The organism is Pararhodobacter zhoushanensis, assembly GCF_003990445.1.
GTDB classification, from domain to species: Bacteria; Pseudomonadota; Alphaproteobacteria; order Rhodobacterales; family Rhodobacteraceae; genus Pararhodobacter; species Pararhodobacter zhoushanensis.
Genome location: NZ_REEZ01000005.1, coordinates 223,143 through 278,023, shown reverse-complemented (window position 1 = coordinate 278,023; position 54,881 = coordinate 223,143). Strand labels below are relative to the sequence as shown.

The 54,881-nt window shown below is 65.5% G+C and carries 56 protein-coding genes, 1 tRNA gene and 1 pseudogene (1 of these 58 only partly in view); 25 read left to right on the top strand and 33 right to left on the bottom strand.

The annotated features are described in order from the left end of the window. From rplJ to secE, 5 genes are all read right to left on the bottom strand, one after another. Positions 1-432: the 5' portion of a 50S ribosomal protein L10 gene (gene rplJ, locus EAE28_RS14010; protein WP_127107296.1), read on the bottom strand. Its footprint begins 84 nt before the window's first position; the window shows 432 of its 516 coding nt (coding positions 1-432); its start codon is at positions 430-432; its stop codon lies off the left edge, out of view. Positions 433-723: 291 nt separating this feature from the next. Further along, positions 724-1,422, bottom strand: coding sequence for a 50S ribosomal protein L1 (gene rplA / locus EAE28_RS14005; RefSeq protein WP_127107294.1), 699 nt, complete (start codon positions 1,420-1,422; stop codon positions 724-726). A 3-nt stretch (positions 1,423-1,425) separates the two neighbouring features. Continuing rightward, positions 1,426-1,878: a 50S ribosomal protein L11 gene (rplK, locus tag EAE28_RS14000; protein WP_127107292.1), complete on the bottom strand. Its 453-nt coding sequence runs from the start codon at positions 1,876-1,878 to the stop codon at positions 1,426-1,428. 88 nt (positions 1,879-1,966) lie between these two features. Further along, positions 1,967-2,500 carry a transcription termination/antitermination protein NusG gene (nusG, locus tag EAE28_RS13995; protein WP_127107290.1) on the bottom strand — a complete coding sequence of 178 codons (534 nt, stop codon included), beginning with the start codon at positions 2,498-2,500 and terminating at the stop codon, positions 1,967-1,969. 208 nt (positions 2,501-2,708) lie between these two features. Beyond that, complete coding sequence (gene secE, locus EAE28_RS13990) at positions 2,709-2,906, bottom strand: preprotein translocase subunit SecE (RefSeq protein WP_127107288.1); 198 nt, start codon at positions 2,904-2,906, stop codon at positions 2,709-2,711. Between the two features lie 365 nt (positions 2,907-3,271). On the opposite strand from secE, the gene EAE28_RS13985 reads away from it, so the two are divergent. Further along, positions 3,272-3,901 (top strand): LysE family translocator, encoded by a 630-nt coding sequence (locus EAE28_RS13985; protein ID WP_127107286.1) that lies wholly within the window; start codon positions 3,272-3,274, stop codon positions 3,899-3,901. A gap of 66 nt (positions 3,902-3,967) precedes the next feature. Here the strand turns inward: EAE28_RS13985 and EAE28_RS13980 are convergent. Further along, positions 3,968-4,043: transfer RNA gene (locus EAE28_RS13980), tRNA-Trp, on the bottom strand. Positions 4,044-4,309: 266 nt separating this feature from the next. Between EAE28_RS13980 and coaBC the strand changes: the two genes are divergently transcribed. The 3 genes from coaBC to EAE28_RS13965 are packed head-to-tail and all read left to right on the top strand — an operon-like array spanning position 4,310 to position 7,025. Continuing rightward, the gene (gene coaBC, locus EAE28_RS13975; RefSeq protein ID WP_127107284.1) at positions 4,310-5,503 is read left to right on the top strand and encodes a bifunctional phosphopantothenoylcysteine decarboxylase/phosphopantothenate--cysteine ligase CoaBC; all 1,194 of its coding nucleotides are present in this window, start codon (positions 4,310-4,312) and stop codon (positions 5,501-5,503) included. Then, positions 5,500-5,967, top strand: coding sequence for a dUTP diphosphatase (gene dut / locus EAE28_RS13970; RefSeq protein WP_127107282.1), 468 nt, complete (start codon positions 5,500-5,502; stop codon positions 5,965-5,967). The genes coaBC and dut overlap by 4 nt, the downstream gene beginning before the upstream one ends. Then, positions 5,967-7,025: a HesA/MoeB/ThiF family protein gene (locus EAE28_RS13965; RefSeq protein ID WP_127107280.1), complete on the top strand. Its 1,059-nt coding sequence runs from the start codon at positions 5,967-5,969 to the stop codon at positions 7,023-7,025. The genes dut and EAE28_RS13965 overlap by 1 nt, the downstream gene beginning before the upstream one ends. Before the next feature lie 108 nt (positions 7,026-7,133). On the opposite strand, the gene EAE28_RS13960 is transcribed toward EAE28_RS13965, so the two are convergent. Continuing rightward, a complete protein-coding gene (locus tag EAE28_RS13960; protein ID WP_127107278.1) occupies positions 7,134-7,661 on the bottom strand; it encodes a GNAT family N-acetyltransferase in 528 nt (175 codons plus the stop codon). Between the two features lie 72 nt (positions 7,662-7,733). After that, entirely contained in the window at positions 7,734-9,686 is a 1,953-nt protein-coding gene (locus EAE28_RS13955; protein WP_127107276.1) for a lytic transglycosylase domain-containing protein, read from the bottom strand. 123 nt (positions 9,687-9,809) lie between these two features. On the opposite strand from EAE28_RS13955, the gene dapA reads away from it, so the two are divergent. Next, entirely contained in the window at positions 9,810-10,685 is an 876-nt protein-coding gene (gene dapA, locus EAE28_RS13950; protein ID WP_127107275.1) for a 4-hydroxy-tetrahydrodipicolinate synthase, read from the top strand. Positions 10,686-10,924: 239 nt separating this feature from the next. On the opposite strand, the gene EAE28_RS13945 is transcribed toward dapA, so the two are convergent. Then, positions 10,925-11,638: an alpha/beta fold hydrolase gene (locus EAE28_RS13945; protein ID WP_164736636.1), complete on the bottom strand. Its 714-nt coding sequence runs from the start codon at positions 11,636-11,638 to the stop codon at positions 10,925-10,927. 153 nt (positions 11,639-11,791) lie between these two features. On the opposite strand from EAE28_RS13945, the gene EAE28_RS13940 reads away from it, so the two are divergent. Continuing rightward, positions 11,792-12,814 (top strand): alcohol dehydrogenase catalytic domain-containing protein, encoded by a 1,023-nt coding sequence (locus tag EAE28_RS13940; RefSeq protein ID WP_127107271.1) that lies wholly within the window; start codon positions 11,792-11,794, stop codon positions 12,812-12,814. A 129-nt stretch (positions 12,815-12,943) separates the two neighbouring features. Here the strand turns inward: EAE28_RS13940 and EAE28_RS13935 are convergent, their stop codons facing one another. The 4 genes from EAE28_RS13935 to EAE28_RS13920 form a co-directional block, all read right to left on the bottom strand. Continuing rightward, positions 12,944-14,182 (bottom strand): bifunctional folylpolyglutamate synthase/dihydrofolate synthase, encoded by a 1,239-nt coding sequence (locus EAE28_RS13935; protein WP_425466776.1) that lies wholly within the window; start codon positions 14,180-14,182, stop codon positions 12,944-12,946. Between the two features lie 32 nt (positions 14,183-14,214). Continuing rightward, positions 14,215-15,156, bottom strand: a complete 942-nt coding sequence (gene accD / locus EAE28_RS13930) for an acetyl-CoA carboxylase, carboxyltransferase subunit beta (protein WP_127107267.1) — start codon at positions 15,154-15,156, stop codon at positions 14,215-14,217. A gap of 67 nt (positions 15,157-15,223) precedes the next feature. Then, positions 15,224-16,114 carry a CPBP family intramembrane glutamic endopeptidase gene (locus EAE28_RS13925; protein ID WP_127107265.1) on the bottom strand — a complete coding sequence of 297 codons (891 nt, stop codon included), beginning with the start codon at positions 16,112-16,114 and terminating at the stop codon, positions 15,224-15,226. Further along, positions 16,111-16,710: a DNA-3-methyladenine glycosylase I gene (locus EAE28_RS13920; RefSeq protein ID WP_127107263.1), complete on the bottom strand. Its 600-nt coding sequence runs from the start codon at positions 16,708-16,710 to the stop codon at positions 16,111-16,113. Before EAE28_RS13920 ends, EAE28_RS13925 begins: the two co-directional genes overlap by 4 nt. A gap of 88 nt (positions 16,711-16,798) precedes the next feature. Here EAE28_RS13920 and EAE28_RS13915 point away from each other — a divergent pair, with 88 nt between their 5' ends. Next, positions 16,799-17,464: an NnrU family protein gene (locus EAE28_RS13915; protein WP_127107261.1), complete on the top strand. Its 666-nt coding sequence runs from the start codon at positions 16,799-16,801 to the stop codon at positions 17,462-17,464. On the opposite strand, the gene EAE28_RS13910 is transcribed toward EAE28_RS13915, so the two are convergent. Next, a complete protein-coding gene (locus tag EAE28_RS13910) occupies positions 17,461-17,994 on the bottom strand; it encodes an SRPBCC family protein (protein WP_127107259.1) in 534 nt (177 codons plus the stop codon). The two genes, EAE28_RS13915 and EAE28_RS13910, sit on opposite strands and share 4 nt — an antisense overlap. A gap of 152 nt (positions 17,995-18,146) precedes the next feature. Between EAE28_RS13910 and EAE28_RS13905 the strand changes: the two genes are divergently transcribed. Next, entirely contained in the window at positions 18,147-18,812 is a 666-nt protein-coding gene (locus EAE28_RS13905; protein ID WP_127107257.1) for a helix-turn-helix transcriptional regulator, read from the top strand. 266 nt (positions 18,813-19,078) lie between these two features. Here EAE28_RS13905 and EAE28_RS13900 read toward each other — a convergent pair whose 3' ends face one another. After that, positions 19,079-20,047, bottom strand: a complete 969-nt coding sequence (locus EAE28_RS13900) for an NAD(P)H-dependent glycerol-3-phosphate dehydrogenase (RefSeq protein ID WP_127107255.1) — start codon at positions 20,045-20,047, stop codon at positions 19,079-19,081. 92 nt (positions 20,048-20,139) lie between these two features. On the opposite strand from EAE28_RS13900, the gene pncB reads away from it, so the two are divergent. The 10 genes and pseudogenes from pncB to EAE28_RS13850 all read left to right on the top strand — a co-directional run bounded on the left by pncB (position 20,140) and on the right by EAE28_RS13850 (position 26,895). Beyond that, positions 20,140-21,432, top strand: a complete 1,293-nt coding sequence (pncB, locus tag EAE28_RS13895) for a nicotinate phosphoribosyltransferase (protein WP_127107253.1) — start codon at positions 20,140-20,142, stop codon at positions 21,430-21,432. 141 nt (positions 21,433-21,573) lie between these two features. Beyond that, positions 21,574-21,852, top strand: a pseudogene (locus EAE28_RS13890) (transposase); the annotation flags it as partial. Positions 21,853-22,255: 403 nt separating this feature from the next. Next, positions 22,256-22,663, top strand: coding sequence for a hypothetical protein (locus EAE28_RS13885; RefSeq protein ID WP_127107251.1), 408 nt, complete (start codon positions 22,256-22,258; stop codon positions 22,661-22,663). A gap of 174 nt (positions 22,664-22,837) precedes the next feature. Next, entirely contained in the window at positions 22,838-23,953 is a 1,116-nt protein-coding gene (locus EAE28_RS13880) for a DUF3734 domain-containing protein (RefSeq protein WP_127107249.1), read from the top strand. Position 23,954: 1 nt separating this feature from the next. After that, positions 23,955-24,692, top strand: a complete 738-nt coding sequence (locus EAE28_RS13875) for an acetoacetate decarboxylase (RefSeq protein ID WP_127107247.1) — start codon at positions 23,955-23,957, stop codon at positions 24,690-24,692. Between the two features lie 31 nt (positions 24,693-24,723). Continuing rightward, positions 24,724-25,086, top strand: coding sequence for a SpoIIAA family protein (locus tag EAE28_RS13870; protein WP_127107245.1), 363 nt, complete (start codon positions 24,724-24,726; stop codon positions 25,084-25,086). Positions 25,087-25,122: 36 nt separating this feature from the next. Beyond that, positions 25,123-25,905 carry a 3-hydroxybutyrate dehydrogenase gene (locus EAE28_RS13865; protein WP_127107243.1) on the top strand — a complete coding sequence of 261 codons (783 nt, stop codon included), beginning with the start codon at positions 25,123-25,125 and terminating at the stop codon, positions 25,903-25,905. Between the two features lie 18 nt (positions 25,906-25,923). Beyond that, positions 25,924-26,193: a 3-ketoacyl-ACP reductase gene (locus EAE28_RS13860; protein WP_127107241.1), complete on the top strand. Its 270-nt coding sequence runs from the start codon at positions 25,924-25,926 to the stop codon at positions 26,191-26,193. A gap of 31 nt (positions 26,194-26,224) precedes the next feature. Then, complete coding sequence (locus EAE28_RS13855; protein WP_127107239.1) at positions 26,225-26,749, top strand: DUF1269 domain-containing protein; 525 nt, start codon at positions 26,225-26,227, stop codon at positions 26,747-26,749. Then, the gene (locus EAE28_RS13850; RefSeq protein ID WP_127107237.1) at positions 26,746-26,895 is read left to right on the top strand and encodes a DUF3096 domain-containing protein; all 150 of its coding nucleotides are present in this window, start codon (positions 26,746-26,748) and stop codon (positions 26,893-26,895) included. The genes EAE28_RS13855 and EAE28_RS13850 overlap by 4 nt, the downstream gene beginning before the upstream one ends. Positions 26,896-26,951: 56 nt before the next feature. Here EAE28_RS13850 and cyoD read toward each other — a convergent pair whose 3' ends face one another. From cyoD to EAE28_RS13810, 8 genes are all read right to left on the bottom strand, one after another. Further along, positions 26,952-27,257: a cytochrome o ubiquinol oxidase subunit IV gene (gene cyoD, locus EAE28_RS13845; RefSeq protein WP_127107235.1), complete on the bottom strand. Its 306-nt coding sequence runs from the start codon at positions 27,255-27,257 to the stop codon at positions 26,952-26,954. After that, positions 27,254-27,883 (bottom strand): cytochrome c oxidase subunit 3, encoded by a 630-nt coding sequence (locus EAE28_RS13840; protein ID WP_127107233.1) that lies wholly within the window; start codon positions 27,881-27,883, stop codon positions 27,254-27,256. The genes cyoD and EAE28_RS13840 overlap by 4 nt, the downstream gene beginning before the upstream one ends. Further along, a complete protein-coding gene (locus EAE28_RS13835) occupies positions 27,880-29,973 on the bottom strand; it encodes a cbb3-type cytochrome c oxidase subunit I (protein WP_127107231.1) in 2,094 nt (697 codons plus the stop codon). The genes EAE28_RS13840 and EAE28_RS13835 overlap by 4 nt, the downstream gene beginning before the upstream one ends. After that, positions 29,970-30,923: a cytochrome ubiquinol oxidase subunit II gene (locus EAE28_RS13830; protein WP_127107229.1), complete on the bottom strand. Its 954-nt coding sequence runs from the start codon at positions 30,921-30,923 to the stop codon at positions 29,970-29,972. Before EAE28_RS13830 ends, EAE28_RS13835 begins: the two co-directional genes overlap by 4 nt. Then, on the bottom strand, positions 30,920-31,591 hold the full coding sequence (locus EAE28_RS13825; RefSeq protein ID WP_181954493.1) for a hypothetical protein: 672 nt from the start codon (positions 31,589-31,591) through the stop codon (positions 30,920-30,922). Before EAE28_RS13825 ends, EAE28_RS13830 begins: the two co-directional genes overlap by 4 nt. Next, positions 31,578-31,901: a YidH family protein gene (locus EAE28_RS13820; protein ID WP_127107227.1), complete on the bottom strand. Its 324-nt coding sequence runs from the start codon at positions 31,899-31,901 to the stop codon at positions 31,578-31,580. The genes EAE28_RS13825 and EAE28_RS13820 overlap by 14 nt, the downstream gene beginning before the upstream one ends. Positions 31,902-31,910: 9 nt before the next feature. Continuing rightward, positions 31,911-34,496: a bifunctional lysylphosphatidylglycerol flippase/synthetase MprF gene (mprF, locus tag EAE28_RS13815; protein WP_127107225.1), complete on the bottom strand. Its 2,586-nt coding sequence runs from the start codon at positions 34,494-34,496 to the stop codon at positions 31,911-31,913. Between the two features lie 74 nt (positions 34,497-34,570). Continuing rightward, the gene (locus EAE28_RS13810; protein ID WP_127107223.1) at positions 34,571-35,140 is read right to left on the bottom strand and encodes an HdeD family acid-resistance protein; all 570 of its coding nucleotides are present in this window, start codon (positions 35,138-35,140) and stop codon (positions 34,571-34,573) included. Between the two features lie 162 nt (positions 35,141-35,302). Between EAE28_RS13810 and EAE28_RS13805 the strand changes: the two genes are divergently transcribed. From EAE28_RS13805 to EAE28_RS24435, 3 genes are all read left to right on the top strand, one after another. Beyond that, a complete protein-coding gene (locus tag EAE28_RS13805; protein WP_127107221.1) occupies positions 35,303-35,980 on the top strand; it encodes a response regulator in 678 nt (225 codons plus the stop codon). Further along, complete coding sequence (locus tag EAE28_RS13800) at positions 35,967-37,340, top strand: sensor histidine kinase (RefSeq protein WP_127107219.1); 1,374 nt, start codon at positions 35,967-35,969, stop codon at positions 37,338-37,340. Before EAE28_RS13805 ends, EAE28_RS13800 begins: the two co-directional genes overlap by 14 nt. A 278-nt stretch (positions 37,341-37,618) precedes the next feature. Next, a complete protein-coding gene (locus EAE28_RS24435; RefSeq protein WP_425466775.1) occupies positions 37,619-37,954 on the top strand; it encodes a transposase domain-containing protein in 336 nt (111 codons plus the stop codon). 147 nt (positions 37,955-38,101) lie between these two features. On the opposite strand, the gene EAE28_RS13790 is transcribed toward EAE28_RS24435, so the two are convergent. After that, positions 38,102-38,851: an SDR family NAD(P)-dependent oxidoreductase gene (locus EAE28_RS13790; protein WP_127107215.1), complete on the bottom strand. Its 750-nt coding sequence runs from the start codon at positions 38,849-38,851 to the stop codon at positions 38,102-38,104. 8 nt (positions 38,852-38,859) lie between these two features. Continuing rightward, positions 38,860-39,816, bottom strand: a complete 957-nt coding sequence (locus EAE28_RS13785) for an agmatinase (protein WP_127107213.1) — start codon at positions 39,814-39,816, stop codon at positions 38,860-38,862. A 111-nt stretch (positions 39,817-39,927) separates the two neighbouring features. Between EAE28_RS13785 and glpK the strand changes: the two genes are divergently transcribed. After that, a complete protein-coding gene (gene glpK / locus EAE28_RS13780) occupies positions 39,928-41,406 on the top strand; it encodes a glycerol kinase GlpK (RefSeq protein WP_127107211.1) in 1,479 nt (492 codons plus the stop codon). Positions 41,407-41,422: 16 nt separating this feature from the next. Here glpK and EAE28_RS13775 read toward each other — a convergent pair whose 3' ends face one another. Next, positions 41,423-41,851: a hypothetical protein gene (locus EAE28_RS13775; protein ID WP_127107209.1), complete on the bottom strand. Its 429-nt coding sequence runs from the start codon at positions 41,849-41,851 to the stop codon at positions 41,423-41,425. A gap of 14 nt (positions 41,852-41,865) precedes the next feature. Next, positions 41,866-42,852: an NAD(+) diphosphatase gene (gene nudC, locus EAE28_RS13770; protein WP_127107207.1), complete on the bottom strand. Its 987-nt coding sequence runs from the start codon at positions 42,850-42,852 to the stop codon at positions 41,866-41,868. Positions 42,853-43,101: 249 nt separating this feature from the next. On the opposite strand from nudC, the gene EAE28_RS13765 reads away from it, so the two are divergent. The 3 genes from EAE28_RS13765 to rpiB all read left to right on the top strand — a co-directional run bounded on the left by EAE28_RS13765 (position 43,102) and on the right by rpiB (position 46,711). Continuing rightward, positions 43,102-45,039, top strand: a complete 1,938-nt coding sequence (locus EAE28_RS13765; protein ID WP_164736635.1) for a bifunctional 2',3'-cyclic-nucleotide 2'-phosphodiesterase/3'-nucleotidase — start codon at positions 43,102-43,104, stop codon at positions 45,037-45,039. A gap of 182 nt (positions 45,040-45,221) precedes the next feature. Then, complete coding sequence (locus EAE28_RS13760; RefSeq protein WP_127107203.1) at positions 45,222-46,265, top strand: alpha/beta hydrolase family protein; 1,044 nt, start codon at positions 45,222-45,224, stop codon at positions 46,263-46,265. After that, positions 46,262-46,711 carry a ribose 5-phosphate isomerase B gene (gene rpiB, locus EAE28_RS13755; RefSeq protein WP_127107201.1) on the top strand — a complete coding sequence of 150 codons (450 nt, stop codon included), beginning with the start codon at positions 46,262-46,264 and terminating at the stop codon, positions 46,709-46,711. Before EAE28_RS13760 ends, rpiB begins: the two co-directional genes overlap by 4 nt. A gap of 285 nt (positions 46,712-46,996) precedes the next feature. Here rpiB and EAE28_RS13750 read toward each other — a convergent pair whose 3' ends face one another. The 6 genes from EAE28_RS13750 to EAE28_RS13725 form a co-directional block, all read right to left on the bottom strand. After that, positions 46,997-47,656 carry a hypothetical protein gene (locus EAE28_RS13750; protein ID WP_164736634.1) on the bottom strand — a complete coding sequence of 220 codons (660 nt, stop codon included), beginning with the start codon at positions 47,654-47,656 and terminating at the stop codon, positions 46,997-46,999. Positions 47,657-47,785: 129 nt separating this feature from the next. Beyond that, a complete protein-coding gene (locus tag EAE28_RS13745) occupies positions 47,786-50,287 on the bottom strand; it encodes a GcvT family protein (protein WP_127107197.1) in 2,502 nt (833 codons plus the stop codon). A 98-nt stretch (positions 50,288-50,385) separates the two neighbouring features. Further along, positions 50,386-50,922 (bottom strand): TRAP transporter small permease, encoded by a 537-nt coding sequence (locus EAE28_RS13740; protein ID WP_127107195.1) that lies wholly within the window; start codon positions 50,920-50,922, stop codon positions 50,386-50,388. A gap of 60 nt (positions 50,923-50,982) precedes the next feature. Beyond that, positions 50,983-51,957: a TRAP transporter substrate-binding protein gene (locus tag EAE28_RS13735; protein ID WP_127107193.1), complete on the bottom strand. Its 975-nt coding sequence runs from the start codon at positions 51,955-51,957 to the stop codon at positions 50,983-50,985. Between the two features lie 18 nt (positions 51,958-51,975). Continuing rightward, positions 51,976-53,259 carry a TRAP transporter large permease gene (locus EAE28_RS13730; RefSeq protein ID WP_127107191.1) on the bottom strand — a complete coding sequence of 428 codons (1,284 nt, stop codon included), beginning with the start codon at positions 53,257-53,259 and terminating at the stop codon, positions 51,976-51,978. A 10-nt stretch (positions 53,260-53,269) separates the two neighbouring features. Continuing rightward, complete coding sequence (locus tag EAE28_RS13725; RefSeq protein ID WP_127107189.1) at positions 53,270-54,793, bottom strand: amidase; 1,524 nt, start codon at positions 54,791-54,793, stop codon at positions 53,270-53,272. Positions 54,794-54,881: the final 88 nt, after the last annotated feature.

Genomic DNA, 54,881 nt, shown 5'->3' with positions numbered 1-54,881 from the left:
AGCAGGTGCGCCAATGCAGCCCACGATCGAAGCGATAAGCTCCTCCCGCGACGGCATGGATGCCACAGCTTTAACACCTTCCGGCGTCAGTGCCGTATCGCCCATTGCCCCGCCCAGGATCTCAAACTTCTTGTTATCCTTGGCGTAGGCTTCAACCACCTTCGCCGCAGCGACGGGGTCTTCAGAGTAGGCGATGACGGTCATGCCCGTCAGAAGTTTAGCGATGCTTGCGCAGGGCTTGCCTTCCAGGGCGATCTTGGCGAGCTTGTTCTTGGCAACGCGTACAGCCCCACCAGCGTCACGCATTTTCGCGCGCAGGGCTTGCATCTCGGCAACCGTCAGACCCGCGTAGTGTGCAACCACAACCACGCCAGAGCTTTCGAAAATCTGGCCGAGCTCGTCGACCAGGGCTTCCTTTTGTGCTCTATCCACAGGTTTGCTCCAAGTTTGGGGGTTTCCCCCCGGCTCAATTGCGCCCCGACCGAAGAGCCGAGGCGTTCGGGTCCGAAAGGAGCCGAGTCCAAAACCGCCCGAGGGTACCCCCGGAAACAGTTGTCTCGTTCCCTATCTCAGGCAGGAAATTAAGCCTTACTTAAGCCTTTGCAGGCTATAAACAAGACACCCACCGTCTCGGACAGGACAGGGCGTTTCCGCCCCGCCATTCCCGGCCCGAAGACCGGGAAACTTTGGGCGGGGTGCGTGACGGGCACGCACCCCGCGAAATTACTGACCCAGCGCCGACGCCAGATCAACGCTGACGCCCGGACCCATGGTCGAGGACAGCGAAACCTTGCGCAGGTAGGTGCCTTTGGCACCGGTCGGGCGCGCCTTGCTGACCGCGTCAACGATGGCACGGACGTTCTCGGCCAGCTTGTCGGCGTCGAACGACACTTTGCCCACGCCAGCGTGGATGATCCCGGCCTTTTCGACCTTGAACTGGACTTCGCCACCCTTGGCGTTGGCCACGGCTTGCGCCACGTCCATCGTCACGGTGCCGACCTTGGGGTTCGGCATCAGGTTGCGCGGGCCCAGGATCTTGCCCAGACGGCCGACCAGCGGCATCATGTCCGGGGTCGCGATGCAACGATCAAAGTTGATCTCGCCGCCCTGGATCGCCTGCATCAGCTCTTCGGCGCCGACGATGTCAGCACCGGCAGCGGTGGCTTCATCAGCCTTGGCGCCACGGGCGAAAACAGCGACGCGCACGGTTTTGCCGGTGCCGTTGGGCAGGCTGACAACACCACGGACCATCTGGTCGGCGTGACGCGGGTCAACACCCAGGTTGATCGCCACTTCGACGGTCTCGTCGAATTTGGCGGTCGAGGACGATTTCACCAGCGAAACAGCGTCGCCGAGCGGCATCAGGGAGGCGGTGCCAAAGGCTTCGCGAGCGGCGCGGGTACGTTTACCGAGCTTTGCCATGACTTACCCCTTGACCTCGATGCCGCAGGATTTCGCCGAACCGACGATGATCTGCATGGCGCCTTCGATATCGACGGCGTTCAGATCTTTCATCTTGGCTTCGGCGATCTGGCGGATCTGCGCGACGGTGACCGAACCGGCAACTTCACGGCCCGGTTTGACCGAACCCTTGGCGCGGTTGCGCTTGCCGACCGGCTTCAGGCCAGCGGCCTTTTTCAGATACCACGAGGCAGGCGAGGTCTTCAGCTCGAGGCTGAACGACTTGTCCTGGTAATACGTGATCACCACCGGAACCGGCGAACCGGGTTCCATGTCTGCGGTCTTCGCGTTGAAGTCCTTGCAGAACTGCATGATGTTGATGCCGCGCTGACCCAGAGCCGGGCCGACGGGCGGGGACGGGTTGGCTTGCCCCGCCTTAACTTGCAGCTTCAGCTGCCCGATAACTTTCTTGGCCATGTGGCCGCTCCTTTTTTCACAACGCCCCGATACGGGGCCTGCTTAGTGGTCCGGCGAAACCCTTGGGCCCGCCTCCCACGGTGACCACTCAGGCCCCTTTGGTGACCTGAGTGAATTCCAGTTCAACCGGCGTCGGCCGGCCAAAGATCGACACCATCACCTTCAGGCGACCGTTGTCTTCGTCCACTTCCTCGACCATGCCCGAGAAGCCGTCGAACGGACCGTCCGACACCTTGACCTGCTCGCCGACCTCGTAGCGGATCAGGTTGCGCGGCGCTTCCTGACCCTCTTCAACGCGGTTCAGGATCAGGTTGACCTCTTCGTCGCGCATCGGGCTGGGTTTGCCCAGCTGGCCCAGAAAGCCGGTGACGCGGTTGATCGAGCTGACCAGATGGTAGGTCTTGTTGGACATCTCCATGCGCACCAGCACATAGCCCGGCATGAAGCGGCGCTCGGACGTCACTTTCTTGCCGCGACGCACCTCGATGACCTCTTCGGTCGGCACGAGAACTTCTTCGATCTCGTCCTCAAGCCCCGCCTCGGCGGTCGCCTGGCGGATCGCTTCGGCGACCTTCTTCTCGAAGTTCGAGAGGACGCTCACCGAATACCAGCGCTTGGCCATGCCATTTCCCCGTCTGCAACGGCCTGAACCGCCGCGAAATTCCATTGACGATCAGAGAGTTGCCCCTAACCTGACCGCGACTGTCCGGCAGACAAAAAATGTGCGCACCGAATCGGTGCGCGCCATGATGCCGGGTGTTCTTGGTGCCTTTATCGATGCCAGCCCGAAACTTCAAGTCCCCGGCTGGATTTTCACCCCTGTTCGCGGCTCAGCTCACAAAGCCCAGCAGCGCGCCCAACCCCGTGCGGATCAGCAGGTCGACGGCGAAAAAGAACACTGCTGTCAGGCCGGTCAGAACCAGCACCATGATGGTGCTGACGCCCACTTCGCGGCGGGTCGGCCACGAGACCTTGGCGGTCTCAGCACGTACCTGCTGCATAAAGGTCAACGGGTTGGTCCAAGCCATGGGAACACCTCTGGGCACAATCGCAAGCCACACGGATAGCGGCGCGGCGGGTTGGCGCTCAGATACGCCCCGGCCGTGGCGGATTCAACCCTGCGGGGCCAACCAGAGCACGAAGCCGCCGATGTTGACGTTTCTGCAACACAGCACGCGCTGGCCCGCGCGCGGCTCAAAGCCCGGCATCCGGGGGCCATCACCGCATCCCACTGACAGTTCAAAGCCTTGCGCGTCCGCCGTGCCAGTTTCAGGGTCGCTCCCCGAAGACGTGGCCCCGCACAGGCGGACCAGCGGCACCGCGCAGATTCTGCTTTACGGCGGTGCCGCGCCGTGGATTGGTTGCAAAAAGCTGCAGCACGAAAGGCCCTGGCATGGATTTTCAGAACTGGATTGCCTTCGTCGCCGCCTCCACCGCCCTGCTGCTCATCCCCGGCCCGACGGCGCTGATGATCCTCAGCTATGCCGTCAGTCAGGGTCGACGGGTCGCTCTGGCAACCGTCGCCGGTGTCGTCGTTGGCGATCTGGTGGCCCTGACGGCCTCGCTTGCCGGGCTGGGGGCACTGGTGCTGGCCTCGGCAACGCTCTTCACGGTGCTCAAATGGCTCGGCGCGGCCTATCTGGTCTATCTGGGGGTCACCCTCCTACGCAGCAGCACAACCGCCGGCCCCGGACAGCTCGAACCCGTCGCCCGGACGAAAGCAACAAGCGTCTTTGTCCATGCGGCCACGGTGACGGCCCTCAATCCCAAATCCATCGTCTTCTTTATCGCCTTCGTGCCGCAGTTCGTGTCCGTCGAACATCCCCTGCTTCCGCAATTCGCGATTCTGGTCGCAACCTTTGGCGGCATGGCCGCGATCAATGCTTTCGCGCTGGGGATGCTGGCGGACCGGCTGCGGCACAAGATCGCGTGCCCTGCGGTCATAGGCTGGCTATCCCGGCTGGGCGGTGGCGCGCTGATCGCCATGGGGCTCGCCACCGTCGCGTTCAAACGCTCGGCGTAGTCACGTCGCTGACACCGCTTGCCTGCGGGTGCCGGTCAGTGATTTCGCGTTCCGGGAAGGTAAGGATGGCAGGGGCAGCAGGGTTCGAACCCGCGACCTACGGTTTTGGAGACCGTCGCTCTACCAACTGAGCTATACCCCTATCCTTGGCGGGGGATTACGGCAGCGCAAAAGGGAAATCAAGGGGCGAATTTCACCAACGTCGCCCCCGCTCTGCCATCGACAGAACGGCCCCCATCATCTTGTCCCAAATACTCACCGTGCCGTCTGACCCCACAGGCGCGCGCGCAAGCGGGGTGGGTGGGTGGGAGCGCCGCGCGCGCGCCGGGCCACAGGGGATGACGCCAGAGTGTTGCCATCCCCACCCCCCGCCCCTACACCGAGGGCAGGGCCAAACCGGGGGCATCCATGCTGGCAGGCAAGCGCATCCTTCTGATCATCGGCGGCGGCATCGCAGCCTATAAGTCACTCGAACTCATTCGCCTGCTCAAAGGCGCAGGAGCGACGGTTACCCCCGTCCTCACCAAAGGTGGTGCCGAATTCGTCACCCCCCTCTCCGTCGCCGCCCTTGCCGGTGAGCCGTTGCACCGCGATCTCTTCGACCTGACGACCGAGGCCGAGATGGGCCATATTCAGCTCTCGCGCGCCGCCGATCTGGTCGTCGTCGCCCCCGCCACCGCCGACCTCATGGCCAAGATGGCGCAGGGTCACGCCGATGACCTCGCCTCGACCCTGCTGATGGCCACGGACAAGCGCGTGCTGATTGCGCCGGCGATGAATGTGCGCATGTGGGAGCACCCCGCCACGCAGCGCAATCTCGCAACCCTCACCGCCGACGGCATCCTCACCGTCGGCCCCGACAGTGGCGACATGGCCTGCGGCGAACATGGGCCCGGTCGCCTCGCGGAACCCGCCACGATTCTCGCCGCTATTGACGCCGCGCTGTCCGATGGCCCGCTCAAGGGCAAGCATATCCTCGTCACCTCGGGCCCCACCCACGAACCCATCGACCCCGTGCGCTATATCGCCAACCGCTCCAGCGGCCAGCAGGGCAGTGCTATCGCCGCCGCGCTGCGCGATCTGGGCGCGCACGTCACCTTCGTCACCGGCCCCGCCACCACGCCGCCGCCGCCCGGCGTCACCGTTGTCGCCGTCGAGACCGCCCTTGAGATGCTGGCAGCCGTCGAAGCCGCCCTGCCCGCCGATGCCGCCGTCTTTGCTGCGGCCGTCGCCGACTGGCGCGTGAAGTCCGAGGCCGGGCAGAAGATGAAGAAACAGGCAGGCGCGCCGCTGCCGGTTCTGGAGTTCGCCGAGAATCCCGACATCCTCGCCACCATCTCGCGCCACGCCCAGCGCCCGGCGTTGGTCGTCGGCTTCGCCGCCGAGACCGAGAATGTCATCGCCCACGCGCAGGCCAAACGCGCCCGCAAGGGCTGCGACTGGATCGTCGCCAATGACGTCTCGCCCGCCACCGGCATCATGGGCGGCGGCGAAAACGCCGTGCACCTGATCAGCGAAGGCGGCGTTGAAGACTGGCCCCGCCTTCCCAAGCCCGAGGTCGCCCGCCGCCTCGCCGCCCGCATCGCACAGGACCTAGCATGACCGTCCAGATCAAACTGACCCGCGAGGCCTGGGCCGACGCCGAGATCGCCCTGCCCGCCTATGAAACCGCAGGCTCTGCTGGCGCGGACATCCGCGCCAATCTGCGCCCCGAGGATCGCGCCACCGGCTTTACCCTCGACCCGTGGCACCGCGCACTGATTCCCACCGGCTTGATGCTGGAAATCCCCCACGGCTTCGAAGTACAGGTCCGCCCGCGCTCGGGCCTTGCGCTGAAATTCGGCGTCACCCTGCCCAACACGCCCGGCACCATCGACAGCGATTATCGCGGTCTGGTCGGCGTGCCACTGATCAACCTGTCCGACGATCCCTACACGATCCAGCACGGCGAGCGCATTGCCCAACTGATCGTCGCCCCGGTCGTGCAGGCCCGCTTCACCCCGGTCGATGTACTGGGCGATACCCCGCGCGGCACCGGCGGCTTTGGCTCGACGGGTCGCAGCTGATGATGGCGCTGCTGTTCGCCGCAGCGGCTCTCTGGGCGCTGGCCTGGGTGTTTGGCGTGCCGATGCGCGTGCGGCTGGTGGTGCTGGGCGTGGTCTGGCTGGCCATCGTTGCCGCCCACCTGTTGCTGCCCGCCGAAATCCCCTTCCGCGTCAACACCGGCGGCGACGCGCGCCCCTGGCTGGTGCTGGCAATCCTCGCGCTGGCCGTCTGGGGCTACCGCGCCCTGCTCGCCCGCCTGCGCAACCGCGCCCATGCCAAAGCGCCCGCACAGCCCGACACCGCGCCCAAGCCGGTGTTCACGGACACCGAACTCACCCGCTACGCCCGCCACATGATGCTGCGCGAGGTCGGCGGCCCCGGCCAGCGCGCGCTCAAACAGGCCAAGGTTCTGGTCATCGGCGCTGGCGGCCTCGGCTCGCCCGCCCTGCTCTATCTGGCGGCGGCGGGGGTCGGCACCATCGGGGTAATCGACGATGACACCGTTGATGGCACCAACCTGCAACGCCAGATCATCCACACCGACGCGCGCATCGGCATGCCCAAGGTCTTCTCGGCGCAGGCGCAGATGCAGGCGCTCAACCCTTTCGTCACGGTGCAACCCTACAACCGCCGCCTGACCGAAGCCGAGGCCGAGCAGCTCTTTGCGCAGTATGACCTGATCCTCGACGGCACCGATAATTTCGACACCCGCTACCTGACCAACCGCATCGCCGTGCAGTGCAGCAAACCGCTGATCGCCGCCGCCATCACGCAATGGGAGGGGCAGATCGCCCTCTATGACCCCGCGCGCGGCGGTCCGTGCTTTGAATGCCTCTTCCCCGAGCGCCCCGCCCCCGGCCTCGTCCCCAGCTGCGCCGAGGCGGGCGTCATCGCCCCGCTGCCCGGCGTCCTTGGATCGATGATGGCCGTCGAGGCGCTCAAGACCCTGACCCATGCCGGTGCGTCCCTGCGCGGCGCGCTGGTGATCTACGACGGCCTCTATGGCGAATCCCGCCGCATGACCACGCATGCCCGCGCCGATTGCCCCGTCTGCCACGGCAAAGGCGCGACGGCCTGACCGCGCAACGCGCCTTGCCAACTTTATGCTCTAAATATCCTGGGGGGTGAATTTGCGCAGCAAAGAGGGGGGCAACGCCCCCCTTCTGCCCGCGCTATCCAAGAGACCTCAGCCCAGCAGGCGCAGCACGACGTTCTCGAACGGCGCGCCCTGATCGTCGTCGCTGCGGCGCGAGACCTCTTCAAACCCAAGCTGCCGATAGAACGCCATCGCACGGCTGTTGTCGGTGTAGACCTCAAGCTCCAGCGTGCCTTTTTTCTCCCGCGCCAACGCCATCAGCGCCCGCCCGATCCCCTGCCCATGGGCAGCGGGATCGACGAACAGCCCGCCGACAAAACTTTCCAGCAGCCCGATAAACCCGACCGGCTGCGTGCCGCGAAGGGCGACCCAGGTCTCGGCCTTGGGCAGGTAGATCTCTTCGACCAGCGCCTGATCCCGGCGCAGACGCTCTTCGCCCAGAAACCCATGCGCCTGACGCGAGGCTCGCAGCCAGATGTCGGACAACGCGGCCAGATCCTCGTCCTGATAGGGGCGCAGGGTCAGCGCAGCCGGTTCCCCGGCAGCCGGGGCAGGCCGCAGCTTGAACAGCCGGGCCTGCAATCTTTGCAGCGCGGGTTTGCGGGCTTGATCGGGCATAGCGGCCTCCCTTGTCTCAGCGCCCGCCTGCTAGAGCCTCACCGCAGCCGGGTCAAGCCGACCGGCCTGCGCTCAATCGCGTCCGCGCAGGATATCGGTTAGCCGGATCGGCCCGCTCTCGCCAGCCAGCAGCGCGCGGTAGAGCACCACCGATTCCGTCACCCGCATCACGTAGTTGCGGGTTTCGGTGAAGGGGATCATCTCGACCCAGTCCACCGGGTCCATCGCCGGGTCGCGCGGATCGCCGTTCTCGCGCGCCCAGCGGGTCGGGCGGCCGGGTCCGGCGTTATAGGCGGCGGCGACCATCGACAGCGTACCGCCGAACTGCTCGGACATCTCTTGCAGATACCCGGCCCCCAGCACCGCATTATACGCGGGGTCCGAGGTCAGCAGCCCCTCTTCGAACCCGACCCCCAGCTGCCGGGCGACATGCGCGCCGGTCGCGGGCATCACCTGCATCAACCCGCGCGCATCGGCGGGGCTGACGACGCGGGGATCAAACTCGCTCTCACGCCGGGCGATGGACAGGACCAGATCGGCGGGCACTGCCAGTTGCATGGTCGCAAGCTCGGTCACCGGGAAATAGGCATGCGGCAACAGAATGCCCCGCGTGATCGCCAACTTTGCGATCCTGAGCGCGAAATTCGGCTCGCCCCGGTCCAGCCAGAGCTGCGCCAGCGATCCCAGTTCGGCCTCGGTCTCGAGGTTCTCGGCCAGTTGCAGCGTGAAGCGCCGCGCTTCGTACCATTGGCCCGAGGCATGCAGCAGCAGCGCGGCCTGCAGGATTTCCGAGTTCGCCAGTGGCAACGTGTGCCAGTCGGGATAGGTGGAGGGCGCGATCAGCGCCGGGTCCAGCGGCTGACCGATCCGCTCGGCGGCGAGCTGGCCATAGAACGCGGTCTGGTAGAGCGCGCCAAAAGCATAGGCTTCCTGCGCCGCTTCCGGGTTGCCCAGCGCCTCTTGCGCCCGCCCCTCCCAATACCCGGCGCGGCCCAGCGTAATGGGGCTGACCGAGCGCTCTCGCAGTGTCTGGAAATGCCCCAGCGCCTCGGCGGGCCGGTTGAGAAAGCGCAGCGCGATATAGCCCGCCAGCCACTCCAGATCCGCCATCGCGCTGCCATGGTCGGTCAACCCGTGGTTCGCCGCCAGATCATAGGCCAGCTGCGCGTCGCCCGCGTCCATCGCGTTGCGCGACAGGCGCGCGCGTTGCCCGGCCCAGGCCTCGGGCCGGCCAAGGTTGTCGGCGGACTGGGCGCGCAGAAGCTCGGCGGCGCCGTCGGTCATCCCGCGCGCCAGCCGCCAGCGGAACCGGTCATAGGCAAGGCCGGGATCATCGGCCAGTGACGCGGACACGGCGGAAATCATCGCGTCAACCCCGTCCGCGCGGGCCTGCAAGGCCAGCCGCGCGCGCGCCAGCGCGACCTGCCCCGCGGTGACGCGCGGCATCATCCGTTCGGCTGCGGCACGCTCGCCGTCCCACAGCAGCGCATCCAGCCGCGCGGCGTTGAGCGGGCGCAGAAAGTCGCCATGCGTGGCCAACAGCTGCTCTTCGGTGGCGGCGTCCAGCTCACGCTCCAGCCAAAGGATGCGCAACGTTTCTGTCGGGTCCGCACCGGTCGCAACCTGCGCGGCCAACAGCGCCAGATAGCCCTGCCCGGTCTGCGGCTGGCGCGTGGCGAACCAGCTGAGGATCACGTCGGGCGGCTGGTCCGCCATCCGCGATTCGGCCCTTGCGCGCAGCAGGTCCATGCCGGGCCAGTCACGGTGCGAGGCCTCGAACGCGACATAGGTGGAAAAATCGCCCGCAATGCCTTCGCGCAGGATCCGCCATGTCGCGACCCGCACACCCACCGGCCCCGCCGCATCGCGCAGAGCGGCGAAACCCTGCGCATCGCCCGCCCGCACGGCACTGACCAAGGCACCGATGGCCCCGCCCGCCCGGGGTGGCGGCGGGCCGTCCCAGGACAAAGCGGGACTGGCGACGCCAAGGGCGGCGAGGGTGAGAACGGCAGGGTAACGGCGCATGCTTACTCTTGAAAAGGAGGTCCAGAGAGTCTAACCGCGTGGGACGTCTGCGCAACACACAATGGGGTCAGGTCCGCCCCCGCGCGCAGAACTCTGAGATCGGACCACCAAGAGGAGTACAGGATGTTCCGGGGATCGCTTCCCGCCCTGATCACGCCGTTCAAGAACGGTGCGGTCGATTTCGAGGCGCTCGCGGCCTTGGTCGAGTGGCATATCGCTGAAGGTAGCCATGGGCTCGTGCCCGTGGGAACCACCGGCGAAAGCCCGACCTTGACGCATGAAGAGCACGAACAGGTCGTCGAGGCCGTGGTCAAGGCCGTGAAGGGCCGTGTCCCGGTTGTCGCCGGTGCCGGTTCGAACAACACGGTCGAGGCGATCCGTCTGCTCAAACACGCGCAAAAGGTCGGCGCCGACGCGGCGCTGGTTGTGACCCCCTACTACAACAAGCCGACGCAAGCCGGGCTGATCGCGCATTTCCGCGCGCTGCATGATGCCTCGTCCCTGCCGATCATCATCTACAACATTCCGGGCCGTTCGGTCGTGGACATGTCCCCCGAAACGATGGGCGAGCTGGCCAAACTGCCGCGCATCATCGGGGTCAAGGATGCCACCGGCAAGATCGAGCGTGTTTCGATGCAGCGCGACACCTGCGGCAAGGATTTCATCCAGCTCTCGGGCGAGGATGCGACGGCGCTGGGCTTCAATGCCCATGGCGGCACCGGGTGTATCTCGGTCACGGCCAATGTCGCGCCGCGGCTCTGCGCACAGTTCCAGGAGGCCACGCTGGCCGGGGATTACGCGCTGGCGCTCGAGTATCAGGACCGCCTGATGCCGCTGCACACCGCGATCTTCATCGAACCGGGCCTCGCCGGCGCCAAATACGCGCTGTCGCGGCTGGGCCATTGCGAAAACGAGGTCCGCCTGCCGCTGCTGGGCGTCACCGACAGCACCGGAGCGGTGATCGACGCGGCCATGCGCCACGCCGGGATCCTGAACTAAGAGTGCGGGCCTCGGGGGCATCGAGCCCCCTCGGCCCGCATGGGCTGCCGCCCAAACCTGCTTCAAGGGGGACGCACGCGCCCCCCTTGAAAATCCCCCCGTGGATATTTTCAGACAGAAAATGAAGCAGGGTTAACGAACCCTTATCATCTGTCTCCAAATATCCTGGGGGGTGAATTGGCCGTCAGGCCAAGAGGGGGGCAACGCCCCCCTGCCCGGTCCCCCACGGGCGAAACCAGTTACCCCACCGCCAGGCCCAGCAAGATCTCCGCCAGAGCCTTTGGTTGCGTCAGCATGGGCGCGTGTCCGCAGTGCAGCGTGAATTCTGCCTCGCAGGGCGTCGCAGCGACCATCTGGCGTTGCAGCACGGGTGTCACCACAAGGTCCTGATCACAGAACACATAGGCGCGTGGCACGGAAGCAAAGCCCGGCCCGATCACGGCCTTGTCCTTCTGCGCCTTGTCCGACTGCACGCTCATCGCCGACATCGCCAGCGCTGCAGCCTTCGCCGTCGCATCAGGGAACAGCACCTCTGCCGCCGCCGGATCCAGCACCGTGGTTCCCAGCACCGGCCCCTTGCGGACCGCGCCCATCACACCCGGTGTTGCCTGTTGGCGGATCAACCCCAGCAGGCTCTCCCCATCGCGCGGCAACAGCGCCGTCACGAACACGCAGGCCCGCACCTGTTCAGGCTGCCTTGACGCCACCTGCGCGATCACGATCCCGCCCATCGAGTGCCCGACCAGCAGCGCGGGCGGCCCGGCCAACAGCCGCGCCTCGACATAGTCCACATACGCGGCCTGCCCGATCTCGCCCGAAGGCTCCGCCCCGCGCCCGTGCCCCGGCAAGTCCAGCGCCTCGACCTGATGCCCCGCCTCCGTCAGCAAAGGCTCGACCGCCGCCCAGCTTTTCGCATTCCCCCAAGCCCCGTGAACCAGAATGATACGCGCCATAAACCCTCCCCCGTTTCCCCGCATGCTGCCCCGCCCCTTGCGGCGGGGCAAGCGTACCCTGCCCGGCTGACGTGGCGTCCCCGTCCTTTTGCCGCGCTAGGCGCGTCGCCGCACGACCGCTAGCATGCAGACAAAGCCACGGAGGCCCACCCGATGACCCAGCCCACGACGACCCTTGCCCTCGCCCTGCGCGAAGGCGGCTACGCCAAGGCCCCGACGCCGCAGGTGCCTGACAGCCTCGCGCCCTTCCTCGACCTGCGGGAGGTCGCTTTGCCCCCACTCGTCCCCGGCCAAGTGCTGATCGAGGTGATCCTCAGCCCGGTAAACCCCTCGGACCTGTTCTTCGTGCAAGGCGGCTATGGCCAGCCCCGCGTTCAGGGTCATGCTGCGGGCTTTGAAGGCGTGGGCCGCGTGATTGCCACCAACGGCGCGGACGCTCTGCTCGGCCAGCGAGTCGCCTTCCTCGGCACCGGAACCGGGGCCTGGGCCCAACACGCCATCGCCGATGCAACGCTCTGCATCCCCCTCGACGATGCCGTCAGCGACATCGATGGCGCGGCGCTGATCGTGAACCCGCTGACCGCCGTCGCGCTGGTCGAGCGGGCGCGCAGCGGTGGGCAGGCGTTCGTGGTTAACGCCGCCAGCTCGCAACTCGGCCGCCTGATCCTCGGCCTCGCCCGCGACGAAGGCCTGACCGCCATCGCCGTCATCCGCCGCCCCGGCGAGGAAGACGCCCTGCGTGACGCTGGTGCCGCCGAGGTGCTGGTCACCAACGCCCCCGACTTCCGCGCTCAGGCCGCCACCGTGCTCAAGGCGCACAAACCCCGCGTTCTGCTCGACGCGGTGGGCGATCAGGCCACGGCGGATCTGTTCTTCGCCATGCCCTCGGGCGCGCGCTGGGTCAGTTACGGCAAGATGAGCGACGACGCCCCGTCGCTGACCCAGATGGGCCAGTTCATCTTTATGGACAAGCATATCGAGGGCTTCTGGCTCAGCCGCTGGCTCCCCTCGGCCCCTGCCGACCGGGTCGCCGCTGTCGTCAAACAGGTGCAGACCCGCTTCGCCACAGGCACCTGGACCACCCGCGTCGCCGCCGAATTACCCCTGCACCAGGCCCTCGACGGCATCCTGCCCGCCTATGCCACCAGCACCGGCAAGGTGATGATCCGCCCGTGAAAAGCGCGCGGTTAACACCGCGTTAACCATGCCCAACTTTATGCTTCAAATATCCTCAGGGGGTGAATTCGCTGAAAGCGAAGAGGGGGGCTGAAAGCCCCCCTTGCCCGGCCCGCCAAAGCGTTGCCGTCAGCCGTTCTCGCGCAGCACGCCGCCCGCCAGATACAGCGAGCCGCAGATCAGCACGCGCGCTTCCGGCACGTCGCGGGTGATCGCTTGCAGCGCCTCCAGCACCGAACCTGCGGTCTGCGCCTGCAGGCCTGCGGCCTGTGCCGCCGCTGCTGTCGCCTCGGCGCTCAGCGTCGCCGCCTCGCCGGGGATCGACACTGCATAGAGCGCCTCGGCGTGGCCCATCAGCGGCGTCATGAACCCCTTGATGTCCTTGGTGTTCAGCATCCCGCAGATCAGCCATGTGGGGCGTTTGGCCAAGCGGTCGAGCGTCGCGGCAATTGCCAGACCTGCGGCCGGGTTATGCCCGCCGTCCAGCCACAGCTCGGCCCTGGGTGCCGCGTCGATCAGCGGGCCGTGGCGCAGGCGTTGCATGCGCGCGGGCCAGTAGGCTTTGGTAACAGCAGCCTCGAACGCCGCACTGCCAAATCCCAGCGCACGCAGCACCGCCAGAGCGGCCCCGGCGTTCTCGATCTGATGCGGTCCGGGCAAGTTGGGCAGCGGCAGATCCAGCAGGCCGGTCTCGTCCTGAAACACCAGCCGCCCGCGTTCTTCAAAGGCGTGCCAGTGCTGACCCGACGCGATCACCTCAGCACCCAGCCGTTCGGCCCGCGCCTCGATAACGGCAAGGCCGTCTTCGGCTTGCGGGCCGACCACACAGGGCACCCCGCGCTTGATGATCCCGGCCTTTTCGCCCGCGATCTCGGCCAGCGTGTCACCCAGATATTGCTGGTGGTCGACCGAGACTGGCGTGATCACCGTCATCGCCGGTTTCTCGACCACATTGGTGGCGTCCAGACGGCCGCCCAGCCCCACTTCCAGCAGCAGATAATCCGCCGGGGTGCGGGCAAAGGCGAGGATTGCGGCGCAGGTGGTGATCTCGAAATAGGTGATCGCCTCACCGCCATTGGCCGCGTAGCATTCATCCAGCAGCGCGGTCAGCGCGTCTTCGGTGATCAGTTCACCCGCCAGCCGGATCCGCTCGTGGAACCGGGCCAGATGCGGCGAGGTATAGGCGTGGACGCGCTTGCCCTCAGCCTCAAGCCCGGCGCGAATCATCGCCTGAGTCGAGCCTTTGCCATTGGTCCCGGCGATATGGATCACCGGGGGCAGGTCATTCTGCGGATTGCCCAGCGCGGCGAGCAAGCGCCACATCCGGTCGAGCGTCAGGTCGATGATCTTGGGATGCAGGGCCAGCATCCGGGCGAGGATGACATCAGAACTGGTCGCGCTCACGATTGGGGTTCACCCGTGGTCTGTGCGTCGGCGGGGACAGGGGCGAGCGTCTCTGCATCGGGTGCAGGCAGATCGCCGGCCACCGCGGGCGGCAACCCGCTGAGCATGCGCAGGATGGTGATCAGCTCATCACGCATGTCTTTGCGGTTCGTCACCCGGTCGAGCATGCCGTGATCCAGCAGATACTCGGCGCGCTGGAAGCCCTCGGGCAGCTTTTCACGGATCGTCTGCTCGATCACGCGCGGCCCGGCAAAGCAGATCAGCGCGTTCGGCTCGGCGATCTGCACGTCGCCCAGCATCGCATAAGACGCGGTGACGCCGCCGGTCGTCGGATGGGTCAGCACGCAGACATAGGGAAGCCCGGCTTCCTTGAGCATCTGGATCGCCACCGTGGTGCGCGGCATCTGCATCAGGGACAAGATCCCCTCCTGCATACGCGCGCCGCCAGCGGCCGAGAACACCACCAGCGGGGCCTTGTGGGCAATCGCCCGCTCGGCCGCCGCGATCAGCGCGTTGCCGACATACATGCCCATCGACCCGGCCATGAAGCTGAAGTCCTGCGCAGCCGCCACGACGGTCATGCGGCCCAGCTCGCCTTCGGCGACCAGCATCGCCTCTTTCTCGCCGGTGGCCTTTTGCGCACCGCGCAACCGTTCGGGGTATTTCTTCTGGTCGCGGAACTGCAGCGGGTCGACGACCGGCTCGGGCACCGAGACCTCGCCGAACACGCCGCCGTCGAACAGCGCCTTGAACCGCTCACGCGGCGAGATCGCCATGTGATGGTTGCAGTTCGTGCAGACCTGCAGGTTATCGGTCAGTTCGCGGTGGAACAGCATGGTGCCGCACTCGGGGCACTTGGACCACAGATTCTCGGGCACCTCGCGGCGCGAGAACAGCGAATTGATGGTCGGGCGGACGTAGTTGGTGATCCAGTTCATCGGGTCTCCCCTCTTTGCTGGATCCAGATAGGACGAGGCCAGCCAGAATGCAACACAGGCCCGCGCCTCACCGGCGGCGCACCCACAAACGACAGGCCGCCCAGACGGCCACCATCAGGATCATATCGGAATAGAGCAAGGGCCGCAGCAGCTCTTCGCCTGCCGCCCCTTCGGGCAGATGCAGCAAGGCCAGACCGTCAAGCCCGCCCATCACGCTGATCACCAGTATCGCCAGCACATTATTGGCAAAGTGCAGACCCCAGGCCAGTCCCAGTGCCCCGGTGCGCTGCGTGAGATCCGACGCGATGAGGCCAAACAGCGCCGTCGACGCAACAACGACCCACGCCAGCCCGCCCAGTTCCTCGGCGTTGAAATGCGCCATGCCGAACAGGAGCGAGGGCACAATCAGATACACCAGCGGCTGCGCGAACCGCGCCGCCAGCTGGCTTTGCACATAGCCGCGAAACACCAACTCCTCGGCTCCGGTCTGAATCAGAATGCCCAGCAGGGCGAGAGGCAGGAATGTCAGCCACACCCCCAGATCCGGCGTCAGCGCCAGGGGCGGCAGCCACGGCGCAATCGCCAATGTCATCCCGCCGCCGATCACTGCCATTGCCACAACCCCGGTGACGAAATCGCGCAACACCAGCGGCGCGCGGCCCAGCAGGCTGCGCAGGCGGCGGCGGTGCAGCAGGTGCATCGTCACACACAGCCCGACCCAGCCGCCCAGAAAGGTGCTCAGCAGCAAAATCAGCGACCAAGGGTCGGACCCGGTGCTGATCTGCCCCAGCTGGACCGAGAACACATCCCCGCCCTGCCACGCCCACAGCACCGCCCCCATGGCGACCATCCACAAGACATAAATCGCAATCGCGATGGCCAGCCCCAGCACCGTCCGCCACAGCTGACGGCGGGGCCGCGCGGGCGCGACAAGGGGCTCGTAGCTGGGCGGGATCATGCCGTGGGGCGCTCGAAGCTGGCGCGCGCGGCCTCGGCCTTGGCGTGGTGCGCGCAGGCGGGCAGGTGGTCGTTGACCATGCCGATCGCCTGCATGAAGGCGTAAACCGTTGTCGGGCCAACAAATTTCCAGCCCCGCTTCTTCAGATCCTTGGACATCGCAACCGAGGCAGGCGAACTGGCGATCCCCGGCGTCGGGGCCTCGCTCGGCTCATAGCCCCAGACATAGGCGGCAAAGCTGGTGCCGGTTGCCTGCAGTTCCAGCAACCGGCGGGCGTTGTTGATCGTCGCTTCGATCTTGCCGCGATGGCGCACGATACCCTTGTCCTGCAACAACCGCTCGACATCGCCCTCATCGAACGCCGCGACTTTTTGCGCATCGAACCCGGCAAAGGCCAGCCGGAACGTGTCACGTTTTTCCAGAATCGTGCGCCAACTCAGACCGGACTGGAACGCCTCAAGCGTCAGCTTTTCGAACAGGCGCTGATCCTCGCCCACCGGATAGCCCCAGTCGTCATCATGATAGGCGATGTATTGCGGGGTCGAGAGACACCACCAGCAGCGGTGTTGCCCATCGGGGCCGGGTTCGGTGTGCATAGCGCCTCCAGAGATTTCGACCGCATTGTCGCGGTTCTGCGCGCGGGGTCAATTGCAACCGGGCGCGGCTGTCGTCACTGTGAGCGGCATGGATGGATGGGGCAGCTTTGTGGCCGCGATGGCGGTGTTTGTCGGCTCTCACCGGCTGATGGTCTGGCCAAGGGTGAAAGCGCCCCTTGTCGCCCGGCTAGGGGCCGGTGGTTTCACGCTGGCCTATTCGGCGCTGTCGGTCGCGCTGCTGGCCTGGGTGATCGTGGGAGCGGGGCGGGCACCCTATGTGCCGCTCTGGTCCCTCGCTGTGTGGCAGGCATGGGCGGCGCTGGGGCTGATGCTGCTGGCCTGCGTGCTGGTGGCACAGGCGCTGGCCGGGGTGAACCCGTTCAGCTTTGGCAGCCGCGCCGCGCCCTTTGATCCTGAGCGCCCCGGTGTCGCGGGCGTCACCCGTCACCCGGTCCTGCTGGCGCTGGCGCTCTGGGCGCTGGCCCACACGCTGGCCAACGGCGATCTGGCACATCTGCTGTTGTTCGCGCCGATGGGCATTTTTGCACTACTCGGCATGGCGGCAATCGACCGCCGCAAGCGCCGTATGATGCCCGACTGGGACCGCCTCGCCCGCAACACCGCGCTGCTTTCGCTACGCGGTATTGCGGCCTTGCCGCTCTGGCCCAGCCTGGCAGGGGTGGTCACGTGGGCCGCACTGATCGCGTTGCACCCGCTGGTGATCGGGGTTGATCCGTTGGGGTGGCTGCGTTAGTCGCCCAGCATCCGCTTGAACCAGCCCTTCTTGGGCGCGTCGCCCTCGGCTTCGGCTTCAGGCGCGTCGGCTTTGGGGCCTTCGACGGCATCGGCAAAGCGGGCGAAGAAATCATCCGCCATCTTGCGTGCGAAACCGTCGATGATGCGACTGCCCAGCTGCGCCAGCTTGCCGCCTACCTTGGCATCGACCTGATAGGACAGCTTGGTGCCCTCGCTGCCATCCTCCAGCGTCTCAGGCTCCAGCGCGACCTTGGCCTCGCCCTTGGCGAACCCGGCAGCGCCGCCCTTGCCCTCACCGAGCAGGGTCAGGCTCTGCAGTTCGACGATATCGGCGAAGGTGACACGACCGGCAAAGCGCGCCTTGACCGGGCCAACCTTTTGCACAACGGCGGCCTCATAGCCCTCTTCCACCGAACCACTCAGCTCTTCGCAACCGGGCACAGCGGATTTGAGTACCTCGGCATCCAGAAGCGCGGCCCAGACCACGGCAGGCGGGGCGGCAATAATACGGCTGTCGATCATCTGCATGACAAAATCCTCCCTGGGTCGCGGGCACCTTAGGGCACCGGCGCAGGCTGTGAAAGCAGGCTTTTGTCTCTCAGACCTTCGTCGCATGGACGGGCGGTTCCGGGATGGCGTGCAGCCTGCTATCGTGGGCGCCCAAGACCCGGAGCCAGCCCATGACCGCCAGCGCCCAGACCTTTGCCCACGCCCTGATCATCGAAGACCACCCGCTTTTTTGTGACGCGCTGGCGCTGACCTTGCGTGGCATCGCGGGCAACATCGCGGTGGATACGGCGCATTCCCTGGGCGCTGCGCTGGAGCGTCTGGAAAGGGCGCCACAGCCGGATCTGGTGCTGCTTGACCTCGACCTGCCCGACGTTGACGGGCTCGATGGTCTACTCCGTCTGCGCGCCACGCACCCTGAGGTGCCGGTGCTGGTGGTATCTTCCATGGCCGAACCGCGGCTGATCCGGGCGGCGCTGGCCGCCGGAGCAGCGGGCTTTGTGCCCAAGCACGCCGGTCGCGACAGCGTCCGCGCAGCGCTGGACGCGCTAGGGCATGGGCGGACATGGCTGCCCGAAGGGATCGCGGCGGATGAAGCCGACGCCAGCGCCGAATCCGTCGCCCGCCTCGCCCAACTGACCCGCCAACAGGCCCGCATCCTGGAACTGCTGTGTCAGGGACGGTTGAACAAACAGATCGCGTGGGAGCTGTCGATCGCCGAAACGACGGTGAAGGCGCATGTCACCGCGATCATGCGTAAACTCGGCGTGCAGAGCCGGACGCAGGCGGTGCTGATCGCCCAGCAGGCACGGTTTACCAGCTTCGTGCCCGAAGGGTGAGCGGCGCTCGGGCCCATCGAGGGCCCTCGCGCCGCGCCGGGGGCGCTGCCCCCGCCGGGCCGTTCCGGCCCGCCCCCGGGATATTTGCAGACAGAAAATAGGGGCGTTAACCTTCCGTTAGCCGCGCATTTTCTGTCTGCAAATATCCTCAGGGGGTGAATTCGGCTTCAGCCGAAGAGGGGGGCAGAAGGCCCCCCTTAACGCACGAAAAGGAACGCGCGTGGGCTTGCCCGCGCGCTCCGCTCGCATCATCGGGCGGAGGTTGATCAACCGCGTTCGTTGCGCAGCGGGCGCGACAGGAGCAGGTCTTTTGCCTGCTCAAGGCTGACCTGCTCGCGCAGCAAGGCCGAGACCATACAGGTAACCGGGAGCATATCGGGGTCGGCATCCTGCGCGATGGCGTGGGCGGTCATCACGCCCTCGACTGTCTGGGTCAGGTCCGGCGCCTCGCCGCGGCCGATCGCCTGTCCGTGACGGAAGTTGCGCGATTTGTCCGAGGTACAGGTCAGCACCAGATCACCAAAGCCCGAGAGACCCCAGAGCGTCTCGGCCTGCGCGCCGCGTGACTGGGCCAGCCGCCCGATCTCGGCGAAGCCGCGGGTCATCAGCGCCGCGCGAGCGCTTTCGCCGAAGCCTGCGCCGAGCACGACCCCCGCAGCGATGGCGACCACGTTCTTCAGCGCCCCGCCCCATTGTGCGCCCATCACGTCATGCGCCAGATAGAGCCGCAGGTTGTGCGTCGCCAGCGCCGCCTGCAGTGCCTCGCCGCCCGCCCCCTCGACCGCCAGCGTCAGCGCGGTCGGCTTGCCCCTGGCGATATCGGCGGCAAAGCTCGGCCCGGTCAGCACCGCCGTCTGTGCGCCCGGGATCACCTGCCCCAGCACCTGCGTCGGTAGCAACCCGGTGCCCAGTTCGACCCCTTTGCAGCACACCACCAGCCGCCGCCCGGCCAGCTGTGCCGCCTGCGCTTCGGCCAGACCGCGCAGGGTCTGCGTCGGGACGGCCAGCAGCAGAACCGGGGCCTGCGCCGCCAGCGCGAAATCGGCGGTGGGGTGCAGCCCGCCGGGGAACGCAGCGCCCGGCAGCCGCGCGACATTCTCACGCGCAGCCGCCATCGCAGCAGCCTGCCCGGCGTCCCGCGCCCAAAGCACAACGCGCTTCCCCGCCTGCGCGAGCGCGATCGCCAAAGCGGTTCCAAAGGCCCCGGCGCCCAGAACTCCGATATCCGCCGGCATATCGCCCGTCCTTTCCGCCCTTTGGGGCTTTGCACCTTCGGTTCCGTGCCGCTAAGAGGGTTCAAACGCCCTTGTGCGGCAGGAGGGCCGAGATGGTCGATATCGCAACCCGCGTCCATAATCACAACTGGAAGATCGACCCGATCGTCCGGTCGCTGATCGACACCGACTTTTACAAGCTTCTGATGTGCCAGTCGATCTTTCGCAACCAGCCCGAGACGCGCGTCACGTTCAGCCTGATCAACCGCTCGAAAGACGTGCGGCTGGCCGATTTGATCGACGAGGGCGAATTGCGTGAGCAGCTGGATCACGTGCGCTCGCTCTCGCTGACGCGGGGGGAAAGCACCTGGCTGCGGGGCAATACCTTCTATGGCAAGCGGCAGATGTTCCGCTCGGATTTCATGGAGTGGTTCGAAGCCCTGCGCCTGCCTCCCTACCAGCTGGAAAAGCGCGACGGTCAGTACGAGCTGACGTTTGAGGGTGCCTGGCCCGAGGTCATGCTCTGGGAGATCCCGGCACTGGCGATCCTGATGGAGCTGCGCTCGCGCGCGGTGCTCAAGAGCATGGGCAAGTTCGAGCTGGAAGTGCTCTATGCCCGCGCGATGAGCCGGGTCTGGGAAAAGGTCGAACGCCTGCGTGCCATACCGGGGCTGAAACTGGCCGATTTCGGCACAAGGCGGCGGCATTCGCACCTGTGGCAGGACTGGTGCGTACAGGCGATGATGGAGGGGCTGGGCGATGCCTTCACCGGCACCTCAAACTGCAAGATCGCCATGCGCCGCGAGATCGAGGCGATTGGCACCAATGCGCATGAATTGCCGATGGTCTACGCCGCCCTTGCCGACAGCGACGCGGAACTGGCGCAGGCACCCTACAAGGTGCTGGCGGACTGGCACGAGGAACACGACGGCAACCTGCGCATCATCCTGCCCGACACGTATGGCACCGCAGGCTTTCTGAAGCATGCCCCGGACTGGCTGGCGGGCTGGACGGGGATGCGCATCGATTCCGGCGATCCTGCCGAGGGGGCAGAGGGGGCGATACGCTGGTGGAAAGAACGGGGCGAAGACCCGACGAACAAGCTGGTGATCTTTTCGGACGGGCTGGATGTGGACAAGATCGAAGCCCTGCACAGGCAGTTTGCAGGCCGGGTGAAGGTCTCCTTCGGCTGGGGTACGCTGTTGACCAATGACTTCCGCGGTCTTGTTGCCGACGACGCCCTTGCGCCGTTCTCGCTGGTCTGCAAGGCGATCTCGGCGGACGGAAGGCCAACGGTAAAGCTGTCGGATAACCCCAACAAGGCTATGGGCCCGGCGGACGAGATCGCGCGCTACAAGCGTGTGTTCGAACTGGGCGCGCAGCAGGCGCTGGACGTCATCGTGTGACACGTAGTGTTAGGGGGGGCTAACGCCCCCCTGCCCAAAGGCAGGAGCACGTGACGGCGTTCACTTGATTTGATGCCGGCCGGAAAATTTTTCCCTAGAAAACGATTACTTGCTATGATCGGCAATCAATAGGTTTGATGCCTGCCAGCCTCCGATTGGCTGATCGCAGATCGAGGCTACGATGCCGACTGGTTCAGAGATGCGTTGAAAGACAAAGGCATACGGGCCTGCATCCCGGGTCGGAAGTCACGCGGCAAGGTCGCCCGCTACGACAAGCGCCGCTATGAACGACGCAATCGCATCGAAATCATGTTCGGCAGACTGAAGGACTGGCGACGTGTCGCCACGCGCTACGACAGGTGCCCGAAGGTGTTCCTCTCGGCCATCGCCCTCGCTGCGACCGTTCTCTTCTGGCTTTGAAAATCAATGAGTCTGGAACCTGGTAGTGTTCGGCAATCTGGCGGTTAGCCCGTCCGAGCAGAAGCGACAGTACCAGCCCCGCAACGCCGACCAGCTCCATGATGAGCAGGGGCATTGCCTACGACGGAACCATGCCAAAGCGGCAGCGCGCTGCCGGTCCGGAGATCGGCTGACGAACCTGTCGCTTTTGTAAGACTCCGGACAATTCCGCTGCAAGAGGATCGGTCAGAAACGCCCCATGCTGAACGTCCATGGGAGGCGAAACATGCCGAATTTCTGTCTGAGAATCCTAAGCGCTTTGCGGGGCGCAGCATTGTTGGTGCCGCCCCAAATCCACCGCCCGCGGCTGGTGCCGGTTGCAACTGCCCGGCCGCCGCGGCGCCCTGTCTGAAAGGAGATTGCGATGAAAAACCCCCTCTTACCCCTGGCGACGGTGCTGTACCTCTCCGCCCCCGCACTGGCGGGCGCGCAGGCGCTGCAATGTCCCGAGCCCGCGCCTGTCTTCGCCCAAGTCGGGGCCAATACCCTCGATCTGGGGCAGCTCGCGCAGACCGTCGGCAATGCGCAGCCCAACAGCCAAGCGCTGTATACTGTGGCCCAGCAGATCCACGCCGATTATCCTGATGCCACCAACCCCGAAGTCGCCGACATCATGATCACGGCCTTCTGCACTTATCTCAACGCTGACGCGCCGGCCGACCGCCGCAGCGACGCGAGTGTGCGCGCTTTCGAGCAGGAAACCTATGCCGCGGTCTTCGGCGGCCCCCCGCCCAGGGACTATCCGATGCACGGCTGGCTTTACAGCAACTGACCACAGATCCGCCTTTGCGATGAACCCGTCACCCCCCCGGTGGCGGGTTTTTCGTTTTGTCATGGAAGCTTGGTGAATCTGTCTCGGATGTAAGATTGCCGAAAGTCTGGCGCAGGACAGGCCCCCTACATCTTCAACAACGACAAACGATGCCGCTTCAGGGGAATGATCGACATGGCTGGAACCGAACTCAACGCACTGGTCTTGCAAGGCGGCGGCGCGCTTGGCGCCTATCAGGCCGGGACCTTCGCCGCCCTGACGGAGAACGGCTTCTCGTTCGACTGGATTGCCGGGATCTCGATCGGGGCGATCAACGCGGCGTTGATCTGCGGCAACCGCCCGGAGGACCGGGTGCCCGCGATGCAAGCCTTCTGGGACCGTATCACCAACAATCTGCCGGTGGCAGCGCCCTTCTGGACCGTCGGCGGGCGCCGCGCTTTTTCCGAGCTGGCCGCTACCGAGGTGATGTTGGCCGGTGCGCCGGGCTTCTTCCGACCGCGTCCTGTCTCGGCTTTCTGGCCCTTCCTGTCCGAACCCGGGCTCAGTTTCTATGACACGAGCCCGCTGGAGGCGACGTTGAACGAGTTGGTGGATTTCGAGCTTCTGAACAGCAAGGGCCCACGGCTTTGCGTCGGCGCTACCGATGTGGAAACCGGCAACTTCACCTATTTCGACAGTCGCACCACCCGGATCGATGCGCGCCACATCATGGCCAGCGGCGCCCTGCCGCCGGGTTTTCCGCCGGTCGAGATCGGTGGGCGGCATTACTGGGACGGCGGCCTCGTCTCGAACACGCCCCTGCAATACGTCATGGAACAGGCCGAGGGCGATCAACCGCTCTGCATCTTCCAGGTTGACCTCTTCAACGCGCGGGGCGGGCTGCCCAAGGACGTAATCGAGGTCCAGCAGCGCGAGAAGGATATCCGGTATTCCAGCCGGACGCGCCTGACCACCGACCGCTACCGCCAGTTGCACGCCTTGCACACCGCCGCCGAACGGCTGGCTGCGAAACTGCCCGAGGGGCTGCGTGACGACCCGGATCTGGCGCTGCTGCGCCAGGCGGGCCCCTCGTGCCCGGTTACGCTGGTGCACCTCATCCACCGCAAGGAAGGGTTCGAGGGCAGCGGCAAGGACTATGAATTCTCGCGCCAGTCGATGTCCGACCATTGGGCCGCTGGGCTTGCGGACGTGACCCGCACGTTGACGCACCCGTCCTGGAAATCCCGCCGCGTGGGGGTCGATGGCCTGCACGTCTTCGATCTTGGAACCACCGAAAAAAAGGAAGCCTGACATGAACGCCGCTGACCTCGTAGCCAATGCCTTCGCGATGCCGGTCACCAGCCCGTCCTATCCCAAAGGGCCCTACCGCTTCGTCAACCGCGAATTCCTGACCATCACCTACCGCACCGACATGGAGGCCCTGCGCCGGGTGGTGCCCGAGCCGCTGGAGATCCCCGAGCCTTTGGTGAAATACGAATTCATCCGCATGCCCGACTCGACCGGCTTCGGCGATTACACCGAAAGCGGTCAGGTGATCCCTGTCACGTTGAACGGCATCGCCGGCGGCTATGTCCATTCGATGTTCCTCAACGACGACGCACCCATCGCCGGTGGCCGCGAGATCTGGGGCTTTCCGAAGAAGCTGGCCGATCCGGCGCTGAGGGTCGAGAAGGACACGCTGGTCGGCACGCTTGATGTGGGGTCCGTCCGGGTTGCCACCGGAACCATGGGCTACAAGCACCGCGAACTGGACCATGCCACCGTGCTCAAGGGCTTCGACGCACCGAACTTCATGCTGAAGGTCATTCCGCACGTCGATTGCACCCCGCGCATCTGCGAGCTGGTCCGCTACTACACCCTGGATGTGACGCTGAAAGGCGCCTGGGAAGGCCCCGCGGGACTTGAGCTGCACCAGCACGCGCTGGCCCCTGTGGCCGAACTGCCGGTGCTCGAGGTTATCTCGGCGGTCCATCTGATGACCGACCTGACGCTCGGCCTGGGTGAGGTCGTTCACGATTACCTCGCCTGACATCGACCCCAAGGAAACGAAAGGAAATCCCATGTTGGAACGTATTGTACCCACTGCGAGCAACGTGCTGGCCTTCAGGGCCGTCGGCAAGATCACCGGCGAGGATTACAAATCCACCCTGATCCCGGCGCTGGACGCGCAGATCACGGCACAGGGCAAGGTGCGCTTTGTCTATGTGATCGGCCCGGAATTCGAGGGTTTCGAAGCCGGTGCCATGCTGGATGACGCGCTGTTCGGCGTGACGCACTGGCGCGACTTCGAGCGGATCGCTGTCGTCACCGATCACGACTGGATCGCCAACGGGATGCGGATGTTCATGCCCCTCCTGCCTGCAAAAACCAAACTTTTCAAAGCCGGCGAGCAATCAGACGCCCTGACCTGGGCTGCCGCCTGACACCTCGTGCACAACGCAAGAAACGGAGACAAGACCATGAACCTCAAAGATAAAGTCTGCATCATCACCGGCGCGGCCAGCGGTATCGGCCTGGGCATCGCCAAGCGCTATGTGGCTGACGGCGCCAAGGTCGTCATCGCCGACCTGAAACTGGATGCGGCGCAGAAGACCGCCGACGCGCTGACCGCGCAGGGCCCCGGTGAAGCCATGGCCGTCGAGATGAACGTCACCGACGAGGCCCAGGTGAATACCGGCGTCGCCGCGGTCATCAAGAAATGGGGCAAGATCGACGTGCTGGTATCCAATGCCGGCGTGCAGATCGTGCACCCGCTGGAGGATTTCCCCTTCAACGAATGGAAAAAGCTGCTCTCGATCCATCTGGACGGCGCGTTCCTGACCTCGAAAGCCGTGCTGCCGCATATGTACAAGGCGGGTTCGGGTTCGATCATCTTCATGGGCTCGGTGCACTCCAAGGAAGCGAGCCCGCTGAAGTCGGCCTATGTGACGGCGAAACATGGGCTTCTGGGCCTAGCCCGCGTCATCTCGAAAGAGGGTGCCAAGCACGGTGTCCGGGCCAACGTCATCTGCCCCGGCTTCGTGAAGACCCCGCTGGTGGAGAAGCAGATCCCCGAACAGGCACGCGATCTGGGCATCTCCGAGGAGGAGGTCGTCAACAAGATCATGCTGGGCGAGACCGTGGACCAGGAATTCACCACCATCGAGGACGTGGCCGAAGTGGCCCATGTCTTCGCCGCCTTCCCGACCAACGCGCTCACCGGTCAGTCGCTGGTGGTCAGCCACGGCTGGTACATGAACTGACCTGTCAGGAGACATGCCATGGAAAACGACGCCCTTCATGACCGCCTTGCGGCGCTTGGAACCAGGATCGAGACCGCTGAAGCAAAGCTGCGCGAGCAGGCGCATTGGCGGCACGACGCAGCGCACCTGACGGCGAACGAGCTCAAGGACCGCTACGAGCGTGTGCAAGCGCGTCTGAACGGCGAGATCGCCGAAGCCGAGGCCCATGGCCACCATGTGAGCGATCTCGAACGCTCGGTGCAGCAATGGTTCGAAAGCTTCGACTCCACGCATGTCGCATCCAACTGAAATTCGTACAAATTCTGAAAAGGAGAACCCCATGTCCGAACTGATCGTCATCGGGTACGACACACCCGAAAAAGCCGAGGAAGCCCGCGACGCTCTGATGACCATGGCCCGCGACTATCTCGTCGATGTTGCCGATGCGGTGGTCGCAGTGGCCGATGCCAAGGGCAATGTTAAGCTCAACCAGATGGTCAACATGTGGACCGCCGGCGCGGCCGGCGGCGCCTTCTGGGGGCTTCTGGTCGGGATGATCTTCTTCAACCCGCTGCTGGGGGTGGCCGTGGGGGCCGGGGCGGGCGCGCTGTCGGGTGCGCTGACCGATTACGGCATCAACGACGGCTTCATGAAGGATGTGGCCGGGGTGCTGCAACCGGGTCAGGCGGCGCTGTTCATGATGGTGCGGACCGAGGCCTCGGACCGGGTGATCGAGCGGCTTGCCGATCATGGTGGGCGGGTGCTGCGCACCAATCTCGACACCGACGCCGAGAACCACCTGCGCCGCGCCTTCGATGCGGCCCATAAGGCGGAGGTCGGCGCCAGCGCGCCGGAACAGGCATGACCGGCGTCATCATCCTGCAGCCGCTGCTGGCGCTGATCGCCGGGGTGGTGATCCTGATCTTCCCCCGGATCCTGAATTACGTGATCGCGGCCTATCTGATCCTCTTCGGACTGGCCGGGCTGTTCCCGCATCTCTTCGGCGCCTGAGCGTCGGACAGCCTGACCGGCGGCGCGGGACCCTCCCGCGCCGCCGATGCGTTGCGCTACATCCGCGTGGCGAGGTTGCCCATGATCCAGAGCGTGCCGAAGGCCATGATCCCCAGCAGCAGCACGGTGAAAAGGATCAGCTGCAGATCCTCGCGCTTTTGCCGCGAGAGGTCGATGTGCAGGAAGAACCGCAGATGGACGACGATCTGCGCCACGGCCAGCACCGCGATGGTGATCGCCAGCGCCTTTCCCTGCATCAGCCCCCAATGGACCAGCCCGAAGGGCACCAGCGTCAGCGTCAGGGCCAGCCCGAAGCCCGCCAGGTAAAGCCGCGCCTCGCTTCTGTGGTCAGGATCGCTCATGGCATCAGCCCTCCGAGATAGACGATGGAGAAGATCGCGACCCAGATCAGGTCGAGGAAGTGCCAGAAGAGACCCAGCCGCAGCAGCCGCGTCTTGACCACCGGCACCAGCCCTAGAAGCGCCATCTGCGCCAGCATCACCGCGATCCACAGGCAGCCGAGGGCGACATGCAGCCCATGCAGCGGCACGAGGCCCCAGAAGGCTGACCAGAAGCCGCTGCGCTGAGGCACTGCGCCGACCTCGATCATATGGGCGAAATCGCGCAGCTCCAGCGTCAGAAACGCCAGCCCCAGCAGCAGCGTTACCCCCAGCCAGCCAGCGATCACCGTCCGCCCCTTTTCGTGCCGGAGCGCCAGCGTGGCGAAGCCGAAGGTCAGGCTGCTGGTGAGCAGGATCATGGTCTGGACGAAAATGCTGCGCAGGTCGAAAGCGTCGGCCGGGCCGGGCCCACCCGCCATGCCCAGCGGATTCGCGACCGTCAGATAGGACGCGAAGACCAGCCCAAAGATCACCAGATCGCTCATCAGGAAGATCCAGAAGCCGAAGACGACGGTCTCGGCCCCCTCATGCGCGCTGCCGTGCCGGGCCCCGAGGTTCAGGCCGGGATGAAGGTTCGAGCCGCTCATTCCGCCGCCCCCGCTGCGAAGGGGCGTTCCGGCATAGCCCGGCCCCGGTTGCGATCATGGGTTTCCGCCAGCCGGTCCACCGCCGGCGCCGCCCGGACCCGCGCCAGCCAGGCGCGATGCTCGGCGGCGATCTGGGCGGCCGGGATCACATGGCTGAGGTCGGTGCGGAAGGTGCGGCCGATCAGCGAGACGACCATGACACCCAGCGACAGCACCGCCAGCCACCAGATCCAGAACACCAGCGCCAGCCCCATCAACGTCGAACAGACGCAGACGATCATGCCGATCGCGGTATTGTCCGGCATCTCGATGTCTTCATAGACTGCGGGTTCGGCATAGGCGCGGCCGCTGGCCTTGGCCTCGGCAAAATCGTCGCGGTCCAGGACCTGCGGCAGCAGCGCGAAATTATAGGCAGGCGGCGGTGAGGGGATCGACCATTCCAGCGAGCGCCCGTTCCAGGGATCGCCCAGCGGCACCGCCAACTGCACGCGGTTGCGGATACTGACCCAGAGCTGAAGCATGAGCGAGCCGAGCGCCGCCAGAATCAGCATCCCGCCAAACAGCGCCAGCCACAGCATTGGCTGGAAAGACGGATCGCCGAACGAGGCAGAGCGGCGCGGCATCCCCTGCAGCCCCAGCCAGTAGAGCGGCAGGAAGGTGAAGGAGAAACCGACGATCCAGAGGAGCGCCGCCGCACGCCCCCAACCCTCGTGCAGGCGAAAGCCAAAGGCCTTGGGGAACCAGTAATGATAGCCCGCGAGCAACCCGAACAGCACGCCCGGGATGATGACATTGTGGAAATGCGCCACCAGAAACAAGGTGTTGTGGACCTGATAGCTGATCACCGGATTGGCGAGCATGACGCCGGTCAGCCCGCCGATGACAAAGAGGTAGAAAAAGCCGGTGGCGTAGATCATCGGCACCGTCATGCGGACCCGCCCGCGAAAGATCGTGGCCAGCCAGTTGTATATCTTGACGCCCGTCGGCACGGCGATCGCCATCGAAGCGATGCCGAAGGCCGCGTTGATATTGGCGCTCTGACCCATGGTGAAGAAATGGTGCAGCCAGACGCAGAAGCTGAGCACGGCGATCGACATGGTGGCATAGACCATCGACATGTAGCCGTAGATCCGCTTGCCCGAATAGGTCGAGATGACCTCGGAAAACACGCCATAGGCCGGGATGACCAGCAGATAAACCTCAGGATGACCGAACAACCAGAAGAGGTTGACGTAATTCATCATGTTGCCGCCGAGGTCGTTGGTGAAGAAGTGGAAATCCAGATAGCGGTCGGCGGCCAGCATCAGCGCCGCCACGGTCAGCGGCGGCAGGGCGAAGATCATGATGATCGAGGTGCAGATGACGGTCCAGCAGAAGATCGGCATGCGCAGGAAGTGCATCCCCGGCGCGCGCTCCTTGTAGATCGTGACGGCAAAGTTGATGCCCGAGAGCGTGGTGCCGATCCCCGCCAGCACGATGGACCAGATCCAGTAATCGGGCCCCGGCCCGGGCTGGAAATCGGCGCCGGTATAGGGCGGGTAATTGGCCCAGCCGCCGGTCGAGAATTCGCCCAACACAAGGCTGATCATCACCAGCGCCGCGCCCGTTGCAGTCAGACCCAGGCTGATCTGGTTCATCACCGGAAAGGCCATGTCGCGCGCGCCGATCTGCAACGGCATGACGTAATTGATCACCCCGGCGATGAAGGGCATCGCCACGAAGAAGATCATGATCGTGCCATGGGTGCTGAAGAGTTCCGAGAAATGGTCGGGGGTGAGGAAGCCGCCGTGCAGTCCGAAAGCCTGTTGCGTGCGCATCAGCACGCCCTCGATGACGCCCCTTGCCAGCATGATCAGCGCCAGCGCGCAATACATGATGCCGATCCGCTTGTGGTCGACGCTGGTCAGCCAGTCGCGCCAGAGCGGCCCCCAGAGCCGGATCCAGGTGAGCAGCGCCAGCGTGGCCAACGCGCCCAGGATCACCGCCATCGCCGCGCCCGCCCCGATCAGCTCGCTCAGCGAGGGGTCCTGGAAGGCGCGCCAGACGGACAGGGACGACAGGTCGAGGCGGCCGAAAATCGGGTCGGTCATCGGGTTTGCTCCGCGGTCTCGGGCGCGTAACCAACCGCGCCGGGCTGGGCGGAAGGCGGCACGGGATTGCCGTGCATGTAGCGGTGAAGGATGCTGTGGAAGAGGTCGCCCTCGACCGTCGAGAAATGCAGGACTCCCGGGGCCATCCCCTCGGCCCCCAGTCGCGCCTGCGCCTGCGCCCCGGTCGAGGATTCGGCCAGCAGCGCGTAGCTGGCCTCGGTCAGCGGCTGGCCATCGGCCCGGACTTGCGCCACCCAGGCGTCGAAATCGGCGGCACTCATCGCCCTGGCCGCGAACCTTTGCGCAGGAAAGCCGGTGCCGTTGAACTGGGTGTTCTCGCCCTCGAAACTACCGGGCGCATCGGCCAGAATGTGCAGCCGGGTGCGCATGCCGGGCATGGCATAGATCTGCCCCGCCAGCGCCGAGATCAGAAAGGACTGCATCACCGTATCGGTGGTCAGATCCAGCGCGACCGAGGTCTCCACCGGAAAGGCCAGCTCGTTGACCGTGGCGATCCCGAGGTCGGGGTAGAGGAACAGCCATTTCCAGTCGAGGCCGACGACCTGCACCCGGAGCGGCGGGTTTTCGGACGCAAGCGGTTGGACCGGGTCCAGCGCGTGGGTGGTTCGGTAAAGCTGCGCGGACAGGACCACGACGATGACCAGCGGCACACCCCACATCAACACCTCGAGGATCGCGGAGCGGTCCCAATCCGGCGTGTAGCGCGCCTTGGCATTGCGGTAGCGGTAGCGCCACAGCAGCAGCGGCACCAGCACGAAGACCGGCAGGATCGCGATCATCGTCCAGCCGAAGATCTGGAACAATTCCGTCCGCTGCGCCGCCGCGATCGGCCCGCCGGGTTGCAGGAAGGAATCCCCCGACCCGGTGCATCCCGTCAGCGCGAGAGCCAGTGCCCCGGGAAGGATCCTGGAAATCTGCCGAACACTCATTGCCGCCCGCCCCACTGCCTTGCGCTTTCAGGCCTTGTGGGAGGCCCGACGCCGGCAGGACCGGCGGCAGGACCCAGGGCCTGCGCTCCATAAAGACCGATACCGAAACCGATGACCAGAGCGAAGACATGCCCCGCATCGGCAAGCGCCTCGGGCGCCAGGGAAAATTTAACCACGATGGCTGCGAGAATTGCGGCCAGCATGATCCCGGCCCGGCGCCGGGTGGCGATCCAGACACCGATCAGCCCGAAACCGCCCAGTGACATGCCGACATCCGTGACCCCCTCCAGCGCGCCGAGGGCCGGGACCAGCGCGACAACCGCCAGCAAGATCAGCGTCGCGGCGAGGTCGATGCCGAAGAAGAGCCCGGCTGTCCGCGCGCTGCCCCAGCGCCATTCCGCTGCGCCGATCACAAGGGCTGCGAAGGGCAGTTGCCGCAGCAGCATCGGCAGGTCGTGCGACAGAAACGTGGCGGTCAGAAACCGCGTCAGGTCGCCGTCGCCAAGCGCGGCCACGCCGATGCCCCGCGCGGCCAGAACCTCGGGGTCGATCCGGCCAGCGAAGGTTCCGGCCAGCGCATTGGCCACCAGCATCACCGCCAGAAAGCCCAGTGTGAAGGGCAACCGTCGGATCTGCGCGCGGGCCGGGGGCAGGTCAGGGCGCGACATGGACGGCGAAGCTCCCCAACAGGGCAAACAGCGCGATGACCAGCAGCAGCAGGAAGGCTTCGGCCGGGCCGTCATCGTCGGGCAGCCGCTCAGCCAGGTCGATGCGTTTGCGCACATGCCGCATCCGGGCCCAGGCGATCAGCACCACCGCCGCCCCCGCACCGAACAGCAGATACGTTGACCACGCCGGCACCGCACGGTCACCCAGCCGCGCCGCCGCCAGGCCGAAGCCGACGATGGCGACGGCGGTACGCACCCAGGACAGGAAGGTCCGCTCGTTCGAGGCATGGGTTTCGAAATTGACGATCATCCACCGCTCCTATTTCATCAGTCCGCGCAGCCCGCCCGAGACCAGCACATTGACCTCGTAGAGGATGCGCGGCGCGGCCAGCCCGCCGGGGCAGGCGAGGTAATTCGGCGACCAGACCGGGTCGAATTTCTCCTTGTAGGCGCGCAACCCTTCGAAGCGGTAGAAATGCTCGCCGTGTTCATAGATGAAGCCGCCGATCCGGTTCCAGAGCGGCGCAAGCTCGCGGTTCTCGACCCCGGCGAAGGGCGCGGCCCCCAGCGAGGCCCAGTGAAACCCCGCCGCCGCGCCCCAGAGCAGCATTTCGGCGAAGAGCGCGTCCATGGCGAAATTCGGCGCCTCGGGCAGGTAACGCATCAGGTCGAGCGACAGCTCGTGCCGGTTCGCGCCCTGAAAGAGGTTGGCGAAGGCGACGATCCGCCCCTCGGGGTCGCGCAGCACCGCCACGTCGAAATTGCGCATGTAGTCCTCGGTGAAAGCGCCGAGGGAGAAGCCCTTTTCCTCGCCCTGCTTGCGCTCCAGCCAGGCGTCCGAGATGCGCCGCAGATCGGGCAGCACCGGCTCCAGTTCGGCGCGGGAAATCACCGTGAAGGTGAAACTGTCGCGCGCGGCGCGGTTGCGGGCCTGCCGCAGATCCTTGCGTTTCGACCCGTCCAGCGTGAAGCCCCGCAGATCGACCCGCGCCACCTCGCCGATCTTGAGGATCGAGAGGCCGAGATCCAGATAGGTCGGCAGATAGGCCGGCGAGACCGCGTAAAAGGCGACCCGCTTGCCGCTGCGATAGGCGCGTTCGCGCAGCGACCAGATCAGCGCCTCGCCCGCCTTGCGCTCGCCGACCGGATCGCCCTTGGCGATGAGCGAGGCGCCGGTATCGGCATAGGCGATGAAGGCCTTCTCGTCGGGCGAGACCAGGAACAGCTTGTCGCCGGTCAGGGCGATATTGGCCTCGGTATCCTCGCTTTCCGCCACCAGCCGGTGCACGATGTCGGGGATCTGCCGGGTTTCGTGCAGCGAGGGGCGCTGGTTGATCAGCGAATTGACCGTGACCACGGCCAGCACCCCCGCCACCACGAGGCTGGCGCGCAGGAAGCGCGAGGCGTCGCCTGTCCAGCTGAACTGCCACCACAAGGCATTGCGGTAATCGACATGATCATAGGCGAAAAGCCCGATCCAGAAGACCGCTGCCGCCAGCACCAGCAGGCTGAGAATCCAGCGCCGGTCCAGCCGGAAGAGCGAGCTGTCCTCGGCACGGTAGAAGGCCGGGCGCAGCAGCCCGAGGGCGATCAGCATGGCGGCCATCGACAGCGCCTCGACCCAATCAAGCCCCTTGGCCAGCGAGACGATGAAGCCAAGCCCGATCAGCGCCATAGCCACCAGCCAGGCACGGTAGAGCTTGCGGTACAGCCCCGCCGCCACGACGATCAGCAGCGCGCCGGCAAGGCTGCCGGCCAGATGCGAGACCTCGATCACGCCCAGCGGGAGAAGGTCGCGCAACAGCTCAAGCCGCGTGCCCTCGGCCGGCAGCGAGCCCGAGACCAGCAGCATGATCCCGGCCAGCATGGCCAGCGCCGAGGCCAGCACCGGCACCACGGGTTTCAGCGCGTGCCAGAGCGTGTTCGCGGTGCTGCGCAGCCTTCCGCGATGGGCCAGGGCGGCAGCAAGGGCGAGGCCGAAGGCGGCGATAGCGAAGGGCAGGACGGTGTAGATCAGCCGGTAGAGCAGCAGCGAGGCCAGAACATCCGAACGGCCGCCCGCGCCGAAGCCTGCGATGATCGTCGCCTCGAAGGCGCCAAGTCCGCCCGGAGCATGGCTGAGGATGCCGAGCCCCACGGCCGCGATGAAGACAGTGGCGAAGACCGGCAGGCTGGGCACCAGATCCGGCGGCATCAGCACGTAGAGCGTGAGCGCCGCGCCGGAGACATCGAGGACGCCGGCGAATGTCAGGCTCAGCGCCTGCAGCGGCCCCGGCAGGTCCAGAGACTTTTCGCCCGAACGGATGCGCCGCTTTCCGGTGCCGAGCCACAACAGGTAGCCGCCGAAGGCCGCGAGCAGCGCCACGCCCGCCACGGTCTCGACCCCTGGCGGGATGTTGGCCACCGCGCTCAGACCGGTCGGGTGGAAGGTCAGCAGCGCACCAAAGCCCAGCACCAGCGCCGAAAAGAAGCCGGTCCACGAGATGGCGACGATGCCGGTGATCTTGACCAGATCGAGGCCGAAGGCGGAATAGACCCGGTAACGCACCGCCGTCCCGGTCAGATAGGACACGCCCAACAGGCCCGAGACGGCATAGCCCGCCGCCCCGGCGACGATGGGCACGGATGCCGGCATCCGGCCCGGCGCGACGGCGCGCAGGCTCAGCCAGTCATAGCTGCCGATGCCGACAAAACTGAGCACCGTACAGGCGAGCGCCAGCAGCAGCACGTCCGGTTTCGCCCCCGACAGGTCGGATTTCACATCGGCCCAGCTCACATGGCTCGCCAGCTTGTGCAGCACGAAGACCGCCAGCAGGCCCACGACCACGGGAATCGCAATCTTTATCGCCGGGTGTTCGATCACCCGGATCGCCCGCGAGATCAGGGACAGGCTCTTAGCGGTCATTCCGGTCTTCCTCAGTCAGCTCGATTCGACACCGCCCCATCTTGGCCTGCTTTTGCCCCCGGCCCGCAAGCCTCTCAGCCCGTCGCCCGGCCCGGTTTCGTCAACATGAACAGCGACAAACCAGTCGACAGGAAGTTGAGCCCCATCACCAGGCCCAGCGTCCATCCGGCGGTCCAGGGCCAGCCGAAGAGAATCACGAGGCCAGCGGCGAAGGAACAAAGCCCACTGAACACCAGCCACTCCCAGGTCGACACCTGAGCGCTGCTGCGCAGCCCGTAGAGGATCGAGAGAATCCCCTCCATCAGAAAGGAGAGCATCATTACCACGGTCAGCGCGGCGATCCCGGCGACGGGGAAGAGGACCAGCGCCAGGCCGGCAATGAACAAGAGACCGAAGCCTGCGACGCCATAGCGCCATTCCGAACTGGGCCGGATGGCCCAGGAAAACCACAGGCCGGCCGCTCCCCAGAGGGTCAATAGCGAAGCCACCAACTCTTCCTCGGCCAAGGTCGCGACCGTGGGCAGGAGGATGGCCAAGAGGCCGATAGCGACGAGGATCCCGCCCACCACCCGCAGGCGATGGAGGCCGGATCGCGCGTCGGGGGGACGCATCGGCGAAGCAAGATTTGTCAGGAATGTCGGCATTGCTTTGGCTCCTGTGCTGCCGGTGGGCGCGACCGGACACCCAAGCCATAGCCCCGCCCCCGCACCCGAAAATCGCGCGAACCTTACTTTCTTGCAAAGAAAGCGCTTTCGCTGGCACTGGGGGCACCTTTCTCATTAAATGAGGGCAAGGAGACGACGCCCATGAAGATCCTGCTCGCCGAAGACGATGCGAAACTGGCCGATTACATCGTGGCCGGCCTCTCGGAACAAGGCCACTCCGTCGATCACGTCGCGGACGGCCGGGACGCGCTCAGCTATTGTCTCTACAACAGCTGCGATGTGGTGATCCTGGACCGGATGCTGCCGGGCATGGACGGTCTGTCGGTGCTGAAGGCGCTCCGGGCCTCGAAGTCATCGCTGCCGGTGCTGTTCCTGACCGCGCTAGGGCAGGTCGACGACCGGGTCGAAGGGCTGGCAGCGGGCAGCGATGATTACCTGACCAAGCCGTTCCATTTCTCGGAACTCGTGGCCCGGATCGACGCCATCGTCCGGCGCAAGACCGAAACCAAGGTCGAGCGGACCTTGAGTGTCCACGACCTGACGCTGGACCTGCTGTCGCGCACGGCCACCCGCCAGGGCAGCGTGATCGAGCTTCACAGCAAGGAATTCAGCATTCTGGAAATTCTGATGCGCAATGCCGGGCGCGTAGTGACGCGAACCTTGCTGCTGGAACGGGTCTGGAATTTCAATTTCGAACCCAACACCACCGTGGTCGAGACCCATATGAGCCGGCTGCGCGCCAAGGTCGACAAACCCTTCGATACGCCGCTGATCCACACGATCCGCAACACCGGGTATACGATGCATGGACCGCGGTGATATCCTTTCGGGCGCAGCCTTCTCGGCCGTCCTGCGCTCGGCCGTCGCCTTTGTCGTGGTGTTGCTGCTCTTCGGCTGGGTAACGATCACCTCTGTCAACCAGAGCCTGATCGCCGAGTTGGGCGATGACGTGCACCAACGCTGGGACATCGTGGCCGCTGAACACGCGATCGACGGCGACGCTCAGATCGCCGCAACCATCTCCACCCTGTCGCGCGTGGCCTCGGGCGGGCATCACGCGGCAGCGTTGTTCGGGGCAGAGGGTGCCTTCATTGCCGGCAACATCATGACCCGCCCGGCGAGCGAGGGGCTGCAGGTCGGCCCCCTCGACCATGCCGCTGCCGCGACCGGGGCGGTCACGCAGGAGTATATTTATGTCGCCGCTCGGTTGGGGGAAAACCTGCTGGTGGTGGGCGAGCGGCTGGATCTGCTCTATCGGACCAAGATCCTGCTGTTCCGTACCCTGACACTGAGCGGTTTCCTCATCGTTCTGACCATGCTCTCCGTCGGATATTACCTGAGCAGCAAGAGCCTGCGGCGCCTGCGCGACATCGAGACAGCGCTGTCGAAAACCAGCGAGGGCGATACAGCGGTGCGCATCTCGGACCGTGGCGGCAGCACGCAGATCGACCGCATCGCCCGGCAGATGAACCTGCATTTCGACCGGCTGTCGCGGATGATCGCGACGACGCGGAACACTGCCGCCGCTGCAGCCCATGACCTGAAATCGCCACTGGGCCGCGCCTATCTCTCACTCGGCCGCGCTATGGAGCGGGTCGAACAGGGGGAGGACCCGACAGAGGCCATGAGCGATACGCAGGTCGAACTCGAACGCATGCGCGTTATTTTCGATTCCTACCTGCAACTCTCGCGGATCGAGACCTCAGGCGACGCACCGCTGATTGCCCGTGTCGATCTGCGGTCCCTGACCGCCGAATTGGTCGAAACTTTCGCCCTCATTGCCGAGGACGAGGGGCAAAGCCTGTCCTTCGCGGCCGAGGCCGGGTCGGATTACGGGGTGACCGGCGACGCGCAGATGCTGCAGCAGCTGGTGGTGAATCTGTTGCAGAATGCCGTGACCCATGGGTCCATGGGCAACCGGATCGCCGTTCGGCTGGAGCGCGACGGTCCCGCCCTGCGCTTCACAGTCGCCGATACCGGGCCGGGCATTCCCGCAGCATCGATGGAGCGGGTGTTCGAACCCTTCTTCCGGCTCGATCCCAGCCGCTCGAAACCCGGCAACGGGTTGGGACTGGCGCTGGTGCGGGCGATTGTCGAGAAGCACCAGGGCCGCGTCGCGCTGCGCGACAACCGACCGGGCCTGATTGTCGAGGTGATGCTACCGGCCATCGGCCCTTAAGTGGTCAGACCCTGCCGGATACTCTCGGGGCCTCTTGATCATATCGCTGCAGAACATTTGCCCCCGACCGATGCGAAGATCGGGGGTGTCGCATGATCGCCTTCTGATCCGAAGGACCAGCACCGCCATAGCGGTTTTCACGGACGTAGCGTCGAACTTCATTCTGGGCTGAGAGCTGGCAGCAAGCGAGACTGCCACCGACACGGTGCGGCTGATCAAGAAGACCTGCGAGACGTTCGGCATCTTCGACCGCCTCTGTACGGACAACGGCACTGCCTTTGCCGGGCATCTGCAAGTTTATGGGCATCCGGCTGCACTTCGCCCTGCCCAGTGGACCCGATCACTCTGGCGGCAAGTCAAAAATCGCAGAGCGAGTGTTCGCTACCTTGTCCCGCGCGCTTGATGGCCGGCCAGAGTTCAAGGGCGCTTATGCAGGGCACAAACCGGGTGCGCGCGCGGCAGGCAGCGTCCGGCCTGTCGAGAGAGCGGAGGCGCTGCGGATCATCGACCGCGAGGTGCGGCGCTACAATGGCAAAACCGGGCGGCGGTCGCAAGGCGCAAACGGTCGGTCCTATGAATTGGCCCCCCCATCGATATTTTCAGACAGAAAATGAAACAGGGTTAACGAACCCTTATCATCTGTCCTTAAATATCCTGGGGGGTGAATTGGCCGTCAGGCCAAGAGGGGGGCAAGGCCCCCCTGCCCGGTCGCCCGAGGGCGCGGCGGCGGCAGCCGTTTCGGTCGAGGGCGAAACCCCTCGCTAGCTGCGCAGCGCCGGCAGCCCCACCCCCGTGCTTTCGAACCCGCCGTCTGCCGCAACGATCTGGCCGGTCACGTAGCTCGCTTTCTCCGAGCACAGGAACACGATCACCTCGGCGATCTCGCGCTCGGTGCCGTAGCGGTTCAGCGGGATCGCGTCGTGATAGGCGTCGATGATCTCCTGGCTGTGCACCGCCATTGCCAGCTTGGTGCGCACCGGCCCCGGGCAGACGCAATTGCAGCGGATGCCGTATTCCCCCAATTCCGCCGCCTGTTGTTTCGTCAGCTGGATCACTGCCGCCTTGGACGTGCCATAGGCCACCCGCAGCGTCGACGCCCGCAACCCGCTGATCGAGGCGATGTTGACGATCGCGCCTTTGGTCTCCTTCAGTGCCGGGATGGTTTCTTGCGACATCAGGAACACCCCGTCCAGATTGGTGCTCATCACCCGCCGCCAGCGCTCGAACGTCGTGTCCTCAATCGGGCCGAAATCCGCGACACCCGCGTTGTTGACCAGCGCGTCGATCCGACCGAAGCGTTTGAGCACCTGCGCGACGGTGGCCGCCACCTCCTCCGGGATCGAGACGTCGCAGGCGAAGTGCTCGGCGTTCTCCAGCTCGGCGGCGCTGCTGTCGAGTTCGGGCAGGTCGCGGTCGATCATCGCGACCTGCCAGCCCGCTTCCAGAAACAGTTTCGTCGTGGCCAGACCGATGCCGCGCGCGGCGCCGGTCACGAGGGCGGTTTTCAGCATACCAACTCCTATTGATGCGCCATCACGATGGCGCAGAGCATTTCGAACATCAAGGACACGCCCAGAAAGGCCGTGCCCCCCGCAGGGTCAAACGGTGGCGAGACCTCGACCAGATCCGCGCCGACGATCGTCACCCCGCCCAGCAGCCGCGCGCATTCCAGTGCCTGCCACGAGGTCGGACCGCCGACCTCGGGCGTGCCGGTGCCCGGCGCATAGGCGGGGTCGACGAAATCAATGTCATAGCTGACGTATGTGTCACCTGTTCCCGCGATGCTGCGGGCCTCGGCCATCACATCCTCGACCCCGCGTTTGTGGAAGTCTTCGATCGGGATCACCCGGATGCCGACCGCCTTGGCAAAATCGCGGTCTTCGCTGTCATAGGCCGTACCGCGAATGCCGATCATGCAGACGCGGTGCGGGTCCAGCAGCCCCTCTTCCACCGCGCGGCGGAACGGTGTGCCATGGGTATACATCTGGCCGCCGAAATAGCTGTGGAACAGGTCGGTGTGGCTGTCGAAATGGATCATCCCCAGCGGGCGATCCGCCGCCAGGGCGCGCAAGATCGGCAGGGTGCACAGATGGTCTCCGCCGGCGGTCAGCGGGATGATCCTGGCCGCACGCACCCGCGTGTAAAATTCCGTCATCCGCCGCAGGCTGTCTTGCACATCGGCCGGATTGGGCGCGACATCGCCCAGATCGGCGCAGTTCATCGCCTCGAAGGGCCGCACCCCGGTGATGCCGTGCTGCGCGCGGATCATCGTTGAAGCATCGCGCAACTGCCGCGGCCCATGGCGCGGGCCGGGCCGGTTGGTCGTGCCGCCATCCCAGGGCGCGCCGATCAGGCCGACCTGCACCTCACCCAGACGCGGGTCATCCAGCCCGATATGCGGCAGCCGCATGAAGGTGGCGATCCCGGCATAGCGCGGCAGCACAAAGCCGGAAGCGGGTTGGAAATCAATGCTCATCGGGGCCTCACCTGTGACGTGTCGTCAGCAAAGCAGAAGCCCCTTCGCCTGTCACCCTCTGTTGACGGCACCCGCCCTGCCGTTAGTCTTGCGCCCAAAGAGGAGCACAGCATGCGCATACTGGCCATTGATCAGGGCACAACGTCGAGTCGCGCCATTGCCTTTGACGCGGATCTGACGGTGCAGGCCGTGGCGCAGCAGGAATTCCCGCAGCATTTTCCGGCCTCGGGCTGGGTTGAGCATGACGCCGAGGATCTCTGGCGCACCACGGTCGACACTGTCACCGAAGCCTTGGCCAAGGCCGGACCGGTCGCCGCCATCGGCATCACCAACCAGCGCGAGACGGTGGTGATCTGGGACCGCGCCACCGGCGAGCCGATCCACCGGGCGATTGTCTGGCAGGACCGGCGCACGGCGGATATCTGCGCCAGCCTGAAAGCGGCAGGCAATGAGGCCGAAGTGACGGCCCGTTCCGGCCTGCTGCTGGACCCGTATTTCAGCGCAACCAAGGCGGCGTGGCTGCTGGACAACGTCGACGGCGCGCGGGCGCGGGCGGAGCGGGGCGAGCTGGCGCTGGGGACGGTGGACAGCTTTCTGATCTGGCGGCTGACCGGTGGCACGGTCCACGCGACCGATGCCACCAATGCCGCGCGCACGATGCTGTACAACATCGGCACCGGCCAATGGGACGAAGAGCTTTGCCGCCTGTTCAACGTCCCCATGGCGCTGCTGCCTGAGGTGCGCGATTGCAACGCTTCCTTCGGCGAGACCTCGCTGTTCGGCAAACCGATCCCGATCCTTGGGGTGGCCGGTGATCAGCAGGCCGCGACCATCGGGCAGGCGTGTTTTCAGCCCGGCATGATGAAATCGACCTATGGCACCGGCTGCTTTGCACTGCTCAACACCGGCGAGACCATGGTGAGCTCGCAAAACCGCCTGCTGACGACGGTGGCATATCAGCTGAACGGCAAGGTCACCTATGCGCTGGAAGGCTCGATCTTTGTCGCGGGCGCTGTCGTGCAATGGCTGCGCGACGGGTTGGGGATCATCGAGCGCGCCGACCAGACGCAGGCGCTGGCCGAATCCGCTGACCCTGCGCAACAGGTGATCATCGTCCCGGCGTTTACGGGCCTTGGCGCCCCCTATTGGCGGCCCGAGTCGCGCGGCGCGGTGTTCGGGCTGACCCGAAACTCTGGCCCGGCGGAACTGGCCAAGGCGGCGCTGGAAAGCGTCAGTTTCCAGACCCGCGATCTGGCCGAGGCAATGCGTGCCGACTGGACGGCCAGCGGTGAGAAAGCCACGCTGGGTACGCTGCGGGTGGACGGCGGGATGAGTGCATCGGACTACGCGATGCAGGCGCTGGCCGACGTGCTGGCCGCCCCCGTGGACCGGCCGACGGTGCTGGAAACCACGGCGCTGGGGGTGGCATGGCTGGCCGGGCATCAGGCGGGCATCCTGCCCGACGCCGAGGGATTTGCCGAAAGCTGGGCGCTGGAACGCCGCTTCGAGCCGGTGATCGACGAAGACCGGCGCGCTGCCCGTTACGCGGCGTGGCAACGCGCGGTGAAGGCCACCATCGCGGCGGGATAATCCCGCCGCAGCGGGGTCAGGGGCGACCCATGTTGAAGATCAGCCGCGTCAGCCGCTCTTCGGCCTTGCCGCGCACCAGCCGCATGGATTGCAGCGCCAGCTTGGCCATGATCGTTCGCGCGCTGACCACACCCTTGCCGATCACCCGGCAGCCGCCATCGGGCAGGTCGTAGAAATCCATCGTGATCTGCGCATCGGCCAGATCCGAGGTGAACTGCATCACCATGGTTTCCGCCGCCGCCGTTTCCACCAACCCGGCAGCAAAGCGCCGCGGTTCCTCGCGCCACTGAACCGAGCAGGCCCAGGTCGCACTCGGCGGCTCGCCGGTGCGCTCGGCCTCGATCTTCATATCGCGCATCACCGACTCGAAGCGGGCGGGATCGCGGAATTTCTCCAAGACCTGAGCGCGCGGGCGCTTGAAATCCTTGGTGGCGTCAATGTCCAAAGCGGTGCTCCTTGTCAGTCTTCAGCGTCGGTCTGCGGCGCGAAGCCGATCTCTTGGGCCAGCCAGCGGGCCATCAGCTCTTGCGCGATGGCACCCTTGCGCGGGCGGCGAATGCGCGGATGCTCACCTGCCATCACTTGCGCCAACTCGTCACGGGTGATCCACAGCGCGTCTTCCAGCTCGTGATCCAGCGTGATGTCTTTGCTCACCGCCTCGGCCACGAATCCCAGCATCAGATTGCTGGGCCACGGCCAGGGCTGCGAGGCGACATAGGACACCCGCTCGACACGGACGCTAGTTTCCTCGAACACCTCACGCCGCACGGCGGCTTCCAGCGATTCACCGGGTTCCACGAACCCTGCCAGCGTCGAATACATCCCCTCGGGCCAGCCCGGAGAACGGCCCAGCAGCACCGTATCGCCGTGCTGCACCAGCATGATAACCGCCGGATCGGTCCGCGGGAAATGCACCGCCCGGCAGGACGGGCAGATGCGCTGCCAGCCCCCCTGCGCCGCATCGCTGGGCTGACCACAGGACGAACAGAACCGATGCGAACGGTGCCAGTTCAGCAAACCGCGCGCGGTCGCGGCCATGGCCGCGTCGACCGGGTCCAGCCGCGCCATCAGCCCGCGCAGATCGGCATAGCGGTGATCGTCGGGCAGGCTGGGGTGGCTGTACTCGGTCGCGTCGAAAAAGCCGGACATCGCGGCCTCGTCCAGACCGGCGGGCACCCAGGACGACACATCGGCCACGAAACGCGCGTGGCCCTGATGGGTGCCCAGAAAGATCAGATCGGCCCCGGCATCGTCCAGCACAGCGTGACCCGGTGCCAGCCAGACGGCGGTCGCCTCGGCCTCGCCCCAGATCAGCGGACGGCCACGCCAGACCGGCAGGATCCGCGTCGCCGAATCACCAAGAAGCGCGCTCAAACGATCCGCGTCTCCGCGCAGTTCTGCCTGGCGATCGTCCCATTCTGCGGCAAAGACTATGTTTCGCGGCACGCTAACCCCCTAAATTATACGTCGTTTAGGGTATTTTCCGTAGCTTGGGAACACCGCTGCTTTGCAGCATTCAGTTTACGTGTTGTCTTGCAACTATGGGCTGTGGATACTTGCCTTCGACAGGTCGGTCTTTTGCCTAATTTGTGCCACTGAGTGCCATCATTAACCAAGGCGTGCCCCTCGCGCCTGGTCATCGCCGGAACTGCGTGCGCGCTTGGGACTGAAACAGTGATCGTCAGAGGCAACAGGTTGCTCAACACCCTCTCCTTCAGCGGATTAGCCGCCGGCCAGCGCGCCGTCCACCTCAGGGTGATCGAGACGACGGACCTGCACCTGCACCTTCTCCCCTACGATTACTACGCTGACCGCCCTTCGGCCGGAGTGGGCCTGTCCGAAGCCGCGCGCCTGATCGACGAAGCCCGCACCGAGGCTGGGAATTCGGTGGTTTTCGACAATGGCGATTTTCTGCAAGGCACCCCGATGGGCGATTACGTCGCGCATCAGACCGGCTTGCGCGACGGCGACGTGCACCCGATCATGGCGGCGATGAATGCGGTCGGCTATGACGCGATCACGCTGGGCAACCACGAATTCAACTATGGCCTCGATTTTCTGATGGCCACGCTGGACGGCGCGAACTTCCCCGTCGTCTCGGCCAATCTGGCGGTCGGTCTGGGGTCTGAGCCGCGCAAGGACACAACGCTGGTCAAACCCTATGTCCTGCTGGACCGCATGCTCAAGGATCAGACCGGGTTCGAGCATCCGATCCGCATCGGCGTCGTGGGCTTTGCCCCGCCGCAGGTGATGGACTGGGACAATCACGCGCTGGATGGCCGCCTTCACGCCCGCGACATCGTCGAAGCCGCCCGCGCCTGGGTGCCCGAAATGCGCGAAGCCGGGGCCGATCTGGTCATCGCGCTGGCCCATACCGGCATCGGCAGCGCGCGCTATTCGCATGGCATGGAGAATGCCGCCATCCCGCTCGCCCGTGTCCCCGGGATCGATGCGCTGCTGACCGGCCACAGCCATTTGCTGTTCCCCTCGCCCGTGTTCGGCTCGCTTCCCGATGTCGATATCGCCACCGGCACGATCGCCGGGAAACCCGCCGTGATGGCCGGATGCTGGGGCGCGCATATCGGTGTCATCGACATGTTGCTGGTCCACGAAGCGGGCGAATGGCAGGTTCTGGGCACACGGTCTGAGGTCCGCGCCCTGCCGACCGTGCAGGAGATCGAGCACGCCGACCCCGCCGCTCCCCGCGATAATGGTCCCAGCGAGCGCGTGGTTGAGGCCGTCGCGCAGGCGCATGCCGATACGCTGACCAGCATCCGCCGTCCGGTCGGCACCTCGTCCGAGGCGCTGCATTCCTACTTTACCCATTTGGGCGTCACCGGCTCGTTGCAGGTCGTGGCCGAGGCACAGCGCGACTACGTGCGCGCCCGCATCACCGATCCCGATCTGGTGGATCTGCCGATCCTGTCCGCCGTGGCCCCGTTCAAATCAGGCGGTCGCGGAGGCCCTGCTGGCTATACCGATGTGCCCGCCGGTCCCGTCGCCCTGCGCCACATCGCCGATCTCTACCCCTTCCCCAACGCGATTGCCGCGCTGTGCCTGACCGGGGCCGAGGTCATCGAATGGCTGGAACGCTCGGCCGCGGCCTTCAACCGGATCCGCCCCGGCTCGACCGGAACACCGCTGCGCAACGGTGATGTGCCGGGCTATAATTTCGAGGTCATCGACCCGCTCGACGTGATCTACGATCTGTCGCAACCCGCGCGCTATGACTTTGCCGGGGTGATGATCAATGAACAGGCGCACCGGGTGATCTCGGTGATGCTGGACGGTGAACCGCTGGACCCGCAAGGCCGCTATCTGCTGTGCACCAACAGCTACCGCGCCGGAGGGGCCGGTAAATTCGCCGGGGCCAAGGCGAGCAATCTGGTGCTGTCAGACGAAAGCGTGACCCGCGATATCCTGCACCGTCATGTCCGCGAGCATGGCTCGCTGCGGCGCCCTGATCACGGCAGCCTGCGTTTCAAGGCGATGCCGAACACCAGCGTGATCTTCGAAACCGGCCCCGCCGCGATGGCGCATATGAACGAGATCGAGGGATTCCACCCTGAACAACGCGGGCTGACGCCGCATGGCTTCCTGCGGCTCAAGCTGGATTTGTCGCACGGGGCGTGACGCGGGATGTCCCACGATGGGACAGCCCCTTGCCGCGAATATAGTCAATGACTTGCAGCGACGCCTTAAGGTTTCCTCAAGCGTTCTACGCCCCAGACCGATTGCCATCCGCGCGCAATTTCTGATAGCAGCGAACCCTGCAAGCCGTTGGCCAGCCTGACGCGAACCGGAGTCAGCCCGTCGTGAAATTCGCCCTCCTCCTGTCCCTCTTTGCCCTGGGCGCCTCGGCGGCCTGTGCCGACCAGACGACCGGCGTGGCGACGGTCATTGACCGTCACGCGGACAGGCCTCTGACCATGACACTCTGGTATCCCGGCACCGGCGGCACCGTCGAGGTGGTCGGCGGCAACGCGGTCTTCACCGGCGTCACCGCCGCGCGGGACGCTGCGGTGGCGGTCGAAAGCCTGCCGGTGGTGCTGGTCTCGCACGGCGGCTTGCGCTCGGCGGCGGACTCGGGCGCATGGCTCTCGGCCGGACTGGCGCGGGCGGGTTATCTGGCCGTCGAAATCAACGCCCCGCGCGCGACCTCGGCGGCGCAGGGCGTCAACGAGATCTGGCAGCGTCCCGCCGATGTGACCCGCGCGCTGGACGCCCTGACCAGCGATCCGGCGTGGTCCCCCCGCCTTGATCCGACCCGCATCGCCACGGTCGGCTTCGCGCTTGGCGGCACGGCGGCGCTGGCCTTGGCGGGCGGCCTGTTTGACACCGACGCTTACCTGCAATCCTGCACACCGCCACACTCCGGGCCGGACTGCGGCTGGTTCGCGGCGCAGGGGGTTGCGCTGACCTCGGTCGACGGCCCGGCGCTGGCAAGCCTGCGTCGCGATCCGCGCATCGGGTCGGTGGTGGCGATTGCGCCTGAGCGGGTCGATGTGTTCGCGGACGGGCTGAGCACGGTCGCGGTGCCGTCGCTGATCCTGTCGCTGGGCGCGGCGCAGAGCGGAACGGGCGCAGTCCCGCAGACCACGCTGGCGGCGACGGTGTTCGACGGGTTCGCGGCCTGCACCCCCGCCGGTCCCGACATCCTGCGTGAGGACGGTGGCGATCCGGCGATTTGCGGCGACTCCCCTTCCGCGCGCGACGCGGCGCATGCGGCGATCCTTGCCGCGGTTCTGCGCTTCCTGCAGACCGCCGGGCACTTAGCCCGCGACGGCGGGAATATTGACGCGACGCAGAGAACCTGCTCCAAGGCGGCGATCTCATGCCCCCTTGGAAAACGCCCATGACCACCAACACCCGTATCGTCCTGTCCAGCGATCACGCGGCTATCGAGCTGCGCCGGATCATCGCCGCGCATATCACCACGCTGGGCTGGGAGGCGGTCGACATCGGCCCGACCACGGCCGAGAGCACGCCCTACCCTGAGCGTGGCGCAGAGGCGGCGCGGATGGTGGCGTCGGGCGATTGCCGGTTCGGCATTATCCTGTGCGGCACGGGTCAGGGCATCATGATGGCGGCGAACAAGGTGACCGGCATCCGCTGCGGGGTCTGCGCCGAGCCGTTCTCGGCCCGCATGATCCGCCAGCATAACAACGCCAACATGCTGTCCATCGGCGCGCGGGTGGTCGGCGAGAGCCTCGCGCTGGATATTGTCGAGGCGTTTCTGGGTGCCGAGTTCGAGGGCGGGCGGCACGCGACGCGGGTGGCGATGATCGAGGCGCTGGAGGGGTAATCTAACGCCGCTTTCAGGACCGGAGAAACAGGAAGGGGTCGCGCCACGCGGCCCTTTTTGCGTTTCGGGAGGGGGTGTCCCACGATGGGACATTTTGTGAGGTGAGGGGAATCAAGGGGTTAGGTGGTGGCGTTAGGGTTTTGGTAGGGGTTTGGGTTTGGGTTTGGGAGGGAGTGTCGGGGTGAACCCCGACCTACGGGCTAGTGTAAAGGCTGAAGCGCCAACGTAATGTCGTGGGCGGTGAAAGCGAGGGCGACGAGCGAGTTGTGGGCGAAAAGATCAAACTTACTCAGAATCCAAAGCACTCAATAGAGCAGCCTGATACTCTCTGTAATCTCTTAACGCATCTTCCACATTTTTTTCGGCGGCGCGCTTGAAACCAAAGTAATGAGGGGAGTTGCGCCCTTTTCCGCAGAGCGTCAAAAGTCTTGCGAGAATGAAAATCCCATCGCGACAATTTGCAACAACAGTGGACACGGTACCGATATACTCTTGCTTGTCATTCCCCTTAAAATCCTTGTAAGCAGGCAAACGCTTGCCCCCACGATCCCATGACTTAATAAGTGAATGCGCGATTCTCTCCGAGCGAATTAGCGAGGTGGTCTGGCTCTCCGTTCGGCTTGACCATTCGTTGAAATCCGCAACCCACTCTTCGTATTCGCCAATTAATTCAGTACTTTGAAACCGTCCGATGGTAGAATACTTATCGACGAAATTTTGGAGAGATACCGAATCTTGAATTCTTTCCAGTAGCTTTGCAGTGTTGAGATAGAGACTATCGCTATACGTCAGCAGCACCCAATACGCTGCACGAACTGACTTCTCTCTATTGCTTCGTTCAAAAAGATCGTCTCTTTTCAAGAATTCTTCAACAAAACTTAAATCAACGCAGAGCGCGTCGAACTGGCGCTCCAATCGGTCAATAAAAATAGAATAATCTTCCATACCGCAAATCCATCCGTCACGTGTCACGGGATCCCCATTTGGTAGCCCGATGATCATCTCGCAGCAACGAGAAAGGGCCGCTCTCGCGGCCCCCTTCCCAGTCCTACAAAGGTGCGTTGAAAACGCACCCTACGCGTCTTTGCGGATGACGGTGTTTGTGGGGTCGTAGGGGCTGTCCTCGACCACGACGGCGTCCCATTCCTGCAGCAGCATCTTGACCTTGAGCCTGGTGCCGACCGCTGCCAGATCGGGGCGGACATAGCCCATGCCGATCTGTTTGCCGAAGGCGACCGAATACCCGCCCGAGGTCAGGCGGCCGATTTTCTCGCCGTCCAGCAGCAGCGCCTCTTTGCCCCACGGGTCGGTGTCGGACGGGCCGTCAATCAACAGCGTGACGCATTTCGAGCGGATGCCGGTATCGAGCATCGCCTGCTTGCCGCGGAACTCCTTGCTCAGGTCGATGAAGCGGTCGAGACCGGCTTCCATCGGCGTGGCGTCGCGGCCCAGTTCAGTCCCAAAGGCGCGGTAGGATTTTTCCTGCCGCAGCCAGTTCTGTGCCCGCGCGCCGACCGGCTTCAGCCCATGTTTCTCACCGGCCTGCATCAAGAGATCCCACAGGTAGCGGCCGAACTCGATGGGGTAGTGCAGCTCCCAGCCCAGCTCGCCGGTATAGGCGACGCGGATGGCACGGACGGGGCACATGCCCAGCTCGATGTCGCGCATGCTCAGCCAGGGGAAGCGCTTGTTGGAGAGAACAGTGTCGGGATTCGCGTCCTTGACGATCTCTTGCAGGATGGCGCGGGCGTTGGGACCGGCCAGCGCGTAGACGCCCCATTGCGTGGTGATGTCGTGGCAGTCGACGTAATCGCCACCGGCTTTGCGGAAATCCTCAATCTTCTGGGTCAGGTAGTCGCCGTCATAGGCGGTCCATGCGCCCGCCGAGATCAGGTAATATTCGTCCTGCTTGAGCCGCACGATGGTGTATTCGGTGCGCGTGGTGCCGGTTTCGGTCAGCGCGTAGGTCAGGTTGATGCGGCCGACCTTGGGCAGGGCGTTGGTGGTGAAGTGATCGAGGAAGGCCGTCGCCCCCGGCCCGCGCACCAGATGCTTGGTGAAGGCGGCGGCGTCGAGGATGCCGCAGGTTTCGCGGACTGCCTTGGCCTCGGCTTCAGCGTATTGCCACCACGCGCCCCGGCGGAAGCTGCGGCTGTTGTGGTCGAAATCGGCGGGGGCACCGATGGGGCCGTAGTAGTTGGGCCGTTCCCAACCGTTCACCTGACCCATCTGGGCACCCAGCGCCAGTTGGCGGTCATAGGCGGGGGCGGTGCGCAGCGGGCGGGCGGCTTCGCGTTCCTCGTCGGGATGGTGCAGGATGAAGACGTGCTCGTAGCATTCCTCATTCTTGCGGGCGGCGTATTCGGTGGTCATCCACGAGCCGTAGCGCTTGGGGTCAAGGCTGGCCATGTCGATCTCGGCCTCGCCTTGGGTCATCAGCTGGGCGAGGTAATGGCCGGTGCCACCAGCGGCGGTGATGCCGAACGAGAAGCCCTCGGCTAGCCACATGTTGCGCAGGCCGGGCGCGGGGCCGACCAGCGGGTTGCCGTCAGGGGTGTAGCAGATCGGGCCGTTGAAATCGTCCTTGAGGCCCACCTCTTCCGAGCTGGGAAGGCGGTGGATCATGGACATGTATTCTTCCTCGATCCGGTCCAGATCGAGCTGGAAGAGGTCGGCGCGGAAGCTGTCTGGCACGTCATAGAGGAAGCGGGCGGGGGCGTTGCGCTCGTACGGACCAAGGATCCAGCCGCCGCGTTCCTCGCGCACGTACCATTTGGCGTCGGCGTCACGCAGCACGGGGTGCTCAGGGTTGCCCGCCGCGCGCCATTTTTGCAGGGCGGGGTCGGGTTCGGTGACGATGTACTGGTGCTCAACGGGAATGGCGGGGATCTTGATGCCGAGCAGGCGCGCGGTGCGTTGGGCGTGGTTGCCGGTGGCTGTGACGACGTGCTCGGCGTGGATCTCGAATTTTTCCTCGGACGGGATCAGCATGCCGCCCTTGTCGAGCATGCGGGTGCACGACACGATCCATTCGTCGCCGGTCCAGAAATAGCTGTCGACCTGAACCTTGCGCTCGATCCGCGCGCCGTGCTGGCGGGCACCCTTGGCCATGGCTTGCGTCACGTCGGCGGGGTTGATGTAGCCGTCCTGCGGGTGGAACAGCGCGCCTTTGAGGTCTTCGGTCTTGACCAGCGGCCAGCGTTCCTTGATCTGCGCAGGCGTCAGAAATTCGTGGTAAACCCCGGCGGTTTCGGCGACGGATGAGTAGAGCATATACTCATCCATCCGCGCGTCGGTCTGTGCCATGCGCAGGTTTCCGACGACGGCGAAACCGGCGTTCAGGCCGGTTTCAGCCTCAAGCGATTTGTAGAAATCGACCGAGTATTTGTGGATGTGGGTGGTGGCGTAGCTCATGTTGAAGAGCGGCAGCAGACCGGCAGCGTGCCAGGTCGAGCCCGAAGTCAGCTCGTCACGCTCGACCAGCAGGGTGTCCCAGCCCGCCTTGGCCAGATGATAGGCAATCCCGGTGCCCACCGCACCGCCGCCGACGACAAGGGCTTTCACATGGGTTTTCATCGCACCGGGCTCCGATTGCTGGTTTGGGTCCGGTTTCGCAGGTAATCGCGCCGCGCGGTGAAATGCACCCGACCAGTCGAGGCGCGAAAACGACGCGCTCAGTCGAGCGCGGCGGTGAGTTCGGTCTGGTCGTGACGGCTGTGGCCTTCGGCCCAGCGGGCGGCGAGGTGGATCAGGATGATGATGAACGACACCGGCACCACGACCGAGATCCAGACCATCGGAATGCCCAGCGTGTCCATGGTGATGCCCGCCTGCCGCGCCAGATAGCTGCGCGCCATGGTGCCGCGCAGATCGAAGAAGCAGAAATAGAGCACCGGCAGGATAAAGGTCAGGATGGCAACGGTTTGCAGCGCCTCGGCCAACAGGCCCAGCAGATGCGGACGGCTGGGAAAGACGCTTTGCATCAGCACGGCATCGCTGCGGGATTTGAACGAGAGCGAGGCGCCCAAGAGGCCGGTCCAGACCATCGCATAGCGCGCGACGTCTTCGGTCCAGACGGGCGGGGATGAGAAGACATAGCGGGCGATGACCTGAATCATCACGGCCACGAACATCAGCGCCACGGCAAAGATGGTGATGCGGCGGACGACGGCGTTGATGCCGTTGCTCAGACCCAGAATGATGCGGCGCATGGCAGGCCTCAGAAGTTCAGGACAGGGGCGGCGGGCCGGGGGTGGCCCGCCGCGACAGGATCAGCGCGTTTGTGCGGCCAGATCGACCCAGCGCGCGACCGCGTCGGCGGCCATCAGGTCGGACTGGTAGGTGGTCGCGGACAGGTCGCGGAACACGGCGCGCTCTTCCGGGCTCAGGCGCTGGACGGTGACGCCTGCGGCCTCAAGATCGGTGAGCGCGGTGTCGGTCATGCCGGCCAGCCACGCGCGGTTCGCGGCATTGCCCGCCTCGACCGCCGCATCGACGGCAGCGCGGTCGGCGTCGGACAGGTCATTGTACCACGCCTGCGAGAACAGCACGGCGCGCAGCGGGATGATCACCCCGGCGTCCGAGAAGTTGTGCACAAAGTCGGTCTGACCGAACATGATCGGCACGGTGGGCGAGTTCAGGTAGCCGTCGATCACGCCGGTTTGCAGGCCGGTCGGCACCTCACCCCAAGGCACGATGGTGCCGCTGGAACCCCAAGCCTGATACATGGCGATCTGCGCGTCATCGAGGGCGCGCATGCGAAGGCCGCTCATGTCGGCGGGGCTGCGCACGGCCTGATCGGTGGTGATGATGCCCGACGACGGCCCCAGCGGCACCAGTGCGGCAAGGATGACTTCCTGCCCGGCGATGGCCTCGTTGATCCGGGCGAACACGTCACCGGCGGCCAGCGCGCGGTCCATATGGGCGGCATCGTCGAAGATATAGGGCAGACGGACGCCGTAGATGAACGGGTCCACCTGCGCGACCGAGCGGACATCCGACAGCGAGACTTCCAGCAGGCCGGTGGTGATCTGGTCGAAAACCTCGGCCTCGGCCCCGACTGCGCCGCGCGGCAGTTCGCGCACGTCCATCCCGGCGGCGGTGAGCGAGGCTTCAAATGCGCTCACCCAGTTATACGAGCCCGAGGTGGCCAGATCGGGCGCGGTATCCAGCGCGATCTTCACCTCGGCCTGGGCTGTGGTGGCGGCTGCCAGCAGGGTGGCAAGGGTCAGTGTGGTCAGTTTCATGGTCGTTCCTCCCTAAGATCAGTTCACGGCGAAACCGGCGAAGCGCGGCAGCGCAAGGCTGATTTCCGGCCAATAGGCCAGCGCCAGCAGCAACAGGATCTGCACGGCGATAAACGGCAGCGCAGCCCGCGCCAGCCGCCAGTAATTGAGGTCGGTCAGGGCCGCGACGACGACCAGACATTTGCCCAAGGGCGGCGTGATCAGGCCGATGCACAGGTTGAAGCACAGCACGATGCCCAGATGGATGGGGTTGATCCCCTGCTCGACCGCTTGCGGGACAAAGAGCGGGATCAGCAGGGTCAGGGCCACCGGCGTGTCCATGAACATGCCTGCCACCAGAAAGATGGCGATCAGGAAAAACAGGTACTTGGTGCCGGTCAGGCCGATGCTGTCGACCCAGTCCGCCAAGGCCTCGGACCAGCCCAGTTGCCCGGCGAGATAGCCCAGAAGCGAGATCGCGGCGAGAATGATGAAGATCGTGCCGGTCAGGCGGGCGGTGGCTTCCAGCGCCTCGGCCACCATTTTTACGCTCAGCCCGTTGTAGAACAGGCCTGCCAGCAGCGCGAAGCAGACGGCGACGGCGGAGCCTTCGGTGGGCGTGGCAAGGCCGAACACCAGTGTGCCAAGGATGATAACCGGCAGCATCAGCGCCGGTGCCGCGCGGCGCAGGGCGGGCCAGAAGCGCGGCAGGCTGGGGTCGCGGCCACCAGGGTGATTTCGCAGATGCGCGATCAGGGTATTGAGCGCCATCAGCGCCACGGCCAGCAGCAGGCCCGGCACGATCCCCGCTGAGAACAGCGCACCGACCGACACGCCGGTCAGCCCGCCGTAGATGATCATGATGATCGAGGGCGGGATGATCGGCCCGATCATCGACGAGGCCGCGGTGATCGCTCCGGCGTAGTAGCGGTCATAGCCGCGCGCGACCATCTCGGGCACAAAGGTGCGCGACAGGGCGGCGGAATCCGCGATGGCCGAGCCCGAGATCCCGGCGAAGAACACCGAGGTCAGGATATTGACGTGCCCCAGCCCGCCCTTGAAGCGGCCGACCATCGCCATGGCAAAGTCGATCAGGCTGCGGGTGACGCCCGCGCGGGTCATGATTTCCGCCGTCAGGATGAACAACGGCATCGCCATGAAGGAAAACACATCGAGCTGCGCGAAGATGCGTTGCGGCATGATCGACAGGTACTGCGCGCGGTCGGCGGCGAAAAAGGTCACCACCGACACCGCGCCCATCATATAGGCGAAAGCGGTGCCGCTGATCAGCAGCGCGACAAAGGCGAGGGGCGCGATCCACATCGGCGGGCTCCTAGACGGCGGTCGGCGCAGACAGCGCGGCACTGGCGGCGTCGTTCTGCGGCGGATGGGTGACGATCGCGCGCAGATCAACGGTGGAGCGGGTGAGCGCGTCAAGGTCAGGGCGCGGGCGGGCGGTGGCCGGGTCGCGGGCCAGCAGCGCCTCGATGCTGCGCGCGCAGGCCAGAAGACCCGCGTCACCGCGCACCGGGCCGAGCAGTTGCAGGCCAAAGGGCATGCCCTCCGGGTCCAGCCCGCTGGGCAGGGTGATCGCCGGGCCGCCGGTCAGCGAGCCGCGATAGGTCAGCGCCAGCCAGCGGTAGTAGATGTCCATGTCCTGCCCGTCGATCTGCGTAGCGTGCGACTGCGTCCACGGGAACGGCGAGACGGGCGCGGTGGGCAGCAGGATCGCGTCCAGCCCGGCGATGCGGGCGTTGAACTGGCGCAGGATGCGGGTCTGTTCGGCATGCGCCCAGGCGCGGTCGGCAAGGGTAAAGCCCAGACCCAGCTGCACATTGGCGTGGATATGCAGGCCGAAATTGTCGGGGTCGGTCTGCGTGGCGGTGCCAAACGCCGCGACGAAGCTTTCTGCGCGCAGGATGTCAAAGGCGCGGTCCATGTCGCCGAGGTTCAGGTCCACCGGGCGCAGCTCGGCCACATCGGGTTTGAGCGCGGCCAGGCGGGCACGGAAGGTGGCGCGGATCTGCGGGTCGACGGGCGCGCCGCCGAAATCCTCGCTATAGCCCAGCCGCAGGGTGCCGGGGTCGCGCGGGGGCAGTGCATCGAAGCGGGCGGGGTCGGACGGCGCGGACAAGGGATCGCCCGGATCAAAGCCGTGACAGGCGCGCAGCATCAGCACCAGATCGTCCACGGTGCGCGCCATCGGCCCCAGCACCGAGATCGCCGACCAGCCCAGAGGCCGCGTCGGATGCGCGATCACATCGACCGACGGTCGATAGCCGACGATGCCACACAGCGCGGCGGGCAGGCGCAGCGAGCCGCCGGTGTCCGAGCCGGTGGCCAGCGGCACCAGATCCGCCGCCAGCGCCGCCGCCGAGCCGCCGGACGAACCGCCGACGATCAGCGCTGGGTTGAACGGGTTGCCGGTCGCGCCCCAGACCGGGTTGCGGGTGTTGCCGCCAGCGCCCAGTTCCGGCACGTTGGTCTTGGCCAGCACGATGGCCCCGGCGGCGCGCAAACGGGCGACCATCGGCAGATCCTGCGCCGGGACATGGTTGCGCGAGCGCGGGTTGCCATAGGTGGTCAGCAGGCCCTTGGTTTCCTGCAAGTCCTTGACGCCAATCGGCAATCCATCGAGCAACCCTTTGGGTTGACCCTTGGCCCAGCGCTGGGTGGAGAGCGCGGCCTCGTCCCGTGCCGCGTCGATGTCAAAGGCGGTCAGCGCGTTGATAGCGGGATTGATCGCGGCGATATGCATCAGCAGCGCCTCCAGCAGCGTGCTGGGTGTCAGGGTGCCCTGCGCAAATGCGGCGAGCATCTGGTGCGCCGTCAGCGCGGCGAGTGGATGTGCGGTCATTGGCCCTCTGACCGGATCGCCCGCGGGACGCTCCGTGCCTATAATTTCTCCCGGCGTTATGGTTATGGGGAAATTTCAGCCGGTAATA

Excerpts from the sequence above, each read along its gene's own strand:
- rplA (WP_127107294.1), bottom strand. The coding sequence starts at position 1,422 with ATGGCAAAGCTCGGTAAACGTACCCGCGCCGCTCGCGAAGCCTTTGGC.
- rplK (WP_127107292.1), bottom strand. The coding sequence starts at position 1,878 with ATGGCCAAGAAAGTTATCGGGCAGCTGAAGCTGCAAGTTAAGGCGGGG.
- nusG (WP_127107290.1), bottom strand. The coding sequence starts at position 2,500 with ATGGCCAAGCGCTGGTATTCGGTGAGCGTCCTCTCGAACTTCGAGAAG.
- secE (WP_127107288.1), bottom strand. The coding sequence starts at position 2,906 with ATGGCTTGGACCAACCCGTTGACCTTTATGCAGCAGGTACGTGCTGAG.
- EAE28_RS13985 (WP_127107286.1), top strand. The coding sequence starts at position 3,272 with ATGGATTTTCAGAACTGGATTGCCTTCGTCGCCGCCTCCACCGCCCTG.
- coaBC (WP_127107284.1), top strand. The coding sequence starts at position 4,310 with ATGCTGGCAGGCAAGCGCATCCTTCTGATCATCGGCGGCGGCATCGCA.
- dut (WP_127107282.1), top strand. The coding sequence starts at position 5,500 with ATGACCGTCCAGATCAAACTGACCCGCGAGGCCTGGGCCGACGCCGAG.
- EAE28_RS13965 (WP_127107280.1), top strand. The coding sequence starts at position 5,967 with ATGATGGCGCTGCTGTTCGCCGCAGCGGCTCTCTGGGCGCTGGCCTGG.
- EAE28_RS13960 (WP_127107278.1), bottom strand. The coding sequence starts at position 7,661 with ATGCCCGATCAAGCCCGCAAACCCGCGCTGCAAAGATTGCAGGCCCGG.
- EAE28_RS13955 (WP_127107276.1), bottom strand. The coding sequence starts at position 9,686 with ATGCGCCGTTACCCTGCCGTTCTCACCCTCGCCGCCCTTGGCGTCGCC.
- dapA (WP_127107275.1), top strand. The coding sequence starts at position 9,810 with ATGTTCCGGGGATCGCTTCCCGCCCTGATCACGCCGTTCAAGAACGGT.
- EAE28_RS13945 (WP_164736636.1), bottom strand. The coding sequence starts at position 11,638 with ATGGCGCGTATCATTCTGGTTCACGGGGCTTGGGGGAATGCGAAAAGC.
- EAE28_RS13940 (WP_127107271.1), top strand. The coding sequence starts at position 11,792 with ATGACCCAGCCCACGACGACCCTTGCCCTCGCCCTGCGCGAAGGCGGC.
- EAE28_RS13935 (WP_425466776.1), bottom strand. The coding sequence starts at position 14,182 with ATGCTGGCCCTGCATCCCAAGATCATCGACCTGACGCTCGACCGGATG.
- accD (WP_127107267.1), bottom strand. The coding sequence starts at position 15,156 with ATGAACTGGATCACCAACTACGTCCGCCCGACCATCAATTCGCTGTTC.
- EAE28_RS13925 (WP_127107265.1), bottom strand. The coding sequence starts at position 16,114 with ATGATCCCGCCCAGCTACGAGCCCCTTGTCGCGCCCGCGCGGCCCCGC.
- EAE28_RS13920 (WP_127107263.1), bottom strand. The coding sequence starts at position 16,710 with ATGCACACCGAACCCGGCCCCGATGGGCAACACCGCTGCTGGTGGTGT.
- EAE28_RS13915 (WP_127107261.1), top strand. The coding sequence starts at position 16,799 with ATGGATGGATGGGGCAGCTTTGTGGCCGCGATGGCGGTGTTTGTCGGC.
- EAE28_RS13910 (WP_127107259.1), bottom strand. The coding sequence starts at position 17,994 with ATGCAGATGATCGACAGCCGTATTATTGCCGCCCCGCCTGCCGTGGTC.
- EAE28_RS13905 (WP_127107257.1), top strand. The coding sequence starts at position 18,147 with ATGACCGCCAGCGCCCAGACCTTTGCCCACGCCCTGATCATCGAAGAC.
- EAE28_RS13900 (WP_127107255.1), bottom strand. The coding sequence starts at position 20,047 with ATGCCGGCGGATATCGGAGTTCTGGGCGCCGGGGCCTTTGGAACCGCT.
- pncB (WP_127107253.1), top strand. The coding sequence starts at position 20,140 with ATGGTCGATATCGCAACCCGCGTCCATAATCACAACTGGAAGATCGAC.
- EAE28_RS13885 (WP_127107251.1), top strand. The coding sequence starts at position 22,256 with ATGAAAAACCCCCTCTTACCCCTGGCGACGGTGCTGTACCTCTCCGCC.
- EAE28_RS13880 (WP_127107249.1), top strand. The coding sequence starts at position 22,838 with ATGGCTGGAACCGAACTCAACGCACTGGTCTTGCAAGGCGGCGGCGCG.
- EAE28_RS13875 (WP_127107247.1), top strand. The coding sequence starts at position 23,955 with ATGAACGCCGCTGACCTCGTAGCCAATGCCTTCGCGATGCCGGTCACC.
- EAE28_RS13870 (WP_127107245.1), top strand. The coding sequence starts at position 24,724 with ATGTTGGAACGTATTGTACCCACTGCGAGCAACGTGCTGGCCTTCAGG.
- EAE28_RS13865 (WP_127107243.1), top strand. The coding sequence starts at position 25,123 with ATGAACCTCAAAGATAAAGTCTGCATCATCACCGGCGCGGCCAGCGGT.
- EAE28_RS13860 (WP_127107241.1), top strand. The coding sequence starts at position 25,924 with ATGGAAAACGACGCCCTTCATGACCGCCTTGCGGCGCTTGGAACCAGG.
- EAE28_RS13855 (WP_127107239.1), top strand. The coding sequence starts at position 26,225 with ATGTCCGAACTGATCGTCATCGGGTACGACACACCCGAAAAAGCCGAG.
- EAE28_RS13850 (WP_127107237.1), top strand. The coding sequence starts at position 26,746 with ATGACCGGCGTCATCATCCTGCAGCCGCTGCTGGCGCTGATCGCCGGG.
- cyoD (WP_127107235.1), bottom strand. The coding sequence starts at position 27,257 with ATGAGCGATCCTGACCACAGAAGCGAGGCGCGGCTTTACCTGGCGGGC.
- EAE28_RS13840 (WP_127107233.1), bottom strand. The coding sequence starts at position 27,883 with ATGAGCGGCTCGAACCTTCATCCCGGCCTGAACCTCGGGGCCCGGCAC.
- EAE28_RS13835 (WP_127107231.1), bottom strand. The coding sequence starts at position 29,973 with ATGACCGACCCGATTTTCGGCCGCCTCGACCTGTCGTCCCTGTCCGTC.
- EAE28_RS13830 (WP_127107229.1), bottom strand. The coding sequence starts at position 30,923 with ATGAGTGTTCGGCAGATTTCCAGGATCCTTCCCGGGGCACTGGCTCTC.
- EAE28_RS13825 (WP_181954493.1), bottom strand. The coding sequence starts at position 31,591 with ATGTCGCGCCCTGACCTGCCCCCGGCCCGCGCGCAGATCCGACGGTTG.
- EAE28_RS13820 (WP_127107227.1), bottom strand. The coding sequence starts at position 31,901 with ATGATCGTCAATTTCGAAACCCATGCCTCGAACGAGCGGACCTTCCTG.
- mprF (WP_127107225.1), bottom strand. The coding sequence starts at position 34,496 with ATGACCGCTAAGAGCCTGTCCCTGATCTCGCGGGCGATCCGGGTGATC.
- EAE28_RS13810 (WP_127107223.1), bottom strand. The coding sequence starts at position 35,140 with ATGCCGACATTCCTGACAAATCTTGCTTCGCCGATGCGTCCCCCCGAC.
- EAE28_RS13805 (WP_127107221.1), top strand. The coding sequence starts at position 35,303 with ATGAAGATCCTGCTCGCCGAAGACGATGCGAAACTGGCCGATTACATC.
- EAE28_RS13800 (WP_127107219.1), top strand. The coding sequence starts at position 35,967 with ATGGACCGCGGTGATATCCTTTCGGGCGCAGCCTTCTCGGCCGTCCTG.
- EAE28_RS13790 (WP_127107215.1), bottom strand. The coding sequence starts at position 38,851 with ATGCTGAAAACCGCCCTCGTGACCGGCGCCGCGCGCGGCATCGGTCTG.
- EAE28_RS13785 (WP_127107213.1), bottom strand. The coding sequence starts at position 39,816 with ATGAGCATTGATTTCCAACCCGCTTCCGGCTTTGTGCTGCCGCGCTAT.
- glpK (WP_127107211.1), top strand. The coding sequence starts at position 39,928 with ATGCGCATACTGGCCATTGATCAGGGCACAACGTCGAGTCGCGCCATT.
- rpiB (WP_127107201.1), top strand. The coding sequence starts at position 46,262 with ATGACCACCAACACCCGTATCGTCCTGTCCAGCGATCACGCGGCTATC.
- EAE28_RS13750 (WP_164736634.1), bottom strand. The coding sequence starts at position 47,656 with ATGGAAGATTATTCTATTTTTATTGACCGATTGGAGCGCCAGTTCGAC.
- EAE28_RS13745 (WP_127107197.1), bottom strand. The coding sequence starts at position 50,287 with ATGAAAACCCATGTGAAAGCCCTTGTCGTCGGCGGCGGTGCGGTGGGC.
- EAE28_RS13740 (WP_127107195.1), bottom strand. The coding sequence starts at position 50,922 with ATGCGCCGCATCATTCTGGGTCTGAGCAACGGCATCAACGCCGTCGTC.
- EAE28_RS13735 (WP_127107193.1), bottom strand. The coding sequence starts at position 51,957 with ATGAAACTGACCACACTGACCCTTGCCACCCTGCTGGCAGCCGCCACC.
- EAE28_RS13730 (WP_127107191.1), bottom strand. The coding sequence starts at position 53,259 with ATGTGGATCGCGCCCCTCGCCTTTGTCGCGCTGCTGATCAGCGGCACC.
- EAE28_RS13725 (WP_127107189.1), bottom strand. The coding sequence starts at position 54,793 with ATGACCGCACATCCACTCGCCGCGCTGACGGCGCACCAGATGCTCGCC.